At 68.6% G+C, this 57,316-nt stretch carries 57 protein-coding genes, 1 tRNA gene and 1 other RNA gene (2 of these 59 running past the window's edge); 25 read left to right on the plus strand and 34 right to left on the minus strand.

What is annotated here, in order from left to right:
* Window positions 1-168: the 5' end (the start) of an oxygen-dependent tRNA uridine(34) hydroxylase TrhO gene (gene trhO, locus G528_RS0107295; RefSeq protein ID WP_026918403.1), read on the minus strand. Its footprint begins 723 nt before the window's first position; the window shows 168 of its 891 coding nt (coding positions 1-168); its start codon is at window positions 166-168; its stop codon lies off the left edge, out of view.
* 1 nt (window position 169) lies between these two features.
* Between trhO and G528_RS0107300 the strand changes: the two genes are divergently transcribed.
* The 4 genes from G528_RS0107300 to G528_RS0107315 all read left to right on the plus strand — a co-directional run bounded on the left by G528_RS0107300 (window position 170) and on the right by G528_RS0107315 (window position 3,984).
* Complete coding sequence (locus G528_RS0107300; RefSeq protein ID WP_051198448.1) at window positions 170-955, plus strand: hypothetical protein; 786 nt, start codon at window positions 170-172, stop codon at window positions 953-955.
* A gap of 97 nt (window positions 956-1,052) precedes the next feature.
* Window positions 1,053-1,385, plus strand: a complete 333-nt coding sequence (locus tag G528_RS0107305; protein ID WP_026918405.1) for a histone-like nucleoid-structuring protein Lsr2 — start codon at window positions 1,053-1,055, stop codon at window positions 1,383-1,385.
* A gap of 101 nt (window positions 1,386-1,486) precedes the next feature.
* On the plus strand, window positions 1,487-3,235 hold the full coding sequence (locus G528_RS0107310) for an ABC transporter substrate-binding protein/permease (RefSeq protein ID WP_026918406.1): 1,749 nt from the start codon (window positions 1,487-1,489) through the stop codon (window positions 3,233-3,235).
* A 2-nt stretch (window positions 3,236-3,237) separates the two neighbouring features.
* Complete coding sequence (locus tag G528_RS0107315) at window positions 3,238-3,984, plus strand: amino acid ABC transporter ATP-binding protein (protein ID WP_026918407.1); 747 nt, start codon at window positions 3,238-3,240, stop codon at window positions 3,982-3,984.
* A gap of 78 nt (window positions 3,985-4,062) precedes the next feature.
* On the opposite strand, the gene G528_RS0107320 is transcribed toward G528_RS0107315, so the two are convergent.
* The 3 genes from G528_RS0107320 to G528_RS0107330 form a co-directional block, all read right to left on the minus strand.
* The gene (locus tag G528_RS0107320) at window positions 4,063-5,040 is read right to left on the minus strand and encodes a hypothetical protein (protein ID WP_051198450.1); all 978 of its coding nucleotides are present in this window, start codon (window positions 5,038-5,040) and stop codon (window positions 4,063-4,065) included.
* A 72-nt stretch (window positions 5,041-5,112) separates the two neighbouring features.
* Window positions 5,113-5,787, minus strand: a complete 675-nt coding sequence (locus G528_RS0107325) for a YoaK family protein (protein WP_425402220.1) — start codon at window positions 5,785-5,787, stop codon at window positions 5,113-5,115.
* An 83-nt stretch (window positions 5,788-5,870) separates the two neighbouring features.
* The gene (locus tag G528_RS0107330; RefSeq protein ID WP_026918410.1) at window positions 5,871-6,452 is read right to left on the minus strand and encodes a hypothetical protein; all 582 of its coding nucleotides are present in this window, start codon (window positions 6,450-6,452) and stop codon (window positions 5,871-5,873) included.
* Window positions 6,453-6,709: 257 nt separating this feature from the next.
* Here G528_RS0107330 and G528_RS16740 point away from each other — a divergent pair, with 257 nt between their 5' ends.
* A complete protein-coding gene (locus G528_RS16740; RefSeq protein WP_051198478.1) occupies window positions 6,710-7,294 on the plus strand; it encodes a DUF488 domain-containing protein in 585 nt (194 codons plus the stop codon).
* Here G528_RS16740 and G528_RS0107340 read toward each other — a convergent pair.
* Together G528_RS0107340 and G528_RS16745 are read right to left on the minus strand one after the other, a co-directional pair.
* A complete protein-coding gene (locus G528_RS0107340) occupies window positions 7,276-8,313 on the minus strand; it encodes a MerR family transcriptional regulator (protein WP_026918411.1) in 1,038 nt (345 codons plus the stop codon). The two genes, G528_RS16740 and G528_RS0107340, sit on opposite strands and share 19 nt — an antisense overlap.
* A 7-nt stretch (window positions 8,314-8,320) precedes the next feature.
* Window positions 8,321-8,920: a HEAT repeat domain-containing protein gene (locus G528_RS16745; RefSeq protein ID WP_035719279.1), complete on the minus strand. Its 600-nt coding sequence runs from the start codon at window positions 8,918-8,920 to the stop codon at window positions 8,321-8,323.
* Window positions 8,921-9,075: 155 nt separating this feature from the next.
* On the opposite strand from G528_RS16745, the gene G528_RS16750 reads away from it, so the two are divergent.
* Window positions 9,076-10,941: a BCCT family transporter gene (locus G528_RS16750; protein WP_084638094.1), complete on the plus strand. Its 1,866-nt coding sequence runs from the start codon at window positions 9,076-9,078 to the stop codon at window positions 10,939-10,941.
* Here the strand turns inward: G528_RS16750 and G528_RS0107355 are convergent, their stop codons facing one another.
* Entirely contained in the window at window positions 10,942-12,579 is a 1,638-nt protein-coding gene (locus tag G528_RS0107355) for an acyl-CoA synthetase (RefSeq protein WP_051198451.1), read from the minus strand.
* Between the two features lie 176 nt (window positions 12,580-12,755).
* Here G528_RS0107355 and G528_RS0107360 point away from each other — a divergent pair, with 176 nt between their 5' ends.
* Together G528_RS0107360 and G528_RS0107365 are read left to right on the plus strand one after the other, a co-directional pair.
* The gene (locus G528_RS0107360) at window positions 12,756-13,226 is read left to right on the plus strand and encodes a MarR family transcriptional regulator (protein ID WP_026918413.1); all 471 of its coding nucleotides are present in this window, start codon (window positions 12,756-12,758) and stop codon (window positions 13,224-13,226) included.
* 174 nt (window positions 13,227-13,400) lie between these two features.
* Window positions 13,401-14,030, plus strand: a complete 630-nt coding sequence (locus G528_RS0107365; protein WP_035719281.1) for a heme-binding beta-barrel domain-containing protein — start codon at window positions 13,401-13,403, stop codon at window positions 14,028-14,030.
* A 33-nt stretch (window positions 14,031-14,063) separates the two neighbouring features.
* On the opposite strand, the gene G528_RS0107370 is transcribed toward G528_RS0107365, so the two are convergent.
* On the minus strand, window positions 14,064-14,912 hold the full coding sequence (locus tag G528_RS0107370) for a 3-hydroxybutyryl-CoA dehydrogenase (protein ID WP_026918415.1): 849 nt from the start codon (window positions 14,910-14,912) through the stop codon (window positions 14,064-14,066).
* A 179-nt stretch (window positions 14,913-15,091) separates the two neighbouring features.
* Window positions 15,092-16,318 carry an acyltransferase gene (locus tag G528_RS16755; RefSeq protein ID WP_245569714.1) on the minus strand — a complete coding sequence of 409 codons (1,227 nt, stop codon included), beginning with the start codon at window positions 16,316-16,318 and terminating at the stop codon, window positions 15,092-15,094.
* A gap of 231 nt (window positions 16,319-16,549) precedes the next feature.
* Here G528_RS16755 and pgm point away from each other — a divergent pair, with 231 nt between their 5' ends.
* The 3 genes from pgm to G528_RS0107390 all read left to right on the plus strand — a co-directional run bounded on the left by pgm (window position 16,550) and on the right by G528_RS0107390 (window position 19,149).
* Entirely contained in the window at window positions 16,550-18,190 is a 1,641-nt protein-coding gene (pgm, locus tag G528_RS0107380; RefSeq protein ID WP_026918416.1) for a phosphoglucomutase (alpha-D-glucose-1,6-bisphosphate-dependent), read from the plus strand.
* 37 nt (window positions 18,191-18,227) lie between these two features.
* Complete coding sequence (locus G528_RS0107385; RefSeq protein ID WP_026918417.1) at window positions 18,228-18,956, plus strand: DsbA family protein; 729 nt, start codon at window positions 18,228-18,230, stop codon at window positions 18,954-18,956.
* A gap of 120 nt (window positions 18,957-19,076) precedes the next feature.
* Window positions 19,077-19,149, plus strand: a tRNA-Ala gene (locus G528_RS0107390).
* Between the two features lie 764 nt (window positions 19,150-19,913).
* Here the strand turns inward: G528_RS0107390 and G528_RS0107400 are convergent.
* Together G528_RS0107400 and G528_RS0107405 are read right to left on the minus strand one after the other, a co-directional pair.
* Window positions 19,914-20,663: a hypothetical protein gene (locus G528_RS0107400; protein WP_026918418.1), complete on the minus strand. Its 750-nt coding sequence runs from the start codon at window positions 20,661-20,663 to the stop codon at window positions 19,914-19,916.
* Window positions 20,664-21,123: 460 nt separating this feature from the next.
* Complete coding sequence (locus G528_RS0107405) at window positions 21,124-21,450, minus strand: nitroreductase family deazaflavin-dependent oxidoreductase (protein ID WP_084638104.1); 327 nt, start codon at window positions 21,448-21,450, stop codon at window positions 21,124-21,126.
* 204 nt (window positions 21,451-21,654) lie between these two features.
* On the opposite strand from G528_RS0107405, the gene G528_RS0107410 reads away from it, so the two are divergent.
* The 5 genes from G528_RS0107410 to G528_RS0107430 all read left to right on the plus strand — a co-directional run bounded on the left by G528_RS0107410 (window position 21,655) and on the right by G528_RS0107430 (window position 25,830).
* On the plus strand, window positions 21,655-22,242 hold the full coding sequence (locus G528_RS0107410; RefSeq protein WP_245569715.1) for a PD-(D/E)XK family putative nuclease: 588 nt from the start codon (window positions 21,655-21,657) through the stop codon (window positions 22,240-22,242).
* Window positions 22,243-22,301: 59 nt separating this feature from the next.
* A complete protein-coding gene (locus G528_RS16760; protein WP_051198455.1) occupies window positions 22,302-22,970 on the plus strand; it encodes an alpha/beta hydrolase in 669 nt (222 codons plus the stop codon).
* Window positions 22,970-23,587, plus strand: a complete 618-nt coding sequence (locus G528_RS0107420) for a DUF4865 family protein (RefSeq protein WP_026918421.1) — start codon at window positions 22,970-22,972, stop codon at window positions 23,585-23,587. The genes G528_RS16760 and G528_RS0107420 overlap by 1 nt, the downstream gene beginning before the upstream one ends.
* 280 nt (window positions 23,588-23,867) lie before the next feature.
* Window positions 23,868-25,367, plus strand: coding sequence for a DUF222 domain-containing protein (locus G528_RS16765; RefSeq protein ID WP_211220608.1), 1,500 nt, complete (start codon window positions 23,868-23,870; stop codon window positions 25,365-25,367).
* Window positions 25,368-25,470: 103 nt separating this feature from the next.
* A complete protein-coding gene (locus G528_RS0107430) occupies window positions 25,471-25,830 on the plus strand; it encodes a DUF488 domain-containing protein (protein ID WP_026918422.1) in 360 nt (119 codons plus the stop codon).
* A 21-nt stretch (window positions 25,831-25,851) separates the two neighbouring features.
* Here G528_RS0107430 and G528_RS0107435 read toward each other — a convergent pair whose 3' ends face one another.
* Both G528_RS0107435 and G528_RS0107440 read right to left on the minus strand, forming a co-directional pair.
* On the minus strand, window positions 25,852-26,619 hold the full coding sequence (locus tag G528_RS0107435; RefSeq protein ID WP_026918423.1) for an SDR family NAD(P)-dependent oxidoreductase: 768 nt from the start codon (window positions 26,617-26,619) through the stop codon (window positions 25,852-25,854).
* A gap of 31 nt (window positions 26,620-26,650) precedes the next feature.
* The gene (locus tag G528_RS0107440; protein WP_026918424.1) at window positions 26,651-27,229 is read right to left on the minus strand and encodes a TetR/AcrR family transcriptional regulator; all 579 of its coding nucleotides are present in this window, start codon (window positions 27,227-27,229) and stop codon (window positions 26,651-26,653) included.
* A 185-nt stretch (window positions 27,230-27,414) separates the two neighbouring features.
* On the opposite strand from G528_RS0107440, the gene G528_RS0107445 reads away from it, so the two are divergent.
* Complete coding sequence (locus tag G528_RS0107445) at window positions 27,415-29,064, plus strand: long-chain fatty acid--CoA ligase (protein WP_035719285.1); 1,650 nt, start codon at window positions 27,415-27,417, stop codon at window positions 29,062-29,064.
* A 79-nt stretch (window positions 29,065-29,143) separates the two neighbouring features.
* Window positions 29,144-30,160, plus strand: coding sequence for an alpha/beta hydrolase family protein (locus tag G528_RS0107450; protein WP_084638097.1), 1,017 nt, complete (start codon window positions 29,144-29,146; stop codon window positions 30,158-30,160).
* 225 nt (window positions 30,161-30,385) lie between these two features.
* Here G528_RS0107450 and dprE1 read toward each other — a convergent pair whose 3' ends face one another.
* The 11 genes from dprE1 to G528_RS0107505 all read right to left on the minus strand — a co-directional run bounded on the left by dprE1 (window position 30,386) and on the right by G528_RS0107505 (window position 38,969).
* The gene (dprE1, locus tag G528_RS0107460) at window positions 30,386-31,786 is read right to left on the minus strand and encodes a decaprenylphosphoryl-beta-D-ribose oxidase (protein ID WP_035719287.1); all 1,401 of its coding nucleotides are present in this window, start codon (window positions 31,784-31,786) and stop codon (window positions 30,386-30,388) included.
* 157 nt (window positions 31,787-31,943) lie between these two features.
* Window positions 31,944-32,405, minus strand: coding sequence for a hypothetical protein (locus tag G528_RS0107465; protein ID WP_156890380.1), 462 nt, complete (start codon window positions 32,403-32,405; stop codon window positions 31,944-31,946).
* 271 nt (window positions 32,406-32,676) lie between these two features.
* Window positions 32,677-33,048, minus strand: a transfer-messenger RNA (tmRNA) gene (gene ssrA, locus G528_RS18205).
* 112 nt (window positions 33,049-33,160) lie between these two features.
* Window positions 33,161-33,913 carry an alpha-amylase family protein gene (locus G528_RS0107470; RefSeq protein WP_026918429.1) on the minus strand — a complete coding sequence of 251 codons (753 nt, stop codon included), beginning with the start codon at window positions 33,911-33,913 and terminating at the stop codon, window positions 33,161-33,163.
* Window positions 33,914-34,387 carry an SsrA-binding protein SmpB gene (gene smpB / locus G528_RS0107475; protein ID WP_026918430.1) on the minus strand — a complete coding sequence of 158 codons (474 nt, stop codon included), beginning with the start codon at window positions 34,385-34,387 and terminating at the stop codon, window positions 33,914-33,916.
* 70 nt (window positions 34,388-34,457) lie between these two features.
* Window positions 34,458-35,360, minus strand: coding sequence for a permease-like cell division protein FtsX (gene ftsX, locus G528_RS0107480; protein WP_026918431.1), 903 nt, complete (start codon window positions 35,358-35,360; stop codon window positions 34,458-34,460).
* Between the two features lie 44 nt (window positions 35,361-35,404).
* On the minus strand, window positions 35,405-36,091 hold the full coding sequence (ftsE, locus tag G528_RS0107485; RefSeq protein ID WP_026918432.1) for a cell division ATP-binding protein FtsE: 687 nt from the start codon (window positions 36,089-36,091) through the stop codon (window positions 35,405-35,407).
* A gap of 37 nt (window positions 36,092-36,128) precedes the next feature.
* Entirely contained in the window at window positions 36,129-36,548 is a 420-nt protein-coding gene (locus G528_RS18010; RefSeq protein WP_026918433.1) for a hypothetical protein, read from the minus strand.
* Complete coding sequence (locus tag G528_RS16775; RefSeq protein WP_051198456.1) at window positions 36,538-37,485, minus strand: mechanosensitive ion channel family protein; 948 nt, start codon at window positions 37,483-37,485, stop codon at window positions 36,538-36,540. Before G528_RS16775 ends, G528_RS18010 begins: the two co-directional genes overlap by 11 nt.
* Before the next feature lie 7 nt (window positions 37,486-37,492).
* A complete protein-coding gene (gene prfB, locus G528_RS0107500; protein WP_026918434.1) occupies window positions 37,493-38,605 on the minus strand; it encodes a peptide chain release factor 2 in 1,113 nt (370 codons plus the stop codon).
* 4 nt (window positions 38,606-38,609) lie between these two features.
* Entirely contained in the window at window positions 38,610-38,969 is a 360-nt protein-coding gene (locus tag G528_RS0107505; protein ID WP_026918435.1) for a hypothetical protein, read from the minus strand.
* Between the two features lie 82 nt (window positions 38,970-39,051).
* On the opposite strand from G528_RS0107505, the gene hisN reads away from it, so the two are divergent.
* Window positions 39,052-39,852, plus strand: coding sequence for a histidinol-phosphatase (gene hisN / locus G528_RS0107510; RefSeq protein ID WP_245569719.1), 801 nt, complete (start codon window positions 39,052-39,054; stop codon window positions 39,850-39,852).
* A gap of 18 nt (window positions 39,853-39,870) precedes the next feature.
* Here the strand turns inward: hisN and G528_RS0107515 are convergent, their stop codons facing one another.
* A complete protein-coding gene (locus G528_RS0107515) occupies window positions 39,871-40,530 on the minus strand; it encodes an MBL fold metallo-hydrolase (RefSeq protein ID WP_026918437.1) in 660 nt (219 codons plus the stop codon).
* A 137-nt stretch (window positions 40,531-40,667) separates the two neighbouring features.
* Between G528_RS0107515 and G528_RS0107520 the strand changes: the two genes are divergently transcribed.
* The 4 genes from G528_RS0107520 to G528_RS0107535 all read left to right on the plus strand — a co-directional run bounded on the left by G528_RS0107520 (window position 40,668) and on the right by G528_RS0107535 (window position 45,614).
* Entirely contained in the window at window positions 40,668-42,035 is a 1,368-nt protein-coding gene (locus G528_RS0107520; protein WP_026918438.1) for an acyl-CoA dehydrogenase family protein, read from the plus strand.
* 46 nt (window positions 42,036-42,081) lie between these two features.
* The gene (locus G528_RS0107525) at window positions 42,082-43,302 is read left to right on the plus strand and encodes an acyl-CoA dehydrogenase family protein (protein ID WP_026918439.1); all 1,221 of its coding nucleotides are present in this window, start codon (window positions 42,082-42,084) and stop codon (window positions 43,300-43,302) included.
* A gap of 199 nt (window positions 43,303-43,501) precedes the next feature.
* Window positions 43,502-44,929: a lipase family protein gene (locus G528_RS0107530; protein ID WP_026918440.1), complete on the plus strand. Its 1,428-nt coding sequence runs from the start codon at window positions 43,502-43,504 to the stop codon at window positions 44,927-44,929.
* 61 nt (window positions 44,930-44,990) lie between these two features.
* Window positions 44,991-45,614, plus strand: coding sequence for a TetR/AcrR family transcriptional regulator (locus tag G528_RS0107535; protein WP_026918441.1), 624 nt, complete (start codon window positions 44,991-44,993; stop codon window positions 45,612-45,614).
* A 15-nt stretch (window positions 45,615-45,629) separates the two neighbouring features.
* Here G528_RS0107535 and G528_RS0107540 read toward each other — a convergent pair whose 3' ends face one another.
* Window positions 45,630-47,507 (minus strand): propionyl-CoA synthetase, encoded by a 1,878-nt coding sequence (locus G528_RS0107540; RefSeq protein ID WP_026918442.1) that lies wholly within the window; start codon window positions 47,505-47,507, stop codon window positions 45,630-45,632.
* 270 nt (window positions 47,508-47,777) lie between these two features.
* Between G528_RS0107540 and G528_RS0107545 the strand changes: the two genes are divergently transcribed.
* Entirely contained in the window at window positions 47,778-48,101 is a 324-nt protein-coding gene (locus tag G528_RS0107545) for a transglycosylase family protein (RefSeq protein ID WP_026918443.1), read from the plus strand.
* Between the two features lie 93 nt (window positions 48,102-48,194).
* On the opposite strand, the gene G528_RS0107550 is transcribed toward G528_RS0107545, so the two are convergent.
* A complete protein-coding gene (locus G528_RS0107550; RefSeq protein ID WP_026918444.1) occupies window positions 48,195-48,629 on the minus strand; it encodes a hypothetical protein in 435 nt (144 codons plus the stop codon).
* A gap of 68 nt (window positions 48,630-48,697) precedes the next feature.
* Here G528_RS0107550 and G528_RS0107555 point away from each other — a divergent pair, with 68 nt between their 5' ends.
* Window positions 48,698-49,414, plus strand: a complete 717-nt coding sequence (locus G528_RS0107555) for a DsbA family protein (RefSeq protein WP_026918445.1) — start codon at window positions 48,698-48,700, stop codon at window positions 49,412-49,414.
* Here G528_RS0107555 and G528_RS0107560 read toward each other — a convergent pair whose 3' ends face one another.
* From G528_RS0107560 to G528_RS0107590, 7 genes are all read right to left on the minus strand, one after another.
* The gene (locus G528_RS0107560) at window positions 49,415-49,987 is read right to left on the minus strand and encodes a TetR/AcrR family transcriptional regulator (protein WP_026918446.1); all 573 of its coding nucleotides are present in this window, start codon (window positions 49,985-49,987) and stop codon (window positions 49,415-49,417) included.
* A 35-nt stretch (window positions 49,988-50,022) separates the two neighbouring features.
* Window positions 50,023-51,459: an aldehyde dehydrogenase family protein gene (locus G528_RS0107565; RefSeq protein WP_035719291.1), complete on the minus strand. Its 1,437-nt coding sequence runs from the start codon at window positions 51,457-51,459 to the stop codon at window positions 50,023-50,025.
* 63 nt (window positions 51,460-51,522) lie between these two features.
* A complete protein-coding gene (locus G528_RS0107570; protein WP_026918448.1) occupies window positions 51,523-52,614 on the minus strand; it encodes an NAD(P)-dependent alcohol dehydrogenase in 1,092 nt (363 codons plus the stop codon).
* On the minus strand, window positions 52,611-53,849 hold the full coding sequence (locus tag G528_RS0107575; protein WP_026918449.1) for an NAD(P)/FAD-dependent oxidoreductase: 1,239 nt from the start codon (window positions 53,847-53,849) through the stop codon (window positions 52,611-52,613). The genes G528_RS0107570 and G528_RS0107575 overlap by 4 nt, the downstream gene beginning before the upstream one ends.
* A 140-nt stretch (window positions 53,850-53,989) precedes the next feature.
* A complete protein-coding gene (locus tag G528_RS0107580; protein ID WP_051198458.1) occupies window positions 53,990-55,285 on the minus strand; it encodes a cytochrome P450 in 1,296 nt (431 codons plus the stop codon).
* 170 nt (window positions 55,286-55,455) lie between these two features.
* Window positions 55,456-56,601, minus strand: a complete 1,146-nt coding sequence (locus G528_RS0107585) for a hypothetical protein (protein ID WP_156890381.1) — start codon at window positions 56,599-56,601, stop codon at window positions 55,456-55,458.
* Between the two features lie 60 nt (window positions 56,602-56,661).
* Window positions 56,662-57,316: the 3' portion of a thiolase C-terminal domain-containing protein gene (locus G528_RS0107590; RefSeq protein ID WP_026918452.1), read on the minus strand. The gene runs 494 nt beyond the window's last position; 655 of the gene's 1,149 nt are visible here — the last part of the coding sequence; its start codon lies beyond the right edge, outside the window; it ends in the stop codon at window positions 56,662-56,664.

Genomic DNA, 57,316 nt, shown 5'->3' on the forward strand with positions numbered 1-57,316 from the left:
CACATCGCGGATATCGCCGCCTACTGTCGCATTGATGCCGTGGGATGACACGATGATCCTGCCGCGCAGTCCCGCCGACTCGCAGACGCTCTGCTGCCAGAGTCGGATCGCCTCGGGATCGGGCAACGGCGTGAATACGTAGAACAGCACGATCTTGGGAGTCGCCACAGTGCAAGGATACGGATCGAGAGCCCGACTGGTCGTCATCGGCCTGGCGCTGGTGGCCGCGAGCACGGTGACGTCGTGCTCGTTGCTCGACGACGACGCCGAGCCCGGACGGATCGCCATCCCGGGCACCGACCCGGTGAGCACCGAATCGGCTGCATCGTCGCTCTCGGCGACGTCCGCGTCGCGCGGGCCGGACTCCACCCGGACCTCGGCGGAGTGGAGTTACGAGCGCATCATCAAGGCCGCCCCGCGGGTCAGCAATGCCGATTATCACGAAGGAGCGACGTCGGAGAGCGGTGAGCGCTCGGACGCGTCCGGATTCCACTTCTCCACCGAGGACCGCAGCATCCGCTGCTCCACCGGGAACAGCGGCGCCGAGGCTCTCGCCTGCGTGGGCGCCGCCGTCAATGCTCGAAAAAGAACTGATGACGGCGATTCGAAATGTGATTGGCAACGCGATTACGCCGTTCTCGACGCGAACGGGGCGAAAGCGGGCGCCTGCGCCAATCGGTACCCTGTCTTGTATCGGTCACGAATCGTTCCGTCGGGGGAAGCCGTCGTCGTCGATCGATTCGCCTGTTTGGCCGACAACAGTGATCTTTACTGCATCGAAACCAGCTCCGGTAAGGGATTCGCGGTCACGCGGGACGGATACCGCGAGATCAAAGCCGGCGACCGCGCCCCGCGCTCTCTTCTCGGTTTGTCCGACCAATCCACATCGTCGGACGTCTATGATTCGTCGCCGTCTGATGATTCGTCGCCGTCTTCGGTGGCGCCGACGAGTTGAATACGTGTAGTGTTGCCCGCGAAATACCACATCGGATATCGCGGTCATCGACTGTTGTCCGAAATGCTCCCGACATAGAAACGTGAGGACTCCGCGTATGGCGAAGAAGACCGTCATCCAGATCGTCGACGACATCGACGGTGCCGAATTGGACACCTACGAGACCGTCCGGTGGAGCCTCGACGGAAAGAACTACGAGTTCGACACGTCGCCGGAGCACGCCGAGGAGTTCCGCGATCACGTCGCCAAGTACGTGGCCGTCTCGCGGACCGTCGCCGGACGCGCGGGCTCGTCGCGTCGTGGCGCCGCCGGCCGTGGCGGCCCCGACACCCGCGTGGTGCGCGAGTGGGCCATCGCGAACGGCTACTCGGTGAGCGACCGCGGTCGCATTCCGGCGGACATCGTCGCCGCGTACCAGGCCGCGCACTGACCGAACGTCCCCCGAACGCCCCGACTCATCGAGTCGGGGCGTTTTCGTCCCGATGGTTTTAATTGCGGGATCTGCGCGCACGCCGATTACGCTGACGACTCATGACCGTGCTCTCCGCCGCGCATCGACGCTGGCTGCCGCTGCTGGCGGTCGCCGCGTTGGCGGCCCTCCTGGCCTCCTGCTCGTCGGACTCGTCCCCCGATGACGGCCTCTGCGCTCCCCCGGGCGTCGAGAGCGCGTCGTCGGCGCCGACGAACCTGGCGGCGGCCGCGCAGGCGCCAGACAAGTTCACCACCGACTCCACCGCGCCGCTGTCCGAGGTCGACACCTCCGATCTGGGTCTCATCACGCCCGGGACCATCACCGTGGGCACGCTCTCGGACGCGCCGCCGAGCATCTGCGTCAACTCGCGTCAGCAGTTCACCGGGATGGACAACGAGATGCTGCGCGCCATCGCCGACAAGCTCGGCCTCCGCGTGGAGTTCGTGGGCACCGAGTTCTCGGGGCTGCTCGCCCAGGTGTCGAACCACCGGTTCGACGTCGGATCGTCGTCGATCACCACCACCGACGAACGCCGACAGACCGTCGGTTTCACCAACGGCTACGACTTCGGGTACTTCTCGCTCGCCGGCCGGGCGAACGGCCCGATCAAAGGGTTCGGCGATCTGGGTCCCGGGACTCGCATCGGCGTCGTCCAGGGCACCGTCCAGGACGACTACGTGGTCAACACCCTGCACCTGACGCCGGTCAAGTTCCCGGACTACGCGACGGCGTACGCGAACCTGAAGTCCGGGCAGATCGACGCCTGGGTGGCACCGAGCCAGCAGGCCGAGGGCACCGTCCAGTCGTCCGACGGGATGACGATCCTGGAGAACACCTTCAGCATCAACAACTTCACCGCGTGGGCGGTGGCGAAGAACAACCCGAAGCTGATCGACGCCCTGAACAGCGGGCTCGACGCGATCATCGCCGACGGCACCTGGGCTCGGCTCTACAGCGACTGGGCGCCGCGTCCGCTTCCCGACGGCTGGAAGCCGGGATCGCGGTCCGCGCCGGCTCCGGAGCTCCCCGATTTCGCGGCGATCGCCGCACGGAACGGCACGTCGGACAAGCGGTCCGACGAGGCCGCCGAAGCCGAGACGAAGGGCACTCTCACCCAGCTCCGTGAGACGTTCTTCAACGGCGAGCAGTTCCGCAAGGCCCTCCCCGAACTGTTCACGACGGGCCTGCCGAACACCCTCAAGATCGCCGTCGCATCCGGGGTCCTCGGCACCGTTCTCGGCATGCTCCTGGCCGTCGGCGGGATCTCCCGATCTCGATGGCTCCGCTGGCCGGCACGCGTGTACACCGACGTCTTCCGGGGGTTGCCCGCCGTGGTCGTGATCCTCATGGTCGGCCTCGGGTTCGGCCCCGTGGTGCAGGACCTCACCGGCGGCAACCCGTTCTGGCTGGGTTCCATCGCGCTCGGTCTGCTCGCCGCGGCGTACATCGGCGAGATCTTCCGCTCGGGCATTCAGAGTGTGGAGTCCGGTCAGATGGAGGCGGCGCGCGCACTCGGCTTCTCGTATCGACGATCGATGACGCTCGTGGTGGTTCCGCAGGGCATCCGCCGGGTCCTGCCCGCCTTGATGAACCAGTTCATCGTCCTCATCAAGGACTCGTCGCTGATCTACTTCCTCGGCCTCACCCTCGCGCAGCGTGATCTGTTCGCGGTCGGCAAGGACTTCAACGCCAACGGCGGCAATCTGACACCGCTGCTGGCCGCGGGGCTGCTGTACCTGGTGATGACGGTTCCGCTGACCCATCTGGTGAACTACATCGACAGCCGACTCCGCACCGGAAAGGCGTGACCGTGACGACAACGACCCCCAGCTCCGCCGTCTCGCTGACCGGGACGGGACTGCATCTCTCGTTCGGCGCCAACCACGTTCTGCGGGGCGTCGACATCCATGTCGACGCCGGCACCACGACGACCGTCATCGGGCCGTCCGGTTCGGGGAAGTCCACGCTTCTGCGGGTGCTCAACCGGCTCCACGAACCGCAGTCCGGCGACATCCTCGTCGACGGGCGCAGCGTCTTGAACGACGACCCGGATGTTCTGCGTCGACGGATCGGCATGGTGTTCCAGCAGTTCAACCTGTTCCCGCACAAGTCGGTGGTGCAGAACGTCGCGATGGGTCCGCACAAGCTTCTGGGCCTGAGCAGCGATGAGGCTCGCGATCTCGCCCTGCGCCACCTCGACACGGTGGGGCTCAAGCACAAGGCCGACGCGCGGCCGTCGACGCTGTCGGGCGGACAGCAGCAGCGTGTCGCGATCGCGCGTGCGCTCGCGATGAGCCCGGAGATCATGTTCTTCGACGAGGCGACGAGCGCCCTGGACCCCGAGTTGGTGAAGGGCGTGCTCGCGTTGATGGCCGACCTCTCCACCGGCGGCATGACGATGATCGTCGTGACCCATGAGATGGGGTACGCCCGCGATGTGTCCGACAACGTCGTCTTCATGGACGAGGGCGCGGTGGTCGAGACCGGTGAGCCCGAGCAGATCTTCACCGACGCCCGCAGCGACCGGTTGAAGACGTTCCTGTCGCAGGTCCTCTAGCCTGTCGCAGGTCCTCTAGCCTGTCGCAGGTCCTCTAGGTCGCCGGGCCCCGGACCGCCGAGCCGAGGTGACTCCGCCTCAACCGTCGGCGAGTGCGGCGGCGAACTCCGCGGACTCGTAGAAGGGTCGCAGCCTGCGGCGCAGCGCCGGCTCGAGGAGTCCGCGCGCGTCGAGCTGCGCGATCACCGGCGGTCCGAACCGGAGGGCCTCCTCCACCAGGTCGTCGCGGGTGATCCCGAGTTCGGTCAGCAGGTCGGCGAGCGCGACGGTGCCGTAGGTGTCGAACACCTCGTCGACGCCCTCGCGCAGGAGTGCCGCGAAGTACGGGGTGTCGCGGAACGTCCGCCAGAACTCGAATGCGAGGACGACGGCGTCCTCCACGTCCCCGGCGGCGAGCATCTCGCCGACGTCGCTGACGCTCTGGTCGGCTCCGGCCAGCCACACCTCGCGGGCGGCGTCGAGCACCAGGTGATCGGCTTCGGCCCGATTGGCGTCCAACACCAGGCGGGCGCCGCGACGCGCGACCCGCTCCACCACCGAGTCGACGGTCGGTGCGATCCGAGCGGGCAGCCGCGACGAGTTCAGCGCCCGTTGGACCGCCTCGACGCACGCGTCGACGGTCGCGGGACTGTCGAGCACCCGTTGGACGAGCCGCCGGGACAGGCCGAGCTCGGCCAGTCCGACAGCCAGGTCGTCGAACCGACGCCTGTCGACGACCTCGCCCAGCTCGGTGTGATCGGCCGCCGAGTACTCGTACAGTCGGGACGCCACCCGCCCGGCCAGTTCGGGAATTCCGCCCTCCACGGGGAAGGCGACCGCGTATTTGTGGGCGACCGCCTTGATGATGTCGCGGGACACCGATTCCTCGAGCGCCAGGCGGGCCGCATCGGCGAGCGCGGCGTCGATCTCCTCCTCGGCGGTCGCCGCGAACGCACCGGGGTCGAGCAGACGGCGGCGTTCGAACTCGACGTGCGCGTCGAGGAGGCGGGCCGCCACCGCCGACACGTGCTCGCCGGTCTCGGTGAGATCGCCGGTCTCGCTGAAATCGTCGGACATGTCCTCCAGCTTAGAGCCGCCCCCAGTGCAGAGCCGCCTCCAGCTCAGAGCCGCCTCCAGCTCAGGGCCGCGTCACGGGACCACCGGACGCTCGCGGACCGCGGGGCGTGTGACGCGGGTGCCGAAGACACCCGCGCGAATCCTGACCGCCGCCGTGACGAGCGTGATGACCGCGACCGCTGCGGCGGCCACCCCGATCGCCGGTCCCGACCCGGTGACCCGATGCACGAGCGCGCCGACCACTCCGCCGACCGCGAGGGCAACCCACAGCGACAGGTGACGCAGCCACAGCCACCGCGGTCCGCCGGTGAGGGCGTCCACCAGGCGCTGCCCGGCTTTGACGAGAGTGCCGGTCATGTAGGTCAGTCCGATGCTGACCTCGCCGCCCGCGAGGAAGGTCGCGTTCATCGCCCCCATCGCGACGGGGAGGCCGACGGTCACCGCCGTCGACACCGGGCCGACGACGGCTGCGATCGCGGTCGCGGCGAGCAGCGCACCGGTGACGGTGAGGACGGTGGTGCGGCCGTCGCCGAATCGTGCGGCGACCGCGCCGGCCACGACACCTGCCAGGAACATTCCGATGAGGGTCGCCACCAGGACGGCGCCGGGCCATTGCGCGGTCCCCACCCGGGTCGCGAGATCGGTGGTGTTGCCGCTCATGAACGAGACGAAGTGACCGCGCAACTCGATGAAACCGACGGCGTCGAGGTATCCGGCGACGCCGGACAGCGCCACCGCGAGCCCCACCTCGCGCCGCTGCGCCGACCTCATCGCGGCTCCGACCGGCAGATCATGGCCGTCATTCTAGGTCGGCCCTCGTCGCGGTCCGCTCAGCCGATCGACGAGCACGCACCGCCGACGGTGCCGGCGATGCGGTTGCCCCCGCCGTCGGCCCGCCGCACATCGCAGGTGAGGTCGCCGGCGACCGTGGTCCGCGCGACGGTGGCGTGCTGGGCACCGACGATCGTCACCGAGCCGCCCACGGTGCTCCCGGTGATCACCGTCTGGCGGGCCCCGTCGACCCGGACCGAGCCGGCGACGCGCGTCCCGATGAGCTTGACGACACGCTGTGACGACAGGGTGAGGTCGCCGTCGATCCGGGTCCCCTTGAGCACGCAGATCCCCGGTCCGCGCGAGACCGAGTGCTCGGCGCAGTACTCGTCGCCCTCCGGGGCGCCGCGGACGGCCCGCCCGGTGTCGTCGGCCGACGTCGGACCGCCCGACTCCCCGCGGACCGTCTCGGTCACGGTCGTGACGGCGTTCGTCGACCCGTCTGCGACGGTCGCATCGCTGCCGCAACCGCTCAGCGCGACGGCCGCACCGGCCAGTGCTGCGGCGATCCACCAGCGGTTCCCGGTCGACGAGGGGTCGGCGGCTGACTGGGCGGCGGCTGACTGGGAGGCGGGCTGCATGACGGAACTCCTGGTGACGGCGAGGGGGACCGGGGGTGCGGGACGGTCCCGATGTGAGGACCGCGCTCAGGCTACGCGATGACGATCAGGGGTATGGACGATCAGGGGTATGAATGGGTGACGGCGCCCCGAACCCGGGGTGAGCCTCGGAGAGGAGTCGTCATCACCGTGCACACCGCCGACTTCGATGACAGGGGGCGCACCCGGCGCGCGTCCCCGGACGATCTCCGAGACGAGCCCCGCAGCCGGAGGCCGTGTTGACGGGGTCGAATACCGGTCCGGGGCCGACGCTCTGGACCGTCGGTCACTCCACCCGGTCGGCCGACGAGTTCGTCGCGCTGCTCGCTGAGCACGGCATCGAACTCGTCGAGGACGTCCGACGGCTCCCCGGATCATCACGGTTCCCGCAGTTCGACGCCGACACGCTCCGTCGGACGCTCGCGGCGGCCGACGTCGACCTGCACCGCGAGGCGGCGCTGACGGGACGTCGACCCGTGTCGAAGGACGTGCCGTTCGAGGTGAACGCGTGGTGGCGGAACCGGAGCTTCCACAACTACGCCGATCATGCGCTCTCCGCGGAGTTCCGCGAAGCGTTGGCGGCCGTGGCCGAGCGGGCGCTCCGGCAGCGGACCGCGATCATGTGCGCGGAGGCCGTGTGGTGGCGCTGTCACCGGCGGATCATCGCCGATCATCTGCTGGCGGCGGGCCACCGCGTCGTGCACGTCACCGGGCCCGGACAGTCCACCGACGCCGAACTCAGCGCCGGGGCCCGCGTCGACGACGGTGCCCTCGTCTATCCCGAAACGGTCTATCCCGAAACGGTCTATCCCGAGACGCCCTGATCGGGCTCCGGTGCTGCTCCCCGACTGCTCCGCAGGTGGCGGGCGGTGAGCCGGACGGCCGGGTCGGGGTCCGTGGACAGCCCGGCCAGGGTGCGCAGGGCCGCGGCACCGGGAAGCTCGCCCAATGCCTGCGTCACACGGCGGCGGACGCCGACCTCGGCGCCGTCGAGCGCCGCGGTGAGGCGCACGGCGACCGCATCGGGATCGTCGCGGCGGCGGGCGAGGTCGCCGAGCGCGTCGGCGGCCGCCACATCGTCGTCGCCCGCGACCACCAGTGCGACCAATCCGTCGACGACCGTCGGGTCGCCCCGGTCGGCGACCGCGAGCACCGCGTGGCGGCGGACCACCGGATCGGGGTCGTCGAGCACGGTCAGCAACGCCCGGTGCGCCGCCGGCCCCGGGAGTTCGGTGAGCGCGTGCACGGCGCGCCGGCGGCGCTTGGCCGCGGGATCGGCGAGTGCCGCGGCCAACCGGTCGACGCCGCCGACCTCTGCACCGCTGTCGGGATGTCGGGCGAGCGCCCAGCGCAGCGCACCCGCGGCATTCGGATCGGTCTCGTCGAGCAGGGCCGTCACGAGGGCGCCGGCGTCGACGGCACCGGAATCCGATGCGAGGGCCGCACGTTGCCGCCGCCCCGCGGCGGGCGACGCCAGATCCGAGAGCCGGGCGAGGACGTCGAGCACCGCGTCGCGGTCCCCCGCCCCCGAGGCCTCGACGCTGCGGAGCCGCGCCAGCAGAGCGCGTTGCGCATCGATGCGTTCCTCGGTGCGGGCGATGAGCCGGGCGATCAGCCGGTCCTCGACGAAGTCCGGATCGTCGAGGACCCGGCCCGCCTCGGCCAACGACAGCCCGAGCATCCTCAACGCCTCCACGTGGAAGACGCGGACGAGATCGTCGGACGTGTAGTCCCGGTAGCCGGCCGACGTGCGTCCCCCCGCCGTCACCAGCCCCAGGGACTCGTAGTGGCGCAGCATCCGCACGCTGACTCCCGACCGGCGGGCCACCTCTCCGATCCGCACGGCCCGATCACAGTCCGTCGACGGTGAAGCTCGACTCGGGGTCGGCCATGAGTCGCTCCGTCGCCGCGGCGTGAGCGCGGACGGCGGGGTCGGCGGAGCGGTGCGCGCCGTGCACCGCCCACTCGCCGGCCTCGTCGAGCATGACGAATGCGCGACTCAGACTGCGGTGCATGGCGAGCCCTCCTCGGCCGAACTGTGTGGCCAGTATGGCAGCGAGACGCTCGTGACGCCGTTCGGGCCACAGGGCCGCGGCGGTGCGCCACGCCGTCCTGGCGACCTCGTCGTCGGTGTCGGTCAGCAGGGCCGGGGTCACCGCGTCCGCGGTCCGCGGGTCGCCGATCTTCGACAGGGTGTGCAGTGCCTGACTGCGCGCCTGTGCGACCGGGGCGTCCAGTTCGGCACGCAGCAGCGGGACGGTCACCGCACTCGGGTGGCGCGTCAGCGCCCACGTCAGCATGTCGCGGACGTAGAAGTCCGGCTCCACCGCGCACCGCCGAACCAGGGGCCGCGGAAAGTCCTCGTCGGGTTCCGTGCCCGCGGCCAGGGCCGCGGCCAGCCTCGTCGACGGGTCGGCGGCGCCCAGCGCCCGCCGGATCTCCAGGGTCATCACCCTCACCTCCGGTCTCCACCTCAGACCCTGACACCGTGTGAGGGTCAAGCCCTGGTGGCAGGGCCTTATCCGTGGCCTCGGACACGCGTGTCGAACTGGGCGAACAGCGCTGCGATTTGATACGCGACGGGCGGCACCGCATGGTAGAGGGCATGTCTGACGACGAACAACAGCAGAACAACGAGGTGTTGGTCGACCCGATCACCAAGCAGGTGACCGAGGTCGGCTCCGGTGTCCTCCCCGTCCCCAGCCACATGCACGTCGCCGAGGACGACACCGACGAACAGATCACCGAGAAGCTCAAACGCCAGGGCGTCCGGCTCGGCAAGGGCGGCATCGCGCCGGCCGTGTTCTGGCCGGCGATCATCGCGATCGTCGCGGTGTGCATCATCTCGGTCTCGCTGCCCGATCAGACCGGCGACTTCTTCAAGTCGGTCCAGAACTGGATCGTCGCCAACCTCGGTTGGTACTACATGCTGATCATCGTGTGCTTCGTCGTCTTCGCGATCGGTCTCGGATTCTCGCGGCTCGGGTCGATCAAGCTCGGCAAGGACGGCGAGGCCCCGGAGTTCGGGCTCGTCAGCTGGTTCTGCATGCTGTTCGCGGCCGGTATGGGCATCGGCCTGGTGTTCTACGGTGTCGGCGAGCCGGTGAGCTACGCGACCATCGCCCAGAAGCCGGGATGGGACGGCACCGAGGAGGAGATCGCGGGCAAGGCGATGGCGCAGACCTTCGTCCACTGGGGTCTGCATCCCTGGGCGATCTACGCCGTCATCGGCCTGACGCTGGCGTACGCGATCCACCGTCGCGGTCGTCCCGTCTCGATCCGCTGGGGTCTCGAGCCGCTGCTCGGCGAGCGCGTCAAGGGCTGGGCCGGCGACGTCATCGACATCCTCGCGATCTTCGGCACCGTCTTCGGCATCGCCACATCGCTCGGCCTGGGCGTTCAGCAGATCGCCTCGGGTATGACGTCGATCGGCGTCATCGACGACTACGACAACACCATGCTGACGATCCTCATCGTCGTCATCACGTTCCTGGCGACGATGTCGGTGGTCAGCGGCCTCGGCACGGGCATCAAGTGGCTCTCGAACATCAACCTGTCGCTGGCCGGCCTGCTGATGATCAGCCTGCTGATCTTCGGTCCGACGCTCTTCCTGCTCCAGAACTTCGTGCAATCGCTGGGCGTCTACTTCGCCAACGTCTTCGACATGTCCCTCGACGTCGGTTCGTTCCAGGGGCAGGAGGGCCAGGACTGGCTCAGCGACTGGACCATCTTCTACTGGGGCTGGTGGATCGCATGGGCGCCGTTCGTCGGTGTCTTCATCGCCCGCATCTCGCGGGGACGCACCGTCCGCCAGTTCATCGCCGGCTGCCTGCTGGTGCCGACGCTCGTCGGATTCGTCTGGTTCTCGATCCTCGGCGGTTCGGGTCTGCACCGCCAGTTCTTCGGTGAGGGCGATCTCGTCGAGAACGGCGAGGTCTCCGCGGAGGGCTCCCTGTTCCACGTTCTGCAGGGCATGCCGATCGGCACCGTCTTCTCGGTCATCGCGATCGCGTTGGTGGCGATCTTCTTCATCACCTCGTCCGACTCCGGGTCGCTGGTCGTCGACATGCTGGCCTCGGGCGGTCACCCGAATCCCCCGGTGTGGTCGCGTGTCCTGTGGGCCGGCATGGAGGGCGTCGTCGCGATCGCCCTGCTGCTGGCGGGCGGTCTCACCTCGCTGCAGGCGGCATCGCTGGCCACGGCACTGCCGTTCAGCATCATCTTGGCGATGATGTGTGTGGCGACGGTGCGCGGTCTGCGGTACGAGCATCGCAAGCTGCAGCTCGAGATGGCCACGCAGCGCCTGGACGCCGCGACCGAGCACATCACCGGCGAGGTGTTCCACCACATCCCCGAGGAACCGTCGCTGCGCGACTACCTCGACGACCGGATCGACTACCGCATCTCCCGCACGCGCGGGCTCATCGCGCAGCGTCAGGAGCGCGGCCGACCGGCCGACCCCGACATGTGATCACCGGCGGACCGGCGACGCGCCCCGTGCCCACCGCTCCCGCAGGTCGCGTTTGAGGACCTTGCCGGTGGCGGTCCGCGGGAGCGCGTCGACGAAGTGCACCGTCCGCGGACTCTTGAAGTGCGCGATCCGCTCGCGCGTCCACGCGATGAGTTCCTCTGCCGTGGTAGATCCTGCTGTGGTGGATTCTGCTGCAGTGGATCCCGTCGGGTCCCGGCGGGCGACGACGGCGGTCACCGACTCGCCCCACCGCTCGTCGGGCACGCCGATCACCGCCACCTCGGCGACCGCCGGATGCCGGTGCATCACCTGCTCGACCTCCGAGGCGTACACGTTCTCGCCGCCGCTGACGATCATGTCCTTCTTCCGGTCCACGATGCGGAAGTACCCCTGCGGGTCGCACGTCGCGAGGTCACCGGTGTGGAACCAGCCGTCACGCAACGCCTCCGCCGTGGCGTCGGGTCGGTTCCAGTACCCGACGAACACATTGGGTCCGCGGATGACGAGTTCGCCGATCTCGCCGCGCGGCACCTCGCGGCCGGCGTCGTCGACCACCGCAAGCTCCTCGTGCAGCACGGGTTTGCCGACCGAACCGGCATGCGTGACCGTGTCCTCGATGTCGAGGACGCACGCGATGGGCGCGGTCTCGGTGAGTCCGAAGCCCTCGGCGAACCGCACGCCCCGGCGGACCAGCGACTCGATGAGGACCACGGGGCACGGCGCGCCGCCCGACAGTCCGTTGCGCAGCGAACTCATGTCGGTGCTCTCGATGCCCGGTGCCGCATCGATGGCCGCCCACATGGCCGGAACGCAGAAGGCCACGGTGACCCGGTAGCGTTCCACCGCCGAGAGCCATGCGTCCGGGGTGAACGACTCCAGGATCACCGACGTCCCGCCGATGTAGAGCAACGGCAGCGTGTAGATGCCCAGCGCACCGATGTGGAACAGCGGGGCGGCCGCCAGGCTCACGTCGAGCGGGCCGATCCCCTCGATGGCCGTCGCATTGTGGATGGCGTTCCACTGGTGGTTGCCGTGCGTGAGCATCGCGCCCTTGGGGAAGCCGGTGGTTCCCGAGGTGTACATCAGCATCGCGAGGTCGTCGGGGGCCACGTCCACCACCGGTCGTTCGGCGTTCGCACCGCTGATGAGCTCCTCGTACCGCGACGACTCGCCGGCGGCGCGCTGTGCCGCCGACGGGATCTCGATCGTCTCGGCGACGGCCGTCCCCTCGAGGGCCGCCTGGACCGTCGGCGCGGTCTGCGGTGAGACGAACACGATCGTGGCCCCGGAGTCGCCCAGGATGTAGCCGATCTCCGCGGCCTGAAGTCGGCAGTTGATCGGCACACAGACGGCACCGAGCTTCGCCGTCGCCAGGATCACCTCGAGCATCTGCGGGCTGTTGAGCGTGACGAGGGCGACGCGGTCGCCGACCCCGACTCCCCTGCCGTGCAGGACGCGGGCCAGCGCATCGGTGCGGCGGTCGAGGTCGGCGAACGTCGTGGTGGCGCCGTCGGCCGCATCGATCAGCGCCACCCGGTCGGGGTGACGTTCGCGATGGATCGTCGGCCACCCGCCGATCCCCCGGTCGGCCGGTGCGGTGCTGGTCGGTGCGGTGCTGGTCGGTGTATTCAACGTCATGGCCCGTCCCGTCGGTCTCGTGCGCGCTCACCGGATGGTGATGCCCATCACGGTAGCGATCGACGTGCGGGGTTCGAGCGTGGTCGCACGGAATCGTCGGTCGCCGCGGGGCCTGTCGTCCTCGGGGCCTGTCGTACTCGCAGCCTGTCGTCCTCGCGCCCTGCCATACTCGAGGCATGGTTGATGCGGACCCGCCGACGGTGTCGCTCGACGAGATCGTGGCGTTCGAGAACGCGACACGCGACCTGGTGGGATTGGCGCTGCGCAGCGTCGAGGACCTCGACATGTCACTGCCGCAGGTGCGCCTCCTCCTGGTGCTCGACGACCTCGGCCCGTCACCGTCCACCCGCTGCGCCGACGCGCTCGGGGTCGTCGGGTCGACGGTGACGCGGCTGGCCGACAGGCTCGTTGACACCGGCCACCTGACCCGCGCCGCCGACCACGACAACCGCAGCGTCGTCGTGCTCCGCCTCACCGAAGCCGGACGCGACGTGGTCCGCTCGGTCACCGACCGCCGTCGCCGCGAACTGCGGCGCGCACTGGACACCCTCGACCCCGATCTGCGGGCCGCGTGCGCCGCCGCACTGCGCGCGCTGCACGATCCGCTGGTCCGCGACGAGAGCGCGCGACGACACCTCCCGCTCTGATTCGGGCCGGACGTCAGCGGTCGATCTCGGTCGGAACTGTCGGTATCGACTCGTCGACCACTTGCGTTGTGCAAGACTTGCATTCGGCAGCGCCGAGGCTCCCCGGCCCGAGTCTCCCCAGCACCGGGGCTCCCCAGCCCGAGTCTCCCCAGCCCCCGACGATTGGAGCAGTCAATGAGCACCCCGACACCCGAGCCCGCACTCTCGGAGATCCGCGGACCCCAGAAGCTCGGCCCGCTGACACCGCTGGTCGGCGTCTGGGAGGGCGATGTCGGCATCGACCTCTCGTACCACAACAACGACGACGTCACGCGGCACACCTCGTACTTCGAACGCGCCGTCTTCGAGCCCATCCCCATCCAGGAGAACGGGCAGCAGGTCCTGTGGGGGATGAAGTACTCGATGACCGCGTGGCGGCACGGCGAGGAGGCCATGGATCCGTTCCACGACGAGATCGGCTTCCTGCTGTGGGACAAGACCAACGGTCAGGTGATGCGCGACGTGGTGTTCGGGCGCGGCATCGCGATCCTCGCCGGCAGCGACGCCGGCCCGCACGACACCGAACTGCACTTCGACGCGAAGCCGGGCGACCCGTCGTACGGGATCCTGCAGAACAAGTACCTGATGCAGCGCGCGGAGATCAAGGACTTCACCAGCAGTTTCGTCATCGAGGACTCGGAGACGTTCAGCTACACGTCCGATCTGCTGCTGCGCCTCGCCGCCACCGGCGAGGAGATGCACCACACCGACAAGAACACGCTGACCCGCGTCAAGCGGCTCCACCCCGGCTCCGCCTACAACTGAGCCCTCGCAGTTCCGGGTCTGCCGCAGCCCCGGTCAGCTGTAGTCGTAGAATCCGCGGCCGGTCTTGCGGCCGAGACGGCCGGCGTCCACCATGCGTCGCAGCAGCGCCGGCGGCGCGAAGTGGGGTTCGGCGAACTCGGCGTACAGCGACTCGGCGGCCGCCAGCGCCACGTCGAGGCCGACGGTGTCCAGAAGGGTCAGCGGGCCCATCGGGTAGCCGCACCCGCCCTTCATGGCCGCGTCGATGTCCTCGGCGCTGGCGTACCCCGAGTCGAACATCCGGATCGCCTGGCACAGGTACGGGATGAGCAGCGCGTTGACGATGAAACCCGATCGGTCGCCGGCCTGAACGGTGGTCTTGCCGAGCGTGTTCTTGGCGTAGTCGGTCACCGCGTCCGCGGTCTCCGGCGACGTCATGAGCGTCGAGATGACCTCCACCAGCGGCATCACCGGCACCGGGTTGAAGAAGTGGACGCCGACCACCCGGTCGGGCCGTTCGGTGGCGGCGGCGATCTTGATGACGGGGATCGACGAGGTGTTCGTCGCGAGGATGCCCTCGGGCTTCACGATGGCGTCGAGCCTGCCGAAGATGTCGTGCTTGAGCTCCTCGATCTCCGGCGCCGCCTCGATCACCAGGTCGCGGTCGGCGAACTCCTCGATGTCGAGGGTCACCCGGACGCGGGCGTTCGCCGCGTCGGCGTCCTCCTGCGAGATCTTGCCCTTGACGACGCCGCGGCCGATCGACTTCTCGATGCGCGCGGCGGCCGCGTCGGCGAACTCACGCCTGGTCTCCAGCACCAGCACGTCGCTGCCCGCCTTGGCGCACACCTCCGCGATGCCCGCACCCATGGTGCCTCCACCGATCACGCCGATGAGCTTCACAGTCTCTCCCAATCACCTCGGGCCACCCGTGCGGCGACCGCGTCCGACAGTGTTTAACCTGACCAGTATTTCACCGGGCCAGCATTTCGCCTGACCACTGTTTCGCCTGACCACTGTTTCGTGTGACCACTGTTTCGTGTGACCACTGTAATGACCGGGTGCCGCGCCTCGGCGTCGGGTCAGCGTGCACCGCCGATCGGGATCCGGTCGCGCGCCACGAACCACCGACTCACCGGTGTCCGCAGCAGAACGTCGACGACCAGCAGTGAGGACACCAGGACGACGAGGACGAGGACGATGCTGCGCAGCGCCGGCGACCCGGGGAACCACGAGTGGAGGGTGCCGAAGAAACCGGCGCGCGCCACCGCGTCGAGCAGCAGCGGGTGGACGGCGAACACACCGAACGCCCGCACGGTCGCCCACGACACGAACCGTTCACCGACCGGTGCGCCCGACGCCCGCAGTCGATCCCACGTCATCGCGCCGAGCCACAGGAGGACCAGCGAACCGATGAGCCACGGCATGATCGTCGGATTCCACGGGGTCGTCGTGCTCGGAGGCACGTCGCCGGGGCCGGTCGCCGACCAGTAGGCGGCGATGGTGACGGCGCAGGCGAGGACGGCGACGACCGTCACCGGGACGGCCCGTCGTCGCAGCCAGTCCTCCATCGCGGAGTGGTGGTAGGCGGCCATCGCACCGATCGCGATGAACAGCGCGTACATCGGCAGCGTCTTCCACATGTTGTGGTACACCTGCTCCCACGCCGCGCCTTCGGGCCTGGGCAGGTACTGGTAGACGACGAACATCGTCCCCTGGATCGCGAAACCGACGGCGATCACCGTCCACGGACGGTGCGCCGTCCGTTCGAAGATCGCCGAAAGCAGCGGGAACACCAGGTAGATCTGCATCGAGATCAGCAGGAAGTACAGCTGATATTTGCCGTTCCCGGTGACCGTCGACAACGCCAGGTCGCGGAGGAGGACGTCGATGCTCGGGAACGGATTGTTCTGTATCACGAGGTGGTCGGTGATCGTGTACACCAGTGTCCAGACCAGGTACGGCCCCACGATCAGACCGAATCGGCGGCGCCAGAACTGGGTGGGCGTCATCGTGCGGCCACGCATGCTGAGCACGAGGACGAACAGGGTGACGGCGACGAACCCGTAGCGTGTCACGTGCAGCAGGGTGCCAACGAGTCCGGCGGAGCGCACGACGTCCGGCTCCACGTTGAGACCGTTGACGCTGTGGGCGACGACGACGCCGGTGAACAGCAGGACCCGAACGAAATCGGCGGTGAGCGCACGCCCGGGCCGTTGCCGCTGCTGTGTGGCCGGTCCGGTGACGACTCCGGTCGCCCGGCCGTCGCCTCGTCTCGTGCGTCCCGTCTCCTCGACGGTCTGCGCCACTGCCGACACCTCCGGAATAATTCTGGCAGCCCCCGCTCGGCGCGAGCGTACGGATCGGCGGACCCGGTGTCACCCGTGCGGCCCACCCCCGAATGACGCGCGGGCCGGCGGACGACGCCCCCGTGCAGGTCATCCACTCGCCGGCCGACGACACGCCGACGCGGTGAGATTCGCCTCCCACGACGCCCGGGCCGGCGTCCGGGCCGGCACCCGAATGGCAGAATCGGGACCATGGCACACCCCAGGGCGGGAACCCCCGCGACGGCCGACGACCTCATCGACGTGGCGGCGGTCCAACGCGCCTACGGGGATGTGACGCCCGACCCCGCCGATCCGGCGCAACGCGTCGCGTTCGGGACGTCGGGGCATCGCGGGAGCAGTCTCGCCGGCTCGTTCAACGAGGCGCACGTGCTCGCGATGACGCAGGCGATCGTCGACCACCGTCGGCGAGCGGGGGTGCAGGGACCGGTGTTCATCGGGTTCGACACCCACGCGCTGTCGGTGCCCGCGTGGCGCACCGCGGTCGAGGTGCTGGTCGGCAACGGGGTCGCCGTGTTCACCGCCGACGAGGACGAGTTCACGCCGACGCCGGCCGTCAGCCGGGCCATCCTGCGATTCAACCGCGAGAATTCCGGGGTGCAGGCCGACGGGATCGTCGTCACGCCGTCGCACAATCCGCCCGCCGACGGCGGCTTCAAATACAACCCGCCCAGCGGCGGCCCGGCGGACTCGGACATCACCTCCGGCATCGCCGCGCGTGCCAACGAGATCCTCGCCGGCGGCCTCGGCGACGTGCAGCGGGTTCCGTTCGAGCGGGCCCGCCGCTCGGATCTGGTGATCGACTACCCGTTCCTCGGCGAATACGTGACCGCCCTGGGCGAGGTCGTGAACATGGATGCGATCCGGGCCGCCGAAGTCCACATCGGCGCCGACCCGCTCGGCGGCGCATCGGTCGCGTATTGGGGTGAGATCAAGGACTTCTACTCCCTCGACCACCTGACGGTCGTCAACCCCGTCGTCGACCCGGCGTTCGGGTTCATGACCCTCGACACCGACGGCAGCATCCGCATGGACTGCTCCTCCCCCGACGCGATGGCGTCACTGATCGCCGTTCGCGACCGCTTCGACATCGCGACCGGCAACGACGCCGACGCCGACCGGCACGGCATCGTGACCGCCGATGCGGGCCTGCTGAACCCGAACCACTATCTGGCCGTCGCCATCGACTATCTGTTCACGCACCGCGACTCGTGGAGTCCGGCGGCGGCGATCGGTAAGACGCTGGTCTCGTCGTCGCTCATCGACCGGGTGGCGGCCGGCCTCGGACGACCCCTGGTGGAGGTGCCGGTGGGTTTCAAATACTTCGTCGACGGTCTCCTCGACGGCACCGTCGCCTTCGGCGGCGAGGAGAGCGCCGGCGCGTCGTTCCTGACGTTCGCCGGGACGCCGTGGTCGACCGACAAGGACGGCATCATCATGGATCTGCTGGCCTCGGAGATCCTCGCGGTGACGGGGCAGACGCCGTCGGAGCGGTACGACGACCTCGCCGAACGGTACGGACGGACCTCGTATGCGCGGATCGATGCGCCCGCCGACCGCGAACAGAAGGCACGTCTGGCTTCGCTCTCGTCGGACACCGTGACGGCGTCGACGCTCGCCGGGGAGTCCGTGACGGCCGTCCTCACCGAGGCGCCCGGTAACGGGCAGCCGATCGGCGGCGTCAAGGTGACCACCGAGAATTCGTGGTTCGCGGCCCGCCCGTCGGGCACCGAGGACGTCTACAAGATCTATGCGGAGTCGTTCCGCGGCCCCGACCATCTCGCGGAGGTGCAGGCTCAGGCGCAGGAGCTGGTCGACTCGGTGCTGCGCTGATCGCCGGACTCTGCGCGGTGCGGATAGAGTCGAGCAGGTGAGCACCGGTAAGACTCTCCGCGAGAACCCCGACTACGAGCCGGAGTCGGCGGGCCCGAAGTCGTACATTCTGATCTCCGTCGCCCTGCTGATCGTCGCGGGCCTCTGCCTGGCCGGGTTCCTGTGGTGGACCAACCGGCCGTCCGAGCCGGTCGACACCAAGGTGTTGGCGGAGAATGCGTCGTTCATCGTCGGCGACAAGTCCGCGCCGGTGACGATCGACGTCTTCGGCGACTATCACTGCCCGCATTGCGCGACGTTCGAGGAGCAGTCGGGCAGCGCGATCCGGCAGGCCGTGCTCGACGGTGAGATCCGTGTCCGCTACCACATGCTCAACTTCCTCGACGACGACTCCGAGTCGGGCGACTACAGTTCCCGCGCCGCCGGTGCGGCCCTGTGTGTGGCGCGCAGCGACGACCGCGAGGTGTTCTGGCGCCTGCACCGTGAACTGTTCGAGAAGTCCGGTGACGATCCCGACAACGCCGCCATCGCCGCACTCGCCGCGAAGGCCGGCGCCACCCCCGAGACGCAGTCGTGCATCACCCGGGGCGCTCTCGTCGACGAGGGCCGGTCGATGGCAGAGGCGTCCCAGCAGCAGTTGAAGAACTCCACCGACGGGCAGGTCGCGACCCCGACGGTCCTGCTGGCCGGCGAACCCGTCGACGACATCATGGACGGCACCGGATGGCTGACCGGCATCCTCGCCGGCGATCGGCCGTCGAGCTGAGCAACCGGCGAGCTGAGCGAACCTGCGAGAACAGGCGATTTGGTGCCGTCATCGCCGCTGAGGTAACTTATCTATCGCACTCGCGAACGGTCATCCGGACGGGTGTGCACAGATGAATACGGGGCTATGGCGCAGCTGGTAGCGCACCACACTGGCAGTGTGGGGGTCAGGGGTTCGAGTCCCCTTAGCTCCACAAGCGAGAAACCCGTTCCGACCTCGGTCGGAACGGGTTTCTTTGTGTCCTATACGATCTCGGCGCGGGGCGAAGTGTCCTAACTTTGTCCTACCGCTGCCGAGATCGCCGCCGACGCGGCGGCGAGGCGGTCGTCGCTCACGCGCCCGTAGACCGCCGTCGTCATGCGCTCGCTGTGGCCGTGCCACGCCGCCACGACGTCGGCGGGCACCCCGGCGGCCCGCAACGAGAGGCCGAGCTGTGACGCAGGTTGCGCAGGGTGATCGAGGGCAGACCCGCCGCCCTGCGCCGCTCGGAGAACAACCGTGTGTAGCCGCGGACCGGGAGCGGTGAGCCGTCGATCCGCGCGAGTAGAACCGCGTCGTCGGCCAGCGGGCGGCCCACCGCCATCAATGCCATCAACGAGGCGATTCGGACCCAGGACCTCGACTATTCCGACCCCACCTCGATTCTGCGTGTTGCGCCGTTCATCGAGCAGATGGGTACCTGGCCTGGCGGCACCAGGAAAGAGTTTTGGTGGGAGCGCGAGTGGCGTCATGTAGGCTCCCTCACCTTCGCTCCGGCCAATGTCGTTGCACTGATGGCGGCTGGAGAAGCCCATGCGGAGCTAGCCGAGATGCTCTCGACCATTCCGACTTGGCAAGCGCATGAGGTGCCGATCTTGGATCCGCAGTGGGGGCTTGAGCGCATGATCGCGACTCTGTCACGTGTTGACGCGACTGACATAGGCCCGTTTCCCGGCTGTTAGGCGTCAACGTGCCCGGCTAGATCGTGGACTGATCTGTCCACTCGTTGTTCACCCACCAGAGTTCGGGGCGCTGCTCGCGGTTAACGAGTATGAACGGTTTCCCGTTATTGTCGATCCTCACCTCACGATGTCGACCTCCGACCACCAGGTCTAACGTCGCGGTCCATTCATAGGCTGCGACTTTGCTCTCGTCACCGTTCGCGTGCACGATTAGATGGAACTGTGCCGATTCGCCGCGGTCGAGTTGAAATGCGAACGGCTCGACGATCTCGCCACCAGGAACCTTCGAAAGTACGTTGGTTGCCCAGCTCGACAGCGTGACCTCCATCCGCTTGAACTCCATCGACGCCCCACCGACAGGGCGGGTGAGAACATACCCCTCGGGCAGATTACAAGCCTTGGCGTCAACACGAAGCGCGCTCACGACGACGCCGCGGTCCTCCCACGCCGTGATCGTGACCAAGAGGTCCATGTTGTGAGCGGCGTACCCATCGAGTTTCGCGGCCCACTTCGGCATCTCGGTCGCTTTCCCCGCCGGTGCCGGGGGCAGCGCCTCGCGACGGCGTGCGACGAATTGGGGGAACGAAACCCAGTCCGGGGCGTTCGCGTGGATGATTTGCGGATCTTGTTCGACGTGAACCTGGACGTCTGAATGCCCGCGCACCCGCCGCCAGATTCTCGGCCACTTGAGTCCGCCTACCGCACCCAGCACGAACGCGACAGCGGGCGGCCACGCCTTGGTGAGGAGGTCGAGAAGTACGTCCATAAGGTGCTCGCTGTCTAGGAGTTCTCAAGAGTCGCGAGAAACTGTCTCATACATCTCCGACAATTCTTGATGATTCGTTGGAGCGACTATCGAATAGCGAGGTTAGTTGTAGAACGGCTGTTCGTGTGTCCTAACTGTGTCCTAAGATGGCAGGTCACGCGCCGACACGGGGTAGACGCCCGAGGACGTGTAAGCCCTGGTAGATGAGACACCGAGCAACACGAAAGACACCCGCGCACACCGACTTTCACACTGGCGGTGTGGGGGTCAGGGGCTCGAGTCCCCTTAGCTCCACCGACAAGAAACCCGCTCTGACCTCGGTCGGAGCGGGTTTCGCCGTTGGTGGGGCCGTCTCCTACCACCGCCGATTGCCTAACTATTGCCTACGACCTCGGACGACACGTCGGCGGGCACTCCGACAGCGCGCATCTGCGCGGCTGAGAAGGCGAGTCCGAGACGGTCAGGCGATGTCGGCGACCAGGATCGCGACGCGGCGGCCCTGAACTCGGACACGCCACGGCAGGCCCGACGTGTCGCCGCCGGCGGGAATGATCCGCGGACTGGTCACATGCAGAACTCGGCCGAAGCGCGCCACGTCGGCCCCGCCGGCCGCGACGACGTTCTTGACCCAGTCGGTCTCACCGTGACCGAGTGCCACAGCGAGAATTCGCCCGTGCCGATACGAGGTCACGACGGTCCGATACTCCTTCCCGGAACGGCGTCCACGATGGGTCACCAGGCAGGTCCCGGGAAGGTAGTGCGCGATCGGTCGGATCAGCGGATTCATGTACTTGTGCTGAAGCCTGTCGAGCCACTCCGGGAAGATGTTCGGATGTTCCGCGCGTTCACGGTCGGGCACGGTGATCGCCTCCGTTCGCCATCGAGTCCACCACGCGGCATCATTCGGCCTCCCGCCGGGGCAGTGCCGTTCGTCCCGCACCCGCCTGCCGCGTAGACACAGTGTCGCACCCGATACCGGTTTGACGGAGGCATGTCTGAACGTCGTCGCGCCCAGATCCGAGAGACCGCTATAGAGTCCGAGGCCATGGATTCCGACCGGACACGAACCACCGCGGAGGCCCCGGACGTCGACCTCACGACACGACGAGCGAGCGAATTGCTGCGTCTCAGCGACGCGATCCTCGACGAACTCCGTCGCCGCGACCTGACCCGAACCTGGAATAAACCCATCGGCGACATCGCTGAACGCATCGTGCTCCAGGCGAGGGGCGGCGAGCTCGCGCCGAACAGTGCCAAATCACACGACATCGTGGACGCGGACGGACGAACGATTCAGGTGAAGGCGATGGGCCGCCGATCAGCCGGGAGCGCGGGCAAATTCAGCCTGTTCCGCTCCACCGCTTTCGACAGTGCGATCCTCATCAGCTTCGGCCCCGGCTGGGATGTCGCGGAGGCGTACGAGATAGGACCGGACACCGTCGCTTCGGCCACCCACAACTCTTATGTGAACGGTCAGAGCGTCACCCTCTCGGCCGCACGCAGCGCCGGTCGCGACGTGACCGATGAGATGCGTTCCGCGTGGCACGTCGTCGACGAGACAGTCCGGCGGCACGTCTGACCGGTCCGTCCCGGGGATCCACAGCCGATGTTCGCCTCACCGCCGCTACATTGGACCCCGTGCTCGGAAATATCCTGCCACTGCTGCGCGTCGGCGCGACGACGCCCGAACTCGGCGTCCTGATCCTGCCCGGCGGCACGGACTCCAGCTACCGACCGTTCTCCCCACTTCAGGGCTCGGCGCTGCGCATGTACCCCTTCACGGCGTCGATCGCAGCGCGATTCGGGGCCCGCGTGCGGGTCCGCCAAGCCCGCTACCGGGTGTACGGATGGAACGGTGGCCAGGCCAGCCCGATGCCGTACGCGAGGGCCGAACTCGACCGCCTGGCCGCCGACTGCCCGGGCGCACCGATCGCGGTGATCGGCCACTCGATGGGCGGTCGCATCGCAGCACTCCTCGCCGACGACCCTCGGGTGACGGAGGTGCTCGCACTCGCACCGTGGTGGCAGTTCGCCGACTGGCGCCGAATTCGCGACGGCGTCCGCGTCCGGGCCATCCACGGTTCCGCCGACACCGTCACCTTCCCCGCCCGAACCGCGAAAGGCATCCGGGAACTCGTCGACCGCGGCCTCGACGCCGAATTCGTCTCCGTCCCGGACGGCGGCCATCCGATGCTCGACCACATCGGATTCTGGCAGGGCTCTGCCCTCCGTTTCGTCGCGGAATCACTCGCCCGCAACAGGACGTCCACGCGTACCGGTCCACGAATCGTCGACGAGGTCGGCTGATGTACGCCATGCAGTACACCGTCGCGTTGCCGGCCGATTACGACATGCAGATCATTCGCGATCGGGTGACGTCGACGGGACATCTGATAGACGGGTTCCCCGGCCTGGAGTTCAAGGCCTACCTCATTCAGGAGAGGAACCACGGAGCGCCGCGGAATGCGTACGCCCCGTTCTATGTCTGGCGCGACATCGACGGCATGCGGTCCTTCTGCTGGGGCCGGCTTGGCTTCTCATCGATTGTGCGCGATTTCGGGCGCGCACCGATCGCCGACTGGACGGTCGCAGCGCTGAGCCACGGTCCGGCCCGGTACGCCGACGCGAAGAGTCTGCGCGCCCAGGTGATTTCCGTGCCGGACGGCATGTCACCCGCGGACGGGGTGTCGTCCATCGTCGATCCGCACATGGCCGACATCGGCCCGACGACGGTCGCCCGACTGGCCGCCATCGACGTCACCTCCTGGACCGCCGTCCTCATCGACCTCAGCACCGCCGACCTCGACACCGCCGACCTCAGCACCGAGAAGTCGACACAGCACGCCGTCAGGACCTCGAGCTACGAGGTCCTTCACGTCTCGCACGCTGCCGACGAACCGCAGAATGTCCTACCCCCGACCTAGAATAGAACGTGAGTTCGATTAGGTCGATTCGGGGAGGACGCCATGACCGCGACGATGATCTTTCCGCCCGGACCGGGCAACCCCGGTCCCGGTCCGGCGTTGCGCGGGCCCGGTGAGTTGGCGGAGCCGTCGGTGACGGTGACCGATGAGGAGTTGGTGATCCGACTCCCCCCGGCCCGCGGGAGCGGCCGGCCACGCAGCGGACCCCGAGGATGGGGCGGACGCCGGGGCCGGTCAGCGCGCCGAGGGCGCCGGGGATGGCGGGCGTGATGATGCGGCGATGATGCTCTTCGCCGCCCGCGCCGACTCCTTCCACGGCCTGGTCCTCTGGCACCGGTATCGGGCCATCTACGACCTGGCCAGCGACCGGATCGCCGAGGCCAACACTGCCGCCGATGCTGTCGGGAACGGGGTCGGGGACGGGGGCGGTGATGTGTTCACGCGGCTTTATGATCCGCTGTGCCAGATCGCCGCCTCCTACGCCGTGGTGGCCGGGGTGCGGCAGTGCACCGCCGAACGCTTCGTCGATGAGGCCCTCGCCTGCTTCGACCGCATCCCCGCCATCGGGCGGCTCCTGCGCGACGGGGTCCTGACGCCGTTCTGGTTCCGCCGCGCCATCGAACAAACCGCCCTCATCGACGACCCCGACATCCTGGCGTTCATCGACACCGAAGCCGCCCACCGCCTCACGACCATCGGCGGGCTCACCGCACGCCGGGTGGAGAACACCATCGCCCACATCGTGGCCACGCACGACCCCGACGCGGTCACCACCACCCGCGAGGACACCCGCACCCAGAAAAAGGTCCTCACCACGCCGGTGACCGACACCGTCTCCGAACTGATCATCACCACCACCACCGAAGACGCCGCCCTGTGCACAGACACCATCGATGCCGTCATCGCCGGCGTCTGCCGCCACGATCCACGCACCAAAGGCGAACGACGTGCTGATGCGGCCGTCGCCCGCCTGACCGGCACCCCGTTCGTCTGCGCGTGCGAACGACCCGACTGTGCCGCGGAGCTCTCCGATGCGGATGTAGCAGCCCGGTGTGCGAGCATCGTCCTACACGTCGTGGTCCGCCAAGAAACCCTCGACGGCACCGCCCACACACCGGCACTCCTGGACGGCTACGGACCCATCTCCGCCGCCCACGTCCGAGACCTGGCGAAACGCCCCGACGCGACGACTCGAGACCTGGACCTCGGGAAACTCCTCACGCGCACCGCCCAGCGAGGCAATCCATATCGGCCCACCGCAGTCCTCGACACCGCCGTGCGGGGCCTGTTCGGGACGTGCTCGTGGGTCGGGTGTGATCGACCGGCGTGGCGGTGCGATCTGGATCATGTCACCGAATACAACCACCGAGATCCCGGTTCGGGTGGGCCGACGTGTGCATGCAACCTCAACCCCAAATGCCGCTTCCACCACGGACTGAAAACCCACACCCGCGGTTGGCTCGACGACCAGATCATCGACGCCCACGGCACCATCTGGACCGAGATCACCACCCCCGAAGGCATCACCATCCGCCGCCAGGCCGCCAACACCTGGCTCCTCCCCGAACTCGGCCTCCTACCCTGCGACCACAACACCCCAACCGGCACGACACGCCGAACAACCCGACACGCCGAGAACGCACCAAAACGCACACGCACCCGCCTGGAAGCCAAACACCGATACCGGATGCAGCAACGCGCGATCAACCGCCGCCACCGCGAAACCGACCAAGCACTCGCCGCACTCCACTCCACCGACGACGGCCTGCCGCCCTTCTGAGCCCCGCCGCCCTTCTGACCCGACCATCCTGCTGAGCCCAGGCCCGCACGACCACACGTGAGTAGTGTCGAAAGCGACGAAACACTCGGCGGAAGGACTGACAATGAGCGTCTCACTCGCCCGCGTGTACGACGATCCCGGCGACGGCCGAGTCCTCGTCGACCGCCTGTGGCCGCGCGGCATGCGGAAAGAAGACCCCCGAGTCGGCCACTGGTTGAAGGACGTCGCACCGTCGAGCGACCTGCGCACCTGGTACCACGCCAACCCCGACGAATACGATGCATTCGCCGCCCGGTACCGCACGGAACTCGACGACCCCGACGGCATACAGGCCGACGCCCTCACCGAACTGGTGGATCTCGCGAAGAACGGCGACGTGGAGCTTGCGACAGCAAGCAAGCACATCGAACTCAGTGCGCTCCCAACGCTCGCCGACGTGCTCTCCGATCGCGGAGCCGACTGACCGACCCGGCCGGCGCGCCCGTCAGTTCGTGAGCATCCCGCCGTCGACCGGCAGTGCGACTCCCGACATGTAGCTGCTCGCGTCGCTGGCCAGGAACAGCAGAGCAGCGTCGAGTTCACCCGGGTCACCGAGCCTCCCGAACAGTGTCCGAGGCACCACGTAGCGGTCGAGGACACCGTCGTCGAACTCATCGGTCATCTCCGACTGGAAGAAACCCGGCGCGAGAGCGTTCACCCGAATCCCCTTGCGCGGCGTCCACTGCTGCGCGAGGTCACGGGTGAGCCCGATGACCGCGGACTTGCTCGCCGAATACGCGGCCTGCGGCATCAGGACGCTCGTCATCCCGAGAATGCTGGCCAGGTTGACGATCGACGACCCGGGTTCCATCACCCGCGCGGCCGCCTGCGCCATCCAGTACGTGCCGTTGAGGTTGACGTCCATCACCCGCCGGAAACCGTCCGGGTCCTCCCGCAACGCGGGCACCGAACTGGCGATGCCGGCATTGTTGACGAGCACGTCCAATCGCCCGAACTCGTTCATCGCGGCGTCGACGGCGGCCGTGCACTGGTCCGGCTCGACGACGTCGGTCGTCACCGCGATCGCACGGCGACCGAGCGCCGTCACCGCCTCCTGCGTGTTCGCCAACCGGTCGGTGCGCCGGGCTGCGAGCACGACGTCCGCGCCCGCCTGCGCCAACGCCGACGCGAAGCCCACGCCGAGCCCGCTGGAAGCGCCGGTCACCAACGCGACCCGGCCGTCGAGCCGGAAGCTGTCGAGTACGGATGTCATCTGTTCTGTCTCCTGTGTCGTCGCGGCGAGTTCAGCTCGCCCGCCCCATCGTGGCCGAGGCCGGTGCCGCCCCCAGCATCGCAGCACACGCCTGTCGAACCTTCGCCGCGTCCGGTTCCTCACCGGTGATGAGGTTCGCGTACACGAACGTCTCGGTGATGCGCACGAGAATCAGCGCGAGGTCGTCCACGGGCAGGGACGGACGGAGGTGCCCCGCATCGGTCTGTTCGACCACCACCTCAGCCACCCGACCGACGATCCGCGGTTGCACACCGCCGTCCCAGGTGGTCATCAGTTTGAGTGCGCGCTCGGGTTCCCGAGTGAGGAAGCCGCGGAAGTTCACGTCGCGGTTCGCGATCGCCGCGAACTCGCCGAGCGTGTCGACGATCTTCGCGGCGCCGACTCCCGTCGACCTGCGGTACGCCGTGTCGAGAGCGAGGTCAGCCATCGACCAGATCACCTCGGCGAGCAGCCCGTCACGACCGCGGAACCGCCGGTACAGCGTGCTCCGGTTGACGCCGAGACCGGCCGCCAGCTCGCCGACCTCGATTCGGCCACGGTCGACGAACGCCTCGCGCGCCGCGGCGACGATGACGTCCTGATCGAGCATCTCCGACTCCTAGTGCCCATGAACCGTGCCCATGAACCATGCCCACGAACCCGTGCACCATTTACGGAAAATGATGCAGAATCTCTCGTGATCGGGAACACTATCTCAACGAGTGGGTGACCATACCCATGTTCAGAGAATTCCGGCGGCACGTGACGTGCAGCGTTTCTGTGAGGAGAAGGTCCATGATCGAGACGACAATGCAGCACGGAGATCTGCTGATCTCCGGAGTGGTCGAGTACAGCCGCCGAATGTTCCCCGAGGCAAAAGTCATCACATGGACCGAGAACGGTGCACGTGAGGCGAGCTTCTCCGACGTCGCCGACCAGGGCGCCCAACTCGCCCACGCGCTGACCAAGCTCGGAGTCGGCGTCGGCGACCGGGTCGCCACCTTCATGTGGAACAACACCGAGCACCAGGCCCTCTACGCCGGCGTCCCCTCGATGGGCGCCGTCCTGCACACCCTCAACCTGCGCCTGTCGCCCGAACAGGCCGTGTTCATCATCAACCACGCCGACGACAAGGTGATCTTCGTCGACGCATCCGTGGCCCCCATGCTCTCGCAGTACCTCAGCGGCACACCGAACGTCGAACACGTCGTCGTCGCCAACGGCCCCGTCGAATCGCTCACCGCACCCGAAGGCATCACCGTCCACTCGTACGACGACCTCATCGCGGGCCAGCCGACCACCTACGAGTGGCCGAAACTCGACGAGACCGCCCCCGCCGTCATGTGCTACACCTCCGGCACCACCGGCGACCCCAAGGGCGTCGTCTACTCGCACCGCAGCATCTGGCTGCACTCGCTGACCGGCACCTCCACCACCGGAATGCAGCTGTCGAACCGCGACTCGATGCTCGCGATCGTGCCGATGTTCCACGTCATGTCGTGGGGCCTGCCCTACGCGGCGATGATGGCCGGCGCCACCCTCGTGATGCCCGACCGCTTCCTGCAGCCCGAACCGCTGCTGGCGATGATGGCCGCCACCCGGCCCACCCTCGCGGCCGCCGTGCCGACCATCTGGCAGGGCGTCTCCGCACTGCTCGACGCCAAACCACAGGACATCACCCACCTCCGCGAGGTGGTCGTCGGCGGCTCCGCCGTCCCGCCGTCGATGATCGAGAAATTCGACGGCTACGGCGTGTCGATCGTCCACGCGTGGGGCATGACCGAGACGTCGCCGCTCGGCGCGATCGCCCGCCCCCCGGCCGGCGTCGACGACCCGAAGGAGGCGTTCGCGTACCGCGTCACCCAGGGCCGCTTCCCCGCGGGCGTGCAGGCCCGCATCATCGGCGACGACGAGAAGGAGATGCCGTGGGACGGCGAGTCGGCCGGCGAACTCGAAGTCGCCGGCCCCTGGATCACCGCCTCCTACTACCAGCCCGACGGCAACGTGTCCGATGCGTCGAAGTTCCACGACGGTTGGCTGCGCACCGGTGACGTCGCCACCGTGACCCCCGACGGCTACATGACGATCGTCGACCGCACCAAAGACCTGATCAAGACCGGCGGCGAGTGGATCTCGTCGGTGGAGCTGGAGAACGTCATCGCCTCCAACCCGGCCGTCGTCGAGGCCACCGTGATCGGCGTCCCCGACGCCAAATGGGACGAGCGGCCCTTCGTCCTCGCCGTCGTCCGCAGCGAGGAGGACGCCGACGTCGACGCGCACCGCGCCTTCCTCGAGGAGCGGATCCCCCGCTGGCAGATTCCCGAGCGCTGGTCGTTCGTCACCGAGGTTCCCAAGACCTCGGTCGGCAAGTTCGACAAGAAGCGGGTCCGCCAGAACTACGCCGACGGCGACTACACCGTTCTCGGCGACCCCGCAGACGCCTGACACAGGCGCGTTCCGCGAGGCCCGGCCCGCCCGAACCTGAACGTTCGGCAGCCGGGCCTCCGGCGTCTACACTCCCCCTGTGAGCCGCAGAAGAGTAGTCACGCTGGCGGCACTGGGAACGGTGATCGCACTCGCCCTCGGCGTCACCGTGTGGACTCTGATCGCGAACGACTACGGCATCCACGAGGAACGCGTGACGATCGCGGGCCCCCGCGGAGAACTCCACGCCGACCTCGTCACGCCCATCGAGCACGACGGGCCCCACGGTCTCGTGATCTTCGTCCACGACGACGGCCCCGCCGACGCCGACCGCGGCGACCAGTACAAACCCCTGTGGGACTCGTTCGCCAAAGCCGGGTACGCGAGCCTGTCCTGGGACAAACCGGGAGTCGACGGCGCGCCCGGAAACTGGCTCGACCAATCGATGCACGACCGCGCCGCCGAGGTCGAGGCCGCGATCAGCTGGGCCTACAGTCGACCCGACCTCGACGCGACGCGCATCGGCCTGTGGGGTGCCGGGCAGGCCGGTCTGGTGATCCCCGAGGTACTCGCGCGCCGCCACAACGTCCGCTTCGCGACCCTCGTCGGCCCGACTGTCGACTGGGCGCGTCAGACCCGCTTCGAGGCGACCGCCGACCTCGGTGACGCCTCGAAGCCCGAAGTCGACGCCGCAGCGAGGGCACGCGCCGAACGGGTCCGACTCCTGCGTGACGGCGCGAGCCACGCCGACTACCTCCGGGCGAAGGTCGACGCCGAGCCGCTGACCGCCACCCGCTGGCGGTTCGAGGAAACCAACATCGGCGCCGACGCGACGGCCGACCTCGGTCGCATCAGCGTGCCGACCCTCCTGATCCTCGGCGGGCACGACCGGGTCACCGACGTCGACGCCACCGAGAAGGCGTACCGGACGCACGTCCCCGCCGACCTGCTCACCGTCAAACGGTTCGACGACGCCACGCACCGCATCACCCGCAACGACATCGAGTATCGCGACGACCTGCGGGTGAAGGCCCGGGAGATGTTCGCGCCCAGGACGGTCTACGCACCCGGATACCTCGACGCCCTTCGGGTGTTCGCGAGACGGAACAGCCGCTGACGGGGATCTGGCGTAGTCTGAACGGTGTAGACCCCTGATCAACGATGAAAGGCGGTGTCCCGATGGACGCAGCGCTGTGGTCCGCAATCACCAGCAACGAGTCGCTCTTCAACGCGCTCATGTACGTCTTCTCCGGCACCAAGTAGACCGGACGAAGCAGACCTGAGACGACGCGAGGGCCCGCCTGATTCCAGGCGGGCCCCTCGCCGTCTCTCGGAGGACATCTCAGACGAGCTGCAATCGGCGCGCCATGTCCGAGACGAACACCCCGTCCGGGTCGATCCGCCGTCGGACCGCGAGCCACTCGTCGATCCGCGGGTACATCGCATGGAACGTCTCCGGCGACGTCACCGAGTCCTTCGCCGAATACAGGCGACCCCCGGCGTCGAGGACACGCCGGTCGAGGCGGGCGGTGAGGTCGCCGAGCCCCGGCCGGATCGCGAAGTCGAACGTCACCGTCATTCCCGGCATCGGAAACGACAGCGGAGCGCGGTTGCCGTCCCCGAACATCTTGAGCACGTTCACGAAGCTCGGGTGCCCCGAGGCCTGTACCTCCCGCAGCAGGGGCGCGAACTCGTCGAGCGTCTCGTAAGGAAGGACGAACTGGTATTGGAGGAACCCGCGCCGGCCGTAGAAGCGGTTCCAGTCGGCCATGATGTCCAGGGGATGGAGGAACGCCGTGATGTTCCGGATCCCGTTCTCGAAACTCCGGCCGGCCCGGAAGTACGCGGCGCTCATGGCTCCGAACGTCACCCGGTTCCCGAGGCCGCTCGGAAACACATCCGGGACCCTCAGGTATTGCGGGGCGTCGAACGCCAACGGATTCCGGCGCAGCGCCTTCGGCAGCTCATCGCGCACGGCGAGCCGTCCACGCGTGAAGTGTCCCCGACCCAGCTTGGACCCCGACGACACGGCGTCGAACCAGCCCGCACTGTAGTCGGCGCCCGCACTCCACTCCTCGCGGTGCAACGCAAGTGTCTCGTCGACCGAGTGCGTCACCACCCCGTCGGCGAGGAAGTACGCCGTCTCGGTCCGTTGCAGCCGCAGACGCGCACGGACCACGATCCCGGTGAGCCCGAGCCCGCCCACCGTCGCCCAGTAGAGGGCGCCGTCGGGGTCGTCGGCCGTGCCGTCCGGCCCCAACTCGAGAATCCGCCCGTCCGCGACGAGCAGGTGCAGTCCGACGACTTGATCGCCGAAGCTCCCGGCGCTGTGGTGGCTCTTCCCGTGGACGTCGTGCGCGATCGCGCCCCCGACCGTCACCTGCCGGGTACCGGGGAGTACCGGCAGCCACAATCCCAGTGGGAGCGCCGCCCGCATCAGCCGGTCGAGGTCGACCCCCGCGTCGACGTCGGCCACCAGTGCGTCACCGTCGAGCGAGTGGATCCGGCACAGGCGTGTCATGTCGACGGTGAGACCTGCCCGGTTCTGCGCCGACTCGTTGTACGAGCGGCCGAGTCCGCGCGCGATCACACCGTTGCGCAGGTGCGGCGGTGACTCAGCGTTGCGTTCGGCGACCGTCGTGACCGCGCGCGCGATCTGATCCAGGTCGGGTGTCGACAGGACGGGAGCGGTGACCGCGTTGGTGCGGCCCCACCCGCTCATCGAGCGACGGGCGATGGGCATGTCAGTAGTCGTTTTCACGGCGTGAACCTAGCGGCCGATGCTGAGCCTGCCTGCAGAAGCAGCTGAGTATCGAACCGTGATCGGTGCTCTCACCGACCCCCGGCGAGCATTTCCACCACGATTTCGGCCGAAATCGACTTGTTTCGGCCGAATGACTTCACATACGCGTTGGTAATGCGCGGTGGATGGCGACACGACGCCCGAGCGCGCGGACACCGATGCCCACCAGAACGAGGAAGAACGCCGCGACGACCGGGATCGTCGGACCGGCGCCAGCCTGGTCGACACCCAGCACCAGCGTCCACCAGACGATGAGGCCGCCCGCCACGGGCGCCGCGACGGCCAGAATCCCCGACCACAGTCGCCGAGAGAAGATCGCACCGGCGACGGCCGCGATCACCGTCACCGCGAACCCCGCCGTCCAGCACATCATCAGCACGTCCACATAGGCGGCAGCGTCGCTCGCCGACCCGCCGAGCGGGACGTACCCGGACCACCCGTGGTCGACGGGGACGTAATCCGCATACCGTCTGGGCATCCCGTCCGAGAGGATCGTCGGGCTCATCAACAGACCTACCACGAACGCCCACCAGCCGACGTCCTCGACAACCGTCGACACCCGCGCCGCACTCATCGTGATCACTTCCCCCCCGTCTCGGCGATCCGGCTCGCCGCGGCCAAGAGTACCCCGCGCGCCAGAATGATCCCTCACCTGGTCAGACGCGTCTGAGTTCCCCCGGCGAACATGCACCCCGGCGAACATTTCCACCACGATTTCGGCCGAAATCGACTTGTTTCGGCCGAATGAGTTCACATACGCGTTGGTAATGCGCGGTGGATGGCCGAGAAGCGAAACGGCGCCCCACCTGGTCAGATGGGGCGCCGTTCCTCGGTGGAGCCGCCGGGAATTGAACCCGGGTCCTCCGTCACTTCAGCGGGGCTTCTCCGTGTGCAGTCCGCTGTGTCTCTACTCGGATCTCCCGGTCCCGCGAACAAGCCGGGATGACGATCCCAGTCGCTGTGAGGTGTCCCGTCGACGCCCGCGACCGGCGGCGACGGTGAGTTCCCTAGCTGATGCCGGCACCAGACCCGGGAACGAAAGTCCGGGCCGACAGACTAGCCTCGGTGCTTAGGCAGCGAGAGCGTAGTCGCGCTGATTGGAATCGGCGCTTAATTGGTTGCTACGACGCTTACGGTGGTCTCTAGCCTGCACCGACACGCTTCCCCCACCTCAATGAACGCAGTCGAAACCGATCGGCCCCGAGGTGGTGCCACCCGTGTTTTTCAGGTGACACCCCATGATAACCAACGCGGCCGCCAGAATCATCCCGATATCCGGTCGGCGTCGCCATCGCCCGGTATCGCCCCGGGCTCTCAGCCGATGCGGAGCAACGCCGTGTCGCCGCCGGGCACCTCGATCCGCAAGACGCCGTCCGACGAGGTGATCTCCCGCCCCGACCACACATCGCGCGCCGGAACCATGTCGTCGCCGGCCAATCCCAGATCGGAGATCTCCACCGACATCTCACGACGATGCTCGTCGCGATTGTTCATCGCGACGAGCAGCCCCCGCTCCCCGATGGCCCGTGACGACACCTCGGGGTCACCGAGAACGTCGGCGCCCGGCGCGCCGCGCTCATCGGTCACGAACGCGAGCACTTCGCGATTGACCAGGACCCGGTTCGTCGGCTCCGGGAGCGCGGCGACGTCGCCCGACACGACGAGCGGTTCGGCGGCCATCACCCGGTGCGTCACCGCGGTGCGCAGCGTTCGCGCGTACGGCTGATCGGCGTGGATCGCCACGCGCGTCTGCTCCCGATCCGGGAAGCGCAGCGCCAGTCCCCGCTCGGCGAGATAGTCGCGGTCCCCGTCGTACCTGTCCCTCGAGCTCCCCGCGCAGTCGACCAGCACCGTCCGGAAGCCCGCATCACGCAGCCCCCGCTCGACGACGGCGTCGGCCTGCCGCCGGACGTCCTCGGACGTCGCCCCGCACGGACGGTCCGCGTTCACCAGCACCCCGACCACCGGGACGTCGTCGTTCGGCAGCTCGTCGGTACCGCACGCCGTCAGCGTCGCGAGTACGGCCGCTGCGGCGCAGCCCGCGGCGACGGCTCGACGGAACCGCACCTACATCCCCTTCACGCGGCGTCCGATGGTCCGCTCCACCTCGCGCTTCGCGGTGCGCTCGGCGATGTCGCGCCGTTTGTCGTGCGCCTGCTTACCGCGCGCGAGAGCCAACTCCACCTTCGCGTAGCCGTCGGAGAAGTACATCGACAGCGGCACCAGCGTCAGGTTGCCGTCGCGCAGCTTGCCGATCAGACCGTCGATCTCGCGGCGGTGCATCAGCAGCTTCCGCTTGCGGCGCGGCGGATGGTTCGTCCACGTTCCGCTGCCGTACTCGGCGATGTGCACGGCGTTGAGCCACACCTCACCGTCGTCGACCGTGGCGAAGGCGTCGACCAGCGACGCCTTCCCCTCACGGAGCGCTTTGACCTCGGTGCCCTGGAGCACCATGCCGGCCTCGAAGGTCTCGAGGATCGTGTAGTTGTGCCGGGCCTTGCGGTTGGTCGCGATCACCGACCTGCCCTTCTCCCGCACCACAGCTCACCTCCCGGCGAAATCGTTCTGTCCCTCGCGTCGACGACACACCCGGCGACGCATCCGACGGGCGTCACCGCACGTAGAAGCGCAGCGTCCCGTACCCCGTCGCACCGGCCAGCACGACGCCGGCCAACACCAGCCAGGGCGAGACGAACCAGACGTCGCTCGCCGTGATGCGCGCGAGGATGTTCACACCGTAGAGGTCCTCCAACGCGTTGTCGAAGAAATATGTCTTCGCGACGAACAGTCCGCCGACCGCGAGGAGCGAACCGACGATCGCCGCGACCACGGCTTCTAAGAGGAACGGCAGCTGCGTGTACCAGCGTGTGGCGCCGACGAGTCTCATGATGGAGACCTCCTGACGCCTGGTGTACGCCGCTATCTGGATCGTGTTGACGATGAGCAGGATGGCGGCGACGGCGAGCACCGCGGCGATGGTGAAGGCGGCGTTTCTGGCGCCGTCGAGCACACTGAAGATGCGTTTCACCAACTCTCGTTGGTCGAGGACGCCGTCGACGCCCTCGGCGGTGCGGTACTTGTCGAGCACTTCGCCGAACCGGTCCGGGTCGGCCATGCTCACACGCAACGCTCCCTGGTAGGCCTCCTTGCGGATGAAGTCGGCCAGTTCGGGCGACTCCTTCTGCCACGACTCCTTGGCCGTCTCGAACGCCTGCTCCTGACTGATGAACGTCACCGAACCCACGCCCGGTTCCGACTCGAGGTCGGTGCGCAACGTGGTGCAGGGCGCCTCGTGGCAGTTCGGGTCCTTCTCGGTGACCGCGTCGTTGATGAAGAACTGCATCTCGACGCGGTCGAGGAAGATCTTCTGGCTCTTGTTCGCCATCTGGATCACCAGCAGCCCGCCGCCGAGCATGCCCAGCGTGATCGCGGTGGTGAGGATCATGGCCACCGTCATGGTGATGTTGCGGCGGAATCCGTTCAGGACCTCGCCGATGATGAAGTTCACGCGCATGTGCTTATCGGTCCTCTGCGAAAGTCGGGTCGACCATGGTCATGTCATCCGATCCCGTACACGCCGTACTCGTCGTTGCGGACGAGGGTGCCGTCGTCGAATTCGAGGACGCGGCGACGCATGGCGTCGACGATGTGACGGTCGTGGGTGGCCATGACGACGGTGGTGCCGCGGCGGTTGACGCGGTCGAGCACCTCCACGATCTCCTCGCTGGTGTCGGGGTCGAGGTTGCCGGTGGGCTCATCGGCCAACAGCACGGACGGCCGGTTGACGATGGCGCGGGCGATCGCGACGCGCTGCATCTCGCCGCCCGACAGTTCGGTGGGCATGCGGTCGGCCTTGCCCGCCAGCCCCACGTAGTCGAGGACCTCGGGCACCGTCTCGCGGATCGTCGAGAGCGGCTTCCCGATCACTTCGAGGGCGAACGCGACGTTCTCCGACACCGACTTCTGCTGCAGCAGCCGGAAGTCCTGGAACACGCAGCCGATGGACTGCCGGAGTTTCGGCACCTGCCGGTTGCGGAGCCTGTTGACGTGGAAGTCGCCGACGTAGACGTCGCCCGAGGTCGGCTTCTCCTCTTTGAGCAGGAGGCCGAAGAACGTCGACTTCCCCGATCCCGACGGACCGATCAGGAAGGCGAACTCCCCCTTCTCGATCTCGAGTGACAGATCGTCCAGGGCGGGACGGCTCGACGCCGCGTACTGCATCGTCACGTTCGACAGCTTGATCACGACAGCCAAGTGTACTGATCGAGCGGCGTTCGTCCGGTCAGCTCGCCGGTGTGCTCTCCGGCGCGGACTGCTCGGGGGTCGTCGTCTCGAGGTCGGGCAGGTGCTCGATCGGTCCGCGATCGGGGGCCCGCCGCGGGTTCGGCGGGTCGGGCGCCTCCTCGTCGCGGGTCGGTTCCGGTGTCGGCTCGGCGGTCGAGGGGACCGTCGACGTCGGCTCCTGGTACTCCGGGTACGGCTCCACCGGTTGGGGAGCGACGGGTTGTTGGACGCGCGGCGGCGGCTCCGGTTCGGCGTAGTGCTCGGAGCTGAAGGCGTAGAACGTCAGGGCGGCCGCCCAGAGGATCACCAGAACGACGGTCGTCGTTCTGACCCGGGTGTGGTAGATGTGCCGCATCCGGTGCGCCAGTGCACGCAGGCGGCTCGTCTCGGACGTCGGGTCGCGATGGTCAGTCGGCATCGGTCACCGTGTTTCCCGCCGCCGCAGCGGCCTCGCCTGCGGTCTGGACCGATCCGCTGTTTCGGACGGACTGCACCACGATGCCGTGCCGGGCGAGCGCGAAGATGATCTCGGCACGCAGGGCCCGCCCGATCGCGAACTGCTGGCCGGGCAGTGTGCGGGCCACCATGCGCACGGTCACCGAGTCGAGTTCCAGGTCGGTGATCCCGAGCGGGGTCGGCGCGTCGAGGAGGACCTTCGTCCACTGGTCGTCGGCGAAGAAGTCCTGTCCGACCTCGCGCAGTGCGGTGTTGACGACCGTGATGTCGGCGTCGATCGGCACGGGTACGTCGACGACTGCGCGCGCCCAGTCCTTCGACAGGTTCGTCGCCTTGATCATCTGCCCGTTGGGGACCACGATCACTTCGCCGTCGGTGTTCCGCAGCCGGGTGACACGGAGGGTCACGTCTTCCACGGTCCCCTCCGCGGTGAGGCCGCCGGTGACGGCCAGGCTGACGACGTCGCCGTACCCGTACTGGTGTTCGGCGATGATGAAGAAGCCGGCGAGCAGGTCTTGGACGATGCGCTGTGCACCGAAGCCGAGGGCCGCCCCCAGGACGGCGCTGAGTCCGACGAGGCTGGTGGTGTTGACGAACATCGCGAGGATCCGCAGCGTCACCACCACGACGACGACCGCGATGAGCGTCCACGCCACGACGTCGACGAGAGCGCGACGGTGCTTCATGTCTTCGGACTGGACGATGTCGTCGCTGACCTCGAAGCGGCGCACCAGCCGGATCGCGTACCGGTCGGCGATCCACCGGAGGAACCGCGCGATGAGCAGGCCGCTCAGAATCCAGACGACGACCAGGCTGAGGTCGACGGCGATCCACTTCTCCCACCCTCGCAGCCAGAGCGGAAGGCCGAGCTCGTCGACGAGGTAGGTGGGAGTGTCCATGATCGGGTTAGTGTTCCTCGTCCATGCGCCATCGGATGCCGGCTTCGATGAACTGGTCGATGTCGCCGTCGAGCACGGCAGACGGATTGTTGCTCTCGATGTTGGTCCGCAGGTCCTTGACCATCTGGTAGGGGTGCAGGACGTACGACCGCATCTGGTTGCCCCAGCTGGAGCCGCCGTCGCCCTTGAGGGCGTCCATCTGCGCGCGCTCCTCCTGGCGTTTGCGTTCGAGGAGCTTGGCCTGGAGGACCCGCATGGCCGACGCCTTGTTCTGCAGCTGGCTCTTCTCGTTCTGGCAGGTCACGACGATGCCGGTCGGGGCGTGCGTGAGCCGCACCGCGGAGTCGGTGGTGTTGACGGACTGTCCGCCGGGTCCGGACGACCGGTAGACGTCCACCTTGACGTCGTTCTCGTCGATGTCGATGTGGTCGGTGGTCTCGACCACCGGCAGGACCTCCACCTCGGCGAAGGAGGTCTGGCGGCGGCCCTGGTTGTCGAAGGGGCTGATCCGGACGAGCCGGTGGGTGCCCTGCTCCACCGAGAGCGTGCCGTACATGTAGGGGGCCTTGATCGCGAAGGTCGCCGACTTGAGGCCGGCCTCCTCCGCGTACGAGGTGTCGTAGACCTCGACGCCGTGGCCGTGCTGTTCGGCCCACCGGGTGTACATCCGCATCAGCATCTGCGCCCAGTCGGCGGCGTCGACGCCGCCCGCGCCGGCGCGGATGTTGACGAGGGCTTCGCGCGGGTCGTATTCGCCGGCGAGCATCGTCTTGACTTCCATCGCCTCGATGTCGCGGCGGAGTTCCTCGCGCTCGGCGTCTGCCTCCTGGGCCGCGTCCGCCGCGGCGTCGCCGTCTTCGGCGTCGACGAGTTCGTACAGGACGGGAAGGTCGTCGAGCCGCGACCGGAGTTCGGTGACGCGGCGGAGTTCGGACTGCGCGTGCGAGAGGTCGCTGGTCACCCGTTGGGCGTGGTCCTGGTCGTTCCACAGGTCGGGATCGGAGGCCTGCATCTCCAGTTCGTCGATGCGGCGACGGAGCTCGTCGAGGTCCATCACCTTCTCGACGGTGGTCAGCGTTGCGGCGAGAGATTCGAGATCGGCGGAGACTTCTGGGTGCACCCGACTAGCCTACCGAGTCCGAGAGGGTGCCGAATCGCCAGGTGGATTCCACCTTGCCGGGCTTGTAGACCACCGGTTGGTCCAGTCCGACGGCGGGCACGACGTCGTCGGCCGTCAGGATGATCCGCCGGTAGACCTCGACGGCGGCGGCTCCCGGGCCGACGATGATCCCGGTGATCGTGCACACGCGTTGCCCGTTGCGGTCGGCGTCGCCGGCCACGCCGCCGGTGATCGTCAGGGTGCCGTCGACGTAACCGGACGCGGCCGACGCCTGGCCGAATCCGTGACCGCGGCGGGCGAGGATGAGCGAGACGAGGCTGGCGACCAGCAGAGCCACGAACAGCGCGATGATCCAGTTCGGCATGACCCCACTCTACCTGCGACGAGGGCGCGCCCCGCGGTCCGGCACCCCCGCTGCGGACGCTGCTAGCCTCGACTCCGTGACGATCACCCCGACGCCCGGCGACCACGCCGACGACCTCGCGCTCGCGCTCAGCCTCGCCGACGCCGCCGACGCCGTGACCGCGGCCCGGTTCGGGGTGCTCGATCTGCATGTCGACGCCAAACCCGATCTCACGCCCGTCTCCGACGCGGATCTGGCGTGTGAACGTCTCATTCGCGAACGCCTGGCCGTCGACCGGCCCGACGACGCCGTGCTGGGCGAGGAGTTCGGCGGCGATGCGGCGGGCGTCGGCCGCCAGTGGGTCCTCGACCCGATCGACGGCACCAAGAACTTCGTGCGCGGCGTGCCGGTGTGGGCGACGCTCATCGCGCTGCTGTCCGACGGGGTGCCCGTCGTCGGCGTGGTCAGTGCTCCGGCGCTGCACCGCCGCTGGTGGGCGTCGGCCGGCGGCGGCGCGTTCGTCGCCGACGGCACGGGCCCGGCCCGGCGGATCGGGGTCTCTGCGGTCGGCGAGCCGGCGTCGGCGTCGCTGGCGTTCTCGAGCCTGTCGGGGTGGGCCGACCGCGGCATCCGGGACCGCTTCATCGGTCTCACCGACGAGGTGTGGCGGGTCCGCGGATACGGCGACTTCTTCAACTACTGCCTGGTGGCCGAGGGGGCGGTCGACATCGCGGCCGAACCCGAGGTCTCCCTGTGGGATCTGGCCGCACTGGATGTGCTGGTCCGTGAGGCGGGCGGGCGGTTCACCGCTCTCGACGGGACGCCCGGACCGGCGGGCGGGAGTGCGGTGGCCACCAACGCTCTCCTGCACGATCGGGTCCTCGCCGCGCTCGCCGAGGACTGAGGAGCTGGGCGGGCGCGCTCAGAGCGTGCCCGCGACCCCGTGTTCGGGGACCACGAACTCGGTGCCCTCGGGTCGCATCTCGTCGATGCGGGCGTTGTGCACTCCCCGTCCGGCGTCGGAGAGGACGCCCTGGTGGATCGGGAAGGCGACGCGGGGCCGTACGCCGCGCAGGTAGTCGACCGATTCGCTCAGCTTCATCCACGGCGCCGCGGCAGGCAGGGCGAGGACGTCGATCGGCTCGAACGGGATGTAGAGACTGTCGCCGGGATGCATGAACGCGCCAGCCCGGTGCGGGGTGTCGAGGATGTAGGAGATGTTGTCGACGACCGGCAGGTCGGGGTGGATCACGGCGTGCCGCCCGCCGGTGCCGCGCAGTGTGAGCGTGCCGACGGTCATCGTGGCCCCGGTGCCCATCGTCGTCCAGGTTCCGACGTCGTCGCGGTCGGCGAGTTGCGCCGTCGTCTGCGGGTCGGCACAGCGCACCGCATCGGGGTTGGCCGCAACGAGGGGGCCGAGACGGTCGAGGTCGACGTGGTCGGCGTGCTGGTGGGTGATCGCGATGGCGTCGAGTCCGGTGAGCGACTCGAATCCGGACGCGAAGGTTCCGGGGTCGAAGAGCACCGAGGCGCCGTCGGCCTCGACCAGTACGCACGAGTGTCCGAAGTGTGTGACCTGCATGCATCCCACGGTAACCGCGTCGGAATGAGATTTCCGGCGCCGAGAGGATGACAAGGTTCTTACCGGGGAGTAAGGTTTGTTCTTACTTGGGAGTAAGAACTCCTGGACACATCCGTTCCGAGAACACTGGTGAGGCAATGACCACGAACACCGAACCCCGCGACACCTCGTCCGTCGGTGCGCAGCCGCACAAGCGCAGCGCCATCGGCACCGCGATGCGAGTGCTGACCACCATCACCGGCTCCGACATCGCCGAGAAGTACCGGCTCCGCGAGCCCATCAACCGTGTCGCCTACGAGGCCACCAAGACCGGCTTCAAAACCCTGGGCGCCGCGAACCGCGTGTTCTCCCAGGTCACCGGTGGCAGTGAGCCGCAGCGCCCGGCGACGACCCCCAAGGGCTACTTCAACCTGAACCCGGACGAGGAACAGGCGATGATCGCCGAGACCGTCCAGGAGTTCTCCACCGAGATCCTGCGGCCCGCCGCCTACGACGCCGACAACGCCGCGAGCGCGCCCGAGGACATCGTCAAGCGCTCGGCCGAGCTCGGCATCACGATGATCAACGTGCCCGAGGCCTTCGACGGCGCCGCCACCGAACGCGGCGTCGTCACCAACGCGCTCGTCGCCGAGGCCATGGCGTACGGCGACATGGGCCTGGCGCTTCCGCTGCTGGCACCCAGCGGCGTGGCGACCACCCTGACCAACTTCGGCAGCGACGGCCAGCAGCGCACCTACCTCCCCGACTTCGCCGGCGACGACGTCCCGGTGTCGGCGGTCGTCATCGCCGAACCGCGCCCACTGTTCGACGCCTTCGACCTGCAGACCAAGGCCACCCGCGCCCCCAGCGGTTACCGGCTCTCGGGCGTCAAGTCGTTCGTCCCGGCGGCCGGCAGCGCCGAGCTGTTCATCGTCGGCGCCCAGCTCGACGGTCGCCCCGCCCTGTTCATCGTCGAGTCCGACACCAAGGGCCTCGTCGTCGAGGCCGATCCCGGCATGGGCCTGCGCGCCGCCGGCATGGGCCGCCTGCTTCTGCAGGACGTGTCCGTCCCCGCCTCGGCGCTGCTCGGCGAGGTCGAGGGCGATGCGGCCGCGGCCGCCTACCGCGACGTCGTGCGGCTGTCGCGCCTCGGCTGGTCGGCACTGGCGGCCGGCACCGGCAAGGCGATGCTCGACTACGTGATCCCCTACGTCAACGAGCGCGAGGCCTTCGGCGAGCCGATCTCCAACCGTCAGGCCGTCGCCTTCATGGTCGCCAACATGGCCACCGAACTCGACGGACTCCGCCTGGTGACCCTGCGCGGCGCCTCGCGGGCCGAGCAGGGGCTGTCGTTCGCCCGCGAATCGGCGCTGGCACGCAAGCTGACGATCGACAAGGGCCTGCAGATCGGCCTCGACGGCGTCCAGCTGCTCGGCGGGCACGGATTCACCAAGGAGCACCCGGTGGAGCGCTGGTACCGCGACCTGCGCGGCGCCGGCATCGGCGAGGGCGTCGTCGTCCTCTGACGGGACGCGACACCCGAAGAGATCTGAGAATTCAGGAGACCCGACCATGGCCATCAATCTCGAACTGCCGAAGAAGCTGCACACCACGATCGACCAGGCGCGCGACGCCGCACTGGAGATCTTCCGCCCCATCTCGCGCAAGTACGACCTCGCCGAGCACGAGTACCCCGTGGAGCTCGACACCCTCGCCTACCTCTACAACGGGCTCGCGGCGGCCGGGCAGGCCGGCGCGGGCGCCTCGGGCGGCCGCGGCGACGCCGGCAAGGAACGCCCGGAGGGCTATGTCGCCAACGGCGGCAACATGCAGTCCGTCCTCAACTCCATGTGGGCCTCGTACGGCGACGTCGGCCTCATGCTGTCGATCCCGTACCAGGGGCTCGGCAACGCCGCGATCGCGGCCGTCGCGACCGACGACCAGATCGAGAGCTTCGGCGGCGAGGTCTGGGCGTCGATGGCGATCACCGAGCCGAGCTTCGGCTCCGATTCGGCCGCCGTCACCACCACCGCCACCCGTGACGGCGACGAGTACGTCATCAACGGCGAGAAGATCTTCGTGACCGCGGGCTCGCGCGCGACGCACATCGTCGTGTGGGCGTCGGTCGACCGGAGCCTCGGCCGCGCCGCGATCAAGAGCTTCGTGGTGCCGCGCGACAATCCCGGCGTCACCATCGCCCGGCTCGAGCACAAGCTCGGCATCAAGGCGTCCGACACCGCGGTGATCCGCTTCGAGGACTGCCGGATCCCGGCGAAGAACCTCCTCGGCTCGCCCGACGTGGACGTCAAGAAGGGCTTCGGCGGCGTGATGCAGACGTTCGACAACACGCGGCCGATGGTGGCCGCGATGGCCGTCGGCGTCTCGCGGGCCGCCCTCGAGGAGCTCCGCAAGCTCCTGGAGGGCGCCGGATTGGAGATCGACTACGACCGGCCGGCCGCCGATCAGCCCGCCGCCGTCGCCGAGTTCATCCGGATGGAGGCCGACTACGAGGCCGCCTACCTGCTGATGCTGCGCGCCGCGTGGATGGCCGACAACAAGGTGCCGAACTCGCTCGAGGCGTCGATGTCGAAGGCCAAGGCCGGGCGCACCGGCACCGACGTCACCAACAAGGCCGTCGAGCTGGCGTCCACCGTCGGTTTCTCCGAACGCACCCTGCTCGAGAAGTGGGCGCGCGATTCGAAGATCCTCGACATCTTCGAGGGCACGCAGCAGATCCAGCAGTTGATCATCGCTCGCCGCGTGCTCGGAAAGAGCAGTGCCGAACTGAAGTAGACGGCGACGCCACAAGACGGCGACAGCACAAGACGGCGACAGCACAAGACGGCAAACTCGGCCGGTGACCGACTCGTTCGGTCGCCGGCCGAGTGCCTTCTGCATTCCGCGACCCCGCATCCCCATTGTGTTCTTCGACACATCGTGTGTATTCTCAGCTCATCATTTGAAACAAGAACATTTCACTCGGGGGTTCGCTGTGAGATCACGGTCCATCGTCGCCATCCTGCTCGGCACACTCACCCTGGTGGCGGCGATACCCGCCCCACCCGCCGACGCGGCACCGCCCTCCAGCACCCCCGGCAGCACCAGCACGCCCCACACTCCGCAGCCGCGCGTACGACCCACACCGCTGGTCCCGATGCCCCAGGAACTCGACCACGGGTTCTACCGGCCGCCGGCGAGCGAGATCGTTGCCGCCGAGCGCGGACAGATCCTGCGCGCACGCCGCATCACGGCGGCCAACCTCGGCCTGCTCCCCATCAACGTCGACGCCTGGCAGCTGACCTTCGCATCCACCGACACCCGGGATCGGCCGATTCCCGCCGTCACCACGATCCTCAAACCACGCGGAAAGCAGCGCAGCGGACCGCGCAAGGTGATCTCGATGCAGATCGCCGAGGACTCGACCGCGGGATGGTGTGCACCGTCGTACGCCATCCAGCAGTTCAGCGTCGCCAGCTTCGTCGGACAGATCGTCGCCCCCGCCGAACTGCTCATCGCACAGGGCTTCCTCAACCAGGGGTACGCCGTGGTCCTCCCCGACCACGAGGGCCCCGAGCACGCCTACGCCGCGGGGCCCCTCGGCGCCCGGATCACCCTCGACAGCCTGCGCGCGGCCAAACAGTTCACCGCAGCGGGCATCACCGACGACTCCCCCATCGGCATGTACGGCTACTCCGGCGGCGCGATCGTCACCGGGCACGCCGCCGAACTCAAGAAGTCGTACGCACCCGAACTGAACATCGTCGGCGCCGCCGAGGGCGGGGTCCCCGCCGACCTGCGGTCACTGCTGCTGGCCGCCCAGAACAACATCACCAGCGGCCTGGTGCTGGGCGCCATCGTCGGACTGGCCCGCGAATACGACTACTTCGAGGAGTTCCTCGAGCGGCGACTCAACCTCCTCGGCAAGGCCCTCACCCTCATCAAGGGGCCGCTGTGCGTGCAACAGCAGTCGTTCACGCTCCCGTTCATCAACAACATCGGGTTGATCGACTGGCCCGGCGGCGCGCTCCGGGCTCCGGCGGTCAAACGCCTGCTGCGTGACACCCGCATGGGCAAATCCCTGCCCGACATGCCGATGTACATCTGGAACTCGGCGCTCGACGAGATCGTCCCGGTCGGGCAGGTCGACACCCTGGTCCGCGAATACTGCCGTCGGCCGGGAGCGCAGGTCACCTACACCCGCGATCACCTCTCCGAGCACATCACCGCCGAGATCGCCGGCGCACCGGGTGCCCTCCTCTGGCTCAAGGACCGTCTCGACGGCAAACCCGCCACCCCGGGCTGCCGGACCCGAGACGAGCTGACGATGGTCACCGACAGCCGCTGGTGGCCCACGTTCGCCGAGACGATCGGCGCCGACCTCGCCGCGCTCTTCGGCAAGGAACTGGGCGCCGGCCGGTGAGCAGACCGGTGCGCAGACCGACGCCACCGGCCCCCGCCTGCCACTGCTCTAGCCTGGAGACGTGACGCATCCACGCCTGTACCGAGGCCTGTCCGCCGAGGACCGGCGACGCGACCGCCGCGAGCGATTCCTCGCCGCGGCGGTCGCACTGTTCGGCACCGACGGGTACGCGGCGACGTCGGTCTCGGCCGTCTGCCGCGAAGCGGGACTGTCCTCCCGACAGTTCTACGAGGAGTTCAGCGACCGCGAGGATCTGCTGCGCGCCGTCTACGACGTCACCGAGGACGGGGCGATGCGCGCCGTCGAGGCCGCCGTCCGCGACGCCATGGAGTCCACCGACCGCCTCGAGGTGGTCCTCGACGCGGGCATCGGGGCGTTCATCGACCATTTCGCCGCCGACACCCGGCTCACCCGGATCTGCTTCGTCGAGGTGGTCGGTGTGAGCCGCACGTTCGAAGACCACCGCGCCCGGCGGCGCCGCGGGTGGGCCGACCTCCTCGGGGGCGTCGCCACCGGAGGCGTGCAACGCGGTCTGCTCGACGCCGAGACCGATCCCCTGCTGTGGGTGGGGTTCATCGGCGCCGTGAACTCCGTCATCGTCGCGCAGGCGGAATCCGACGATCTGTCCGCCGCCGACGCGCTCCGCGTGCTGCGCACCCTGCTGCAGTCGGGCGTCTTCGGCTGAGCCCGGAACCGGCCGTCACCCGCCGAGCTGCTGGGCCAACGCCTCGAGGACCGCGGGGTCCTCGATCGTCGACGGCACCGTGTACTCGTCGCCGTCGACGATCTGCCGCATCGTCTTGCGCAGGATCTTGCCCGACCGCGTCTTGGGCAGCGCCTGGACCACGGTCACGTCGCGGAACGTCGCCACGGCGCCGATCTCGTCGCGCACCATCCGAACCAGGTCGGTGCGCAACTCGTCGTCGCCGATGGTCACACCGGCCTTGAGGACGACGTAACCACTGGGCCGCTGCCCTTTGAGGTCGTCGTGGATGCCGATGACGGCGCATTCGGCGACCGCCGGGTGAGCGGCCACGACCGCCTCGATGCTGCCGGTCGACAGCCGGTGCCCCGCCACGTTGATGACGTCGTCCGATCTACCCAGGACGTACACGTAGCCGTCCTCGTCGATGTATCCCGAGTCGCCGGTGAGGTAGTAGCCGGGGAAGGCCTCGAGGTACGAGGAACGGAATCGAGCCTCGTCCTCCCACAGTCCGGGCAGGGTGCCCGGCGGCAGCGGAAGCGTCACCACGATGTTGCCTTCGCCGCCGGCCGGGACCGGAGCCCCCGAGGCGTCGACGATCCGCACGTCGTAGCCGGGCACCGGGACCGTCGCCGTCCCCGGCTTGAGCGGCATCGGTTCCAGCCCCCGCAGGTTCGCGACGATCGCCCACCCGGTCTCGGTCTGCCACCAGTGGTCCACCACCGGCACTCCGAGGGTGGACGACGCCCACGAGAACGTGTCCGGGTCGAGCCGCTCACCGGCGGCGAAGAGCGTGCGGAGCGACGAGACGTCGTACTTCGCGAGTTCGACCGCGTCCGGGTCGGCCTTGCGGATCGCGCGGATCGCGGTCGGCGCCGTGAACAGCGCGGCGACCCCGTGGTCGGCGATCACCCGCCAGAACGCGCCCGCATCCGGCGTCCCGACGGGTTTGCCCTCGTACATCACCGTGGTCGCACCGAACAGCAGCGGACCGTAGACGATGTACGAGTGGCCGACCACCCAGCCGACGTCGGAGGCCGTCCACCAGACGTCGTCGGGGCTCATCCCGTACACGTAGCGCATCGACCACATGAGGGCGACGGCGTGGCCGCCGTTGTCGCGCACCACGCCCTTCGGCTTCCCGGTGGTCCCCGATGTGTAGAGGATGTAGAGCGGGTCGGTGGCCGCGACGTCGACGGGGTCGGCGGGCGTTGCGGCGGCGATCTGCTCGTCCCAGTCGAGCCACCCGTCGTCGTGTGCCGCACCGGGCACCTCGGGACGGTCTTTGACGATCACGGTGGCGGGCGGCCGGGCGCTGGCGGCGAGCGCATCGCGGACGATCGGCAGGTACTCCACCGCCCGTCCGGGTTCCAGCCCGCCGGAGGCCGTCACGATCGCCACCGGCCGCGCATCGTCGATGCGGGTGGCCAGCTCCGGCGCCGCGAACCCGCCGAAGACCACGGAGTGCACCGCGCCGATGCGGGCGCACGCGAGCATCGCGATCGCCGCCTCCGGGATCATCGGCAGGTAGATGATGACGCGGTCGCCCTGCTGGACCCCGTGGTCGCGCAGAACGCCGGCGAACCGGGTGACGGCGTCGAGGAGTTCGGCGTAGGTGTAGGTGAGCGTCACACCGGTCATGGCGGAGTCCCAGATGAGGGCGGCCCGGTCGCCCCGGCCGGCGGCCACGTGGCGGTCGAGGGCGTTGACCGACGTGTTCAGCGTCGCGTCGGGGAACCAGCGGTGGATGGGCGCGGCCGACGAGTCCAGTGCCCGGGTCGGCGGGGTGATCCAGTCGATGTCGGCGGCGGCGTCGAGCCAGAAGCCGTCGGGGTCGGTGATGCTGCGCTCGAATGCGTCCGAATAGCTGCCCATGGCTGTCACGCTAGCCACCGCATCGGTGAGCCGAGTCACCTTTCCGGGGTGCGACCCCTCACATTTGATCTCAAACCGGTCACGGAACGGTAACGAGAAAATGATCGCGCGACCTGCGAATTCCCCACCGACTCGCGCTTGCATCAGCTAGCGCTGGTGTGTCTGCGCCCACATTCACGGGCGTGACCTTTGTTTTTTCAACCCGTACTGTCGCTCCCGGTCCACATCGCAGTCGAGATCCGCTACTGCGACGAAGGAGGAGAACGACCTATGAGCATCACCAAGATCGCGACCCGCGCCGTCATCGCAGGCGCCCTGACCATCGGCGGCCTGACCGCCACCGCCGGCATCGCGTCGGCCGAGAGCTACAACAACTGGGACGCCGTCGCGCAGTGCGAGAGCGGCGGCGACTGGTCGATCAACACCGGCAACGGCTACTACGGCGGCCTCCAGTTCTCGCAGTCCACCTGGGAGGCCAACGGCGGCACCGGCATCGCGTCGGACGCCAGCCGCGAGGAGCAGATCCGCGTCGCCGAGAACGTCCTGGCCACCCAGGGCCCCGGCGCATGGCCGACCTGCGGCGCATACCTCTAAGCGCCCACCACCGCATCTCTGCGCACTCGCTGCGATAGAGACCCGACCGAAGCCCCCGTCACCGACGGGGGCTTCGGCGTCTCCCGCGGACGTTCAGCCCCAGGTGCCCGCCTGCTCGACGATGAACCCGAGGACGATCAGCGCACTGCCCCCGACCTCGCCGACGATCAGCGCGATCATCGAGGCGCGCAGCGACGCTGGCTCGGGGTGGAACTGGTTGGTGGTGTCGCGGAGCAGCCCGTGCAGACAGTACGAGGCGATGGCGCCGACGAAGAAGGCGACGACCACACCGAGCGCGATCACGTTCACCACCGTCGACCAGGCACTGAACTGGACGAAGACCGCCAGCATCGCCGTCGCGAACGAGTACATCAGGGCGGCGCGGTGGGCGATGTCGACGTAGATGTGCGCCGTCCCGTCGTCGCTGGCGGTGATCTGCGCGTACTTCCACACGCCCAGCAGCAGCGCCCACAGGAAGATGACGCCGGCGGCGATCAGACCGATCTGCGCGGCCACGGTGAGAGTCATGGCACCCACTGTCTCAGACGGCCTCCTCACCGGGCCGTCCGGCCGTGCCGCGTTGGTACTGTGCGGACATGGCCCGCCGTCTGTCCTCACTGCTGCACCCGTCGATGCGGCGCACGTCGATCCTCGTGCCGATCGTCGTGGTGGCGGTCGCCGTCGCGGCCGTGGTCTTCGTGATCGTGCAGTCGACGGGCGGCGACGACGGCGCAGACCGGGCCTCCGACGGCGACGGGGCCCCGCCGCCGCGCTCGGAGTGGGAGGACCGCGACCCCGACGACCCGATGGCGTTCGGCCGCGTCGACGCTCCGGTCGGCCTCGTGATGTTCACCGACTACCAGTGCCCGTACTGCGCACAGTGGACGCAGGACACGCTGCCGACGTTGATGAAGTACGTCGACGACGGCCGCCTGCGGATCGAGCTGCGGGACATGAACATCTTCGGCCCCGAGTCGGAGAACGCGGCGCGCGCCGCCTACTCGGCCGGGCTGCAGGGCAGACTCCGCGAGTACAACGCCGCACTCTTCGCCGGCGGCAAACCTCGTCCGAAGAGTCGACTCACCGATGCCGCGCTCATCGAGCTGGCCGGCGAGCTCGGTCTCGACGTGGCCCGCTTCCGCGCCGACCTCTCATCGCAGACCGTGCTCAGCGCCGTCCGGAACAAGGCCAGCGACGGGTTCACCGCAGGCACCTACACCACGCCCGCGTTCATCATCGCCGACAAGCCGATCCTCGGCTCGCAGCCCACGAAGGTGTTCACCGACGCCGTCGACAAGGCCCTCGGCGACTGATCACCCGCGGCCGACGATGACCTCCACCGCCGCCTGCAGGTGGTCGGCCAGGTCGACGAACTCGATCGCGCCCATCCCCGCCTGCATGAGCGCCCCGGTGAACGTGAAGCTCAGGGTCTGCAGGATCTTCGGGTCGGCGCCGTCGCCGAGCGCCCGGTGAAAGGCCCCGAACCAGTGGCGTCCGATCTCCCAGCGGATCCGCTCCACGTCGGGATCGGCGGTCAACAGACTCTTGGTCGCGGCGTCGGCCGTCGTCGGGGACGCGGCGATCAGCTCCGCCGCCTGCCGGACGACCTGCTGCAGGCGCGCCACCGGACCACCCGCGGGTTCCGGTTCGGGAGCCTCGACGATCTGACGCAGGAACAGCGACGCGAACAGATGGTCCTTGGACGAGAAGTAGGTGTACGCCGTCGCGGCCGACACCCTCGCCTCGGCCGCGATGAGACGCAGGGTGAGGTCCTCGTACGCGGACGTCTCCAACAGCGCGTGCCCGGCGTCGAGCAGGCGTCCGATCGTCGCCAACTGCCGAGGCCCCAGCCCGCGGCGCCCGAGCGTCGTTCCGAGGCTGTTCATTCCTCCAGTTTATCGTCGAGTCCGCCCGCTGCCCCTCAGGGCCGGTGCGGCCCGGTCACCACCTGGATCTCGGTGAAGCTGTACAGACCCCACGGGCCGTTCTCCACCCCCAGCCCGCTCGACTTGAGCCCGCCGAAGGGCAGGTCCGGCCGTACCCCGGTGCCGTGCGCGTTGATCGCCACCTGACCGGCCTCGATCCGTGGAGCCCACTGCGCTGCGCGCTCGGGGTCGCCGGACCACACCGAGGCGGTCAGTCCGTACTCGGTGCGATTGGCGCGCGCGATGGCGTCCTCGATCTCGGTGTATCCGATGATCGGCAGCGCCGGACCGAACTGCTCCTCGTCGACCAGGCGGACACCGTCGGACGCCCCCTCCACGATCGTGGGGGCATAGAAGTACCCCGGCCGATCGATCGCGGCCCCACCCGCCACGACCCGAGCACCGGCCTCGACCGCGTCGTCCACCAGGTCTACGACGCGGTCGAGTTGTGCCCGGTTGTTCACCGGTCCCATCTGCACCCCCTCGGTCATTCCCGAACCCACGGTCACGGAGCGAGCGATCTCCCCGAGTGCCTCCACCAATCGCGCCTTGATCGAATCGTGCACGTAGACCCGTTTGACGGCGAGACAGATCTGGCCCGCGTTCGCGAACGCACTTCGATACAGGCTCGGCGCGATCTCGTCCACGTCGACGTCCGGCAGGATCACAGCCGGATCGTTGCCGCCGAGTTCGAGCGTGACCCGCTTGAGGTCGGCCGCGGCGCCGAGCGCGACCTTCCTCCCCACCGCCGTCGACCCGGTGAAGCTGACCTTCCGCGGCACCGGATGCTCGACCATCGCCGCTCCCAGCGGGTCGAGGCCGCTGACGACGTTGAGCACGCCCGGCGGGAAGGCCGCACGCAGCACCTGTCCGAGCGCCAGCGTCGCCAGCGGCGTGTGCGGCGAAGGTTTGACGACGATCGTGTTGCCCGCCCGCAACGCGGGCGCGATCTTCCACACCGCCAGCGAGATGGGGAAGTTCCACGGTGCGATCGCCGCCACCACTCCCATCGGGCGGCGGACGACCGCCTGATAGCCGGCCGCCTCGTCGTTGACCAGCACCTCCGACGGCAGATCGAGGTCCGCGTAGTACCGCAGCCACATCGCGGACACCGCGAACTCGCTGCGCGCTTCCGCCAGCGGCTTGCCCTGCTCCGCAGTGAGGATCTCGGCGAGTTCGTCGATCCTCTCCTCGATCAGCTCGGCCGCCCTGCGCAGCGCCGACCGCCGGAACGCCTCGTCGTGCCGCCACGTTCCAAAGGCGTCGAGGGCGACGGCGAAGACCCCGTCCAGCTGGTCGACGGAGACGTCTGGCGCCTGTGCGAGCACGTCACCGGTCGCCGGGTCGAGGACGTCGAATCGACTCGACACCGGCAGGTCCTCCCCACCGCTGGTCGCAGCCACCGCGTCGAGCAGCGTCACGTCTTCGGTCATCGTGTTCTCCGATCCTCGTCGAATTCTGATCCCCGTCGAATCCTGATCCCCGTCGAATTCCCGTCAATGCCCCGGCAGGAGCACCGGCTTGATCGTCCGTCCCGATGCCGAGTCGGACTCCGCATCGTTGATCCGATCCAGCGGGTAGGTCTCGATCAGACTCTCGAAGGGGAAGCGACCGTCCTGCCACAGGCCGATGAGGCGCGGAATGAACTCCTGGGGCACCGCATCACCTTCGATCGCGTAGGTGACGGCTCTGCCTGCGAGGGCGACCGGGTCGATCTCCAAGCGCCCCGGACCGGCCCCGACGAGCACGGCGGTCCCCCCGGGCGCCAGTGCGCCGACGCCAGTCGAGATCGCGGACGTGACCGCGGTGGTGTCCAGAACGAAGTCCACCCCGCCGTGATCGGACAAGCGGTCGGCCAGGTCGGGGGCATCGGCCGTCACGGTCCGGGTGGCGCCGAGGGCCCGGGCCACCTCCAGCCGAGCGCCGTGCAGGTCGACGGCGACGATGTCGCCGGCTCCCGCGGCCGCGGCCGCCATCACCGCGGCCAGCCCGACCCCGCCGGCACCGAGGACCGCCACGCTCTGCCCCGGACCCGGTCGCATCACGTTCAACACCGCTCCGGCTCCTGTCTGCAGACCACACCCCAGCGGTCCCAGCAGTTCCAACGGCAGTCCCCGATCGACGACCACCGCATTACGGGCGGTCGCGACGGCGTGCGTGGCGAAACTCGACTGACCGAACCATCGACCGGCCAGCGGGGTGCCGGACGAGTCGACGGCACCCGTCGAACCGTCCGCACGGCGGCCGGACAGATTGCGCAGCATGAACTCGGCGCAGTACGCCGGGTGGCCGCTCCGGCACGACACGCACCGTCCGCAGTGTTCGAAGCTCAGGACGACGTGGTCACCGACCTCGATGCCGGTCACCGCATCGCCCGTCCGCTCGACGACCCCCGCCCCTTCGTGGCCGAGGACCGCCGGACCGATCCGTTCCAGCCCGGGACGTATCGCCAGATCCGTGTGGCACATGCCGACACCCACCACGCGAACGAGGATCTCGTCGGGTGCGAGCGGTCCCACGACGATCGGCTCCAGGCCGAACCGACCTCCTCCGTCCCGCAAGACCGCCGCGGTCGCCTCTGTCGTCACGCGTACTCCTTCACCAGGGACGGTTCAATGAATTCGAGCGCCTCGCGCCAGCCGATTCGCTCACCGATCCGGCGGCGAAGCTTCATGATCACGCGTTGTTGATCGAGTCCGACGGCACCGATGAGGCGGTCGGCCGAACGGAACAACGCCAGGAACGAATCCTCGTCTGGGCCGCCGCGAACGAAGACGGGTGCACACGAGGTCGCGTCCCCCACGCATTGGATCCGGTGGCCGTACCAGTCGCTCCAGAAGTAGGGCACCGTCTGGTACGGCACCGACCGCTCGGCGCTGACCGCATTGGTCCCCGCTCGCGTGCCCTGATCGGAGGCGTTGGTCCAGTTCTCCAGCCGGACCGAATGCCCGCCCATGGCGGCGTTGGGCCAATGCGCCACGTCGCCCGCCGCGAACACGTCGGGATCAGAACTGCGCAGATGCGCATCGGCGACGACTCCGCCGTCGGCGTGGACCGCGATCCCCGACCCGGCGAGCCACGAGGTGGCCGGGGCCGCCCCCACTCCGATCACGACGACGTCGGCCGGCAGCGTACGACCGTCGGTCAGCCGGACTCCGGTCACCCGGTCGGTGCCGAGGCATCCCACGACGCCGACGCCGCTCGTCAACTCGACACCGTTACGGGCGTGCAGACCGGCGAGCGCCCGCCCGACCGTCGCCCCCACCGCTCGCACCAGCGGTACGGCGGCGGACTCGACGATCGTCGCCTGCCCGCCGAGCCGCACGGCCGCCGAGGCGGTCTCGGCGCCGATGACGCCGCCGCCGACAACGACCACGCGTGCCCCCGCCGCCAGGTCCGCACGAAGGGCGTCCGCATCGTCGACCGTGCGCAGAACGTGCACGCCGCGCCCCGTCGGCACGGCCGGCGTCGTCCGAGGAGTCGCCCCCGTCGCCACGATGAGCCGCCGGTAGTCGATCTCGGTACCGTCACCGAGCAGCAGTCGTCGCCGGCCGGTATCCAGCCGCTCGGCTCGTACGCCCGCCCGGAACCGTACGTCGAGCTCGTCGAGTTGTGCCTCGGTCGCGTGGTAGGTCACCGGTGCAGAATCGGTCAAGAACCCTTTGCTCAGCGGTGGCCGGTCGTAGGGCAGATGCGGTTCCGCACCCACCAGCGTCACCGGCCCGTCCCAGCCGCCCCGGCGCGCCGCCTGCACCGCGCGAAGACCGGCCAGCGAGGCGCCGACGACGACCACGCCGGCGTCCCGGCTCCTTCGTCCGGCCATCGGTCAACTCCTCGTCAGACTCAGCGCACGGACCGGACACGAGGCGATCGCCTGGCACAACCCCATCCCCTGACGGCGGTCATGGTCCACGACTGCCCGCATGATGTGCTCCGCCTCGTCGGTGTGGGCGCGACGCCGTGTCATGCCCGCACCGGTAGGCGGTGGACGCCGTTGATGAATTCGTTGAGGAAGTACACCGGCTCGCCGGTGATCTCCATATGCTTCAAGGTGGTGAGGATCTCGGAGAACAGGGCCCGCAACTGTGCCTTGGCAACGAGGTGTCCCAGGCAGTAGTGGACGCCTCCACCGCCGAATCCCACGTGGTTCAGCGGCGGAGTCCGGCTCAGGTCGAAGCTCCACGGGTCGTCGAACACCGTCTCGTCTCGGTTTCCCGAGCAGTAGAACATCACGACCTTGTCGCCCCGCATGATCTGCATCCCACCCAGTTCGACGTCCTGAGTCGCGGTGCGCGCGAAGTTGATCACCGGTGTCGCGTAGCGGACGAACTCTTCGATGGACTGACCGATTCGCGCGTCGAAGTCCTCCATCAGCCACTCCCGCTGGGCTGGATTCGCCCACAGTGCGAGAACAGTCCGGGTCGTGGTCTGCTTGGTCGTGTCGTTCCCGGCGCCGGACAGCACCAGCGTCATCCGCGTGATCTGATCGGGTGTCAGCGGGCGTCCGTTGATCTGTGCCCGACCCAGTGCCGTGGCGATGTCGTCGGCCGGCGTCTTCCGGCGGAACTCGACCAGGTCATTACCGATCGCCGACAGGATCCCCAGCTGTTCGCGGACGAAGTCCTGCCGGCTCACGCCGTCGGGCACCACTTCCGGGTCGCCCTGATTCAAGAACTTGTCGGCGGCCTCGGTGAATTCGTCGATCAGGCTCTCGGGCACCCCGACCAGATCGCCGATCGTCTGCATCGGGAGTTTGCGGGAGACCTCGGCGACGAAGTCGAACTCTCCCGCACCGGCCACGCGGTCGATGATCTGTGCCGCTCGCGACCGGATCTTCTCGTCCAGCCGACGCACGGCCTTGGGGGTGAATGCGGAGCTGATCGCTCGCCTGTACTCGTTGTGCAGCGGTGGATCCATCACCATGAACGACGGTGCCTCATCAGCGGACGCCTGCTGTCCGGGGAACAGCGGACGCATCGTGATACCCCGCCATCGCACCGAGTCCGAGCTGAAGATCTTTTCGTGCGTACTGGCGTATGCGATGTCACGACTCGTCACCAACGCCCAGAAGCCCGCCTCCGTGGGGTCTGGTTCGACGGGCCAGTCCATCGGCAGATGCCAACTGACCGGATGCTCGTCACGCAGGGCGCGGAATGCTTCGTCGCGCGCCTCGAACGGCTGGGCCCAGAAGTCTCGGCTCGTGATATCGACCCCGGGCGCAGTGACCGGGTGTTCGTTGACCGGAATCTTGTTGGTCACCTGACCGCCTCCCTGGCTGCACCGGCCGCCTCGCGATGAGTTTCGCTGGTCCGACACCGTTCACCTCAGTGTCGATCGACCCGCCGATGAAGTCCCGAGACAAACGGCGGCATTTGCCGACCGGTCAGAGCCATATGGCTCGCGAGCAACGCGGGCTTCCCGGTGACGGCTCAGAGGGAGCCGAGTCCGGAGAAGCCCCCTGGGAAGCGGACGGAGTCGCGGAGCCGATGCAAGAGCAGCAGCAGCATGAGGAGGGTGCGTCCGTAGGGCTCGGTGACTCGAAAACCCAGCTCCTCCTCCGCCCAATCGACCCGACGCCGGACGGAACCGTGGTGCATGTGAATCAGCGCCGCCGCCTGGCGCAGCGAGTCCGTCCCCGCCACCACCGAGAGGATCTGCAGCAGTTCGTCTCCCCCCGGCTGATCGACGATCCGGTCCAGTGCCCGCAGACTGTCGAGCTCCGCCAACGCCCGCCGCGGAACGTGCTGCGCGATCACCGACATCAGCTCTACGACACTGCTCTCCTCCGTCCGGTAGCCGAACGCCTCGCCCCGCTGATACGGTCCGGTCGCCCGGGAACTCGGGGTGAGGAACTGCAAGGCCACACACGTTCGGTGCCACGTCTGGGGAGCAGACAGGCCGGGGATCTCCGCGCTGACGACGACCCGCGCCCCGACCGGGACGTCCAGCCGCCGAGGGGGCGGGTTCTCGGTCAGGACGACCGCGACGGAGTCGAAAGAGTGCGAGTGGGTCCGTCCACCACGACCTTGCAGGATCGGCAGCAGACCGTCGACGACGCCTTCCGGCCCCGTCACCGCGACGACGTACAGCGACCCGCCGTCGAAGCCGAGCATCCGGAGTGCGCGCGCCCGATCGGCCGGATACGCCATGCTGCTGAGCACCGTCTCGACGGCCACGTCGCGGGAGAGCGGTGGTTCGTCGTCACTCAGCATCCGGCGAACCAGCAGGGCGGTCGCCCGCAGCCGGTCCACGATCAGACCATCACGCGGCGACGGTGCGCCGCCCGGCCCCCGGTCGATCCACACGATGCCGCGGTCGTCGCCCGTGGTCGCTGTCAGCGCGGTATCGGTCGGCGCTCCCCGACCGACCCTCCCCTCGGGGTCGGCGATGACGCCCTCTGCCGAGCCGTGCGTGCGAATGCCGACCCGCGCCCCGCACCACTGCGCGACGCGCCGGACCATCTCTTCGTGGGACGGCCCGCTGCGCGCGAGCGCGTCGAAGTACTCCACGACCTCCGCGTCGTACTCGATCGCATCGGCGGACCGTGGGCACGGCCCGCCGTCACTGCCGGACACCATCACGATGTTACCGCGACGACCAGCGTCGACAGCCCCGAACAGCGGCAGCGGTCACGATCACGGACGGTTCGCGGAGAGGACGAGCGAACCCGACGCCGCGAAGAACACACCGACCCCCTGCACGAAGCTGATCTGTGCGCCCGGCACCGGCATCGCCGCCTCGCCGCGCAGCTGCCGCACCGCCTCCTGGATGGCGAACATGCCGTACATGCCGGTGTGGGTGTAGCTCAATCCGCCGCCGTTGGTGTTCATCGGCAGCGATCCCCCGGGGCGGGTCGCGCCGCCCGCGATGAACGGTCCCGACTCTCCGCGACCGACGAAGCCGAGGTCCTCGAGCATGTACAGCGGCAGGTGTGCGAAGGCGTCGTAGCACATCAGATGGTCCACGTCCGCGTGAACGATGCCGGCGGTGCGGATCGCCTCGGCGGCCGAGTCCCGGAAACCGCGAAACGACCCCGGATCCTCCATCTGCGAGATCAGCGGCCCCTCCGCCGACTCGCCCGAGCCCAACAGGTACACGGCGCGCCCCGCGGACGGGAGGTCGGCGGCCCGTTCCGCACTGGTGACGACCAGTGCTCCACCACCGTCGGTGACCAGACAGCACATGTCCCTGGTGAACGGGTAGGCGACGACCGGCCCCTCCAGGACCTCGTCCACGGTGGTGGGCGCGCGCCGAGCCGCGCGCGGGTTGCCGATCGCCCATTCGCGTTGC

It is taken from the genome of Gordonia shandongensis DSM 45094 (genome assembly GCF_000423025.1).
Classification (GTDB): Bacteria; Actinomycetota; Actinomycetes; order Mycobacteriales; family Mycobacteriaceae; genus Gordonia; species Gordonia shandongensis.

Bases quoted from the DNA above. Each gene is read 5' to 3' on its own strand.
- G528_RS0107330 (WP_026918410.1), bottom strand. From the start codon at position 6,452: ATGCAGCCCGCCTCCCAGTCAGCCGCCGCCCAGTCAGCCGCCGACCCC.
- G528_RS16775 (WP_051198456.1), bottom strand. From the start codon at position 37,485: ATGGACACTCCCACCTACCTCGTCGACGAGCTCGGCCTTCCGCTCTGG.
- G528_RS0107505 (WP_026918435.1), bottom strand. From the start codon at position 38,969: ATGCCGAACTGGATCATCGCGCTGTTCGTGGCTCTGCTGGTCGCCAGC.
- G528_RS0107410 (WP_245569715.1), top strand. From the start codon at position 21,655: ATGTCTGAACGTCGTCGCGCCCAGATCCGAGAGACCGCTATAGAGTCC.
- G528_RS16750 (WP_084638094.1), top strand. From the start codon at position 9,076: ATGTCTGACGACGAACAACAGCAGAACAACGAGGTGTTGGTCGACCCG.
- G528_RS0107550 (WP_026918444.1), bottom strand. From the start codon at position 48,629: ATGACTCTCACCGTGGCCGCGCAGATCGGTCTGATCGCCGCCGGCGTC.
- G528_RS0107525 (WP_026918439.1), top strand. From the start codon at position 42,082: ATGGCCATCAATCTCGAACTGCCGAAGAAGCTGCACACCACGATCGAC.
- G528_RS0107435 (WP_026918423.1), bottom strand. From the start codon at position 26,619: ATGACATCCGTACTCGACAGCTTCCGGCTCGACGGCCGGGTCGCGTTG.
- G528_RS0107365 (WP_035719281.1), top strand. From the start codon at position 13,401: ATGAGCACCCCGACACCCGAGCCCGCACTCTCGGAGATCCGCGGACCC.
- G528_RS0107420 (WP_026918421.1), top strand. From the start codon at position 22,970: ATGTACGCCATGCAGTACACCGTCGCGTTGCCGGCCGATTACGACATG.
- G528_RS0107305 (WP_026918405.1), top strand. From the start codon at position 1,053: ATGGCGAAGAAGACCGTCATCCAGATCGTCGACGACATCGACGGTGCC.
- G528_RS16745 (WP_035719279.1), bottom strand. From the start codon at position 8,920: ATGACCCTGGAGATCCGGCGGGCGCTGGGCGCCGCCGACCCGTCGACG.
- pgm (WP_026918416.1), top strand. From the start codon at position 16,550: ATGGCACACCCCAGGGCGGGAACCCCCGCGACGGCCGACGACCTCATC.
- G528_RS0107355 (WP_051198451.1), bottom strand. From the start codon at position 12,579: ATGACGTTGAATACACCGACCAGCACCGCACCGACCAGCACCGCACCG.
- G528_RS0107405 (WP_084638104.1), bottom strand. From the start codon at position 21,450: ATGAATCCGCTGATCCGACCGATCGCGCACTACCTTCCCGGGACCTGC.
- G528_RS0107555 (WP_026918445.1), top strand. From the start codon at position 48,698: ATGGCCCGCCGTCTGTCCTCACTGCTGCACCCGTCGATGCGGCGCACG.
- G528_RS0107445 (WP_035719285.1), top strand. From the start codon at position 27,415: ATGATCGAGACGACAATGCAGCACGGAGATCTGCTGATCTCCGGAGTG.
- G528_RS0107520 (WP_026918438.1), top strand. From the start codon at position 40,668: ATGACCACGAACACCGAACCCCGCGACACCTCGTCCGTCGGTGCGCAG.
- G528_RS0107515 (WP_026918437.1), bottom strand. From the start codon at position 40,530: ATGCAGGTCACACACTTCGGACACTCGTGCGTACTGGTCGAGGCCGAC.
- G528_RS16765 (WP_211220608.1), top strand. From the start codon at position 23,868: ATGATGCTCTTCGCCGCCCGCGCCGACTCCTTCCACGGCCTGGTCCTC.
- G528_RS0107560 (WP_026918446.1), bottom strand. From the start codon at position 49,987: ATGAACAGCCTCGGAACGACGCTCGGGCGCCGCGGGCTGGGGCCTCGG.
- G528_RS0107360 (WP_026918413.1), top strand. From the start codon at position 12,756: ATGGTTGATGCGGACCCGCCGACGGTGTCGCTCGACGAGATCGTGGCG.
- ftsX (WP_026918431.1), bottom strand. From the start codon at position 35,360: ATGCGCGTGAACTTCATCATCGGCGAGGTCCTGAACGGATTCCGCCGC.
- G528_RS0107540 (WP_026918442.1), bottom strand. From the start codon at position 47,507: ATGGGCAGCTATTCGGACGCATTCGAGCGCAGCATCACCGACCCCGAC.
- G528_RS0107545 (WP_026918443.1), top strand. From the start codon at position 47,778: ATGAGCATCACCAAGATCGCGACCCGCGCCGTCATCGCAGGCGCCCTG.
- G528_RS0107400 (WP_026918418.1), bottom strand. From the start codon at position 20,663: ATGGACGTACTTCTCGACCTCCTCACCAAGGCGTGGCCGCCCGCTGTC.
- G528_RS18010 (WP_026918433.1), bottom strand. From the start codon at position 36,548: ATGCCGACTGACCATCGCGACCCGACGTCCGAGACGAGCCGCCTGCGT.
- G528_RS0107440 (WP_026918424.1), bottom strand. From the start codon at position 27,229: ATGCTCGATCAGGACGTCATCGTCGCCGCGGCGCGCGAGGCGTTCGTC.
- G528_RS0107310 (WP_026918406.1), top strand. From the start codon at position 1,487: ATGACCGTGCTCTCCGCCGCGCATCGACGCTGGCTGCCGCTGCTGGCG.
- G528_RS0107575 (WP_026918449.1), bottom strand. From the start codon at position 53,849: ATGGCCGGACGAAGGAGCCGGGACGCCGGCGTGGTCGTCGTCGGCGCC.
- G528_RS0107565 (WP_035719291.1), bottom strand. From the start codon at position 51,459: ATGACCGAAGACGTGACGCTGCTCGACGCGGTGGCTGCGACCAGCGGT.
- G528_RS0107320 (WP_051198450.1), bottom strand. From the start codon at position 5,040: ATGTCCGACGATTTCAGCGAGACCGGCGATCTCACCGAGACCGGCGAG.
- G528_RS0107430 (WP_026918422.1), top strand. From the start codon at position 25,471: ATGAGCGTCTCACTCGCCCGCGTGTACGACGATCCCGGCGACGGCCGA.
- dprE1 (WP_035719287.1), bottom strand. From the start codon at position 31,786: ATGCCCATCGCCCGTCGCTCGATGAGCGGGTGGGGCCGCACCAACGCG.